This window comes from Gordonia amarae NBRC 15530 (genome assembly GCF_000241345.1).
In the GTDB taxonomy this organism is placed as follows: Bacteria; Actinomycetota; Actinomycetes; order Mycobacteriales; family Mycobacteriaceae; genus Gordonia; species Gordonia amarae.
This window is the reverse complement of record NZ_BAED01000021.1, coordinates 1-57,671: the sequence shown is the minus strand read 5'-3', so window position 1 is coordinate 57,671 and position 57,671 is coordinate 1. Positions and strand designations below refer to the sequence as shown.

Annotated in this window: 50 protein-coding genes and 1 pseudogene (1 of these 51 running past the window's edge); 33 read left to right on the top strand and 18 right to left on the bottom strand. The window is 67.0% G+C overall.

What is annotated here, in order from left to right:
- The 4 genes from GOAMR_RS06785 to GOAMR_RS06770 form a co-directional block, all read right to left on the bottom strand.
- Positions 1-1,319, bottom strand: the 5' portion of a protein-coding gene (locus GOAMR_RS06785; protein WP_040514568.1) for a hypothetical protein. 91 nt of this gene lie to the left of the window's left edge; the window shows 1,319 of its 1,410 coding nt (coding positions 1-1,319); it begins with the start codon at positions 1,317-1,319; its stop codon lies off the left edge, out of view.
- A gap of 129 nt (positions 1,320-1,448) precedes the next feature.
- A complete protein-coding gene (locus tag GOAMR_RS06780; protein ID WP_005184592.1) occupies positions 1,449-2,594 on the bottom strand; it encodes a thiolase family protein in 1,146 nt (381 codons plus the stop codon).
- 3 nt (positions 2,595-2,597) lie between these two features.
- A complete protein-coding gene (locus GOAMR_RS06775; RefSeq protein ID WP_005184590.1) occupies positions 2,598-3,026 on the bottom strand; it encodes a Zn-ribbon domain-containing OB-fold protein in 429 nt (142 codons plus the stop codon).
- A 33-nt stretch (positions 3,027-3,059) separates the two neighbouring features.
- Positions 3,060-4,724 (bottom strand): acyl-CoA synthetase, encoded by a 1,665-nt coding sequence (locus GOAMR_RS06770; RefSeq protein ID WP_005184588.1) that lies wholly within the window; start codon positions 4,722-4,724, stop codon positions 3,060-3,062.
- A 244-nt stretch (positions 4,725-4,968) separates the two neighbouring features.
- Here GOAMR_RS06770 and GOAMR_RS06765 point away from each other — a divergent pair, with 244 nt between their 5' ends.
- The 5 genes from GOAMR_RS06765 to GOAMR_RS06745 all read left to right on the top strand — a co-directional run bounded on the left by GOAMR_RS06765 (position 4,969) and on the right by GOAMR_RS06745 (position 10,563).
- A complete protein-coding gene (locus GOAMR_RS06765; RefSeq protein ID WP_005184586.1) occupies positions 4,969-5,814 on the top strand; it encodes an amidohydrolase family protein in 846 nt (281 codons plus the stop codon).
- Positions 5,814-6,869 carry an acyl-CoA dehydrogenase family protein gene (locus GOAMR_RS06760; RefSeq protein WP_005184583.1) on the top strand — a complete coding sequence of 352 codons (1,056 nt, stop codon included), beginning with the start codon at positions 5,814-5,816 and terminating at the stop codon, positions 6,867-6,869. Before GOAMR_RS06765 ends, GOAMR_RS06760 begins: the two co-directional genes overlap by 1 nt.
- A gap of 33 nt (positions 6,870-6,902) precedes the next feature.
- A complete protein-coding gene (locus GOAMR_RS06755; protein WP_005184580.1) occupies positions 6,903-8,102 on the top strand; it encodes an acyl-CoA dehydrogenase family protein in 1,200 nt (399 codons plus the stop codon).
- Positions 8,103-8,275: 173 nt separating this feature from the next.
- Entirely contained in the window at positions 8,276-9,418 is a 1,143-nt protein-coding gene (locus GOAMR_RS06750) for a phosphotransferase family protein (protein ID WP_005184578.1), read from the top strand.
- Positions 9,419-9,420: 2 nt separating this feature from the next.
- The gene (locus GOAMR_RS06745; protein WP_005184575.1) at positions 9,421-10,563 is read left to right on the top strand and encodes an Rv3169 family protein; all 1,143 of its coding nucleotides are present in this window, start codon (positions 9,421-9,423) and stop codon (positions 10,561-10,563) included.
- A 171-nt stretch (positions 10,564-10,734) separates the two neighbouring features.
- Here GOAMR_RS06745 and GOAMR_RS06740 read toward each other — a convergent pair whose 3' ends face one another.
- Positions 10,735-11,955 (bottom strand): CaiB/BaiF CoA transferase family protein, encoded by a 1,221-nt coding sequence (locus tag GOAMR_RS06740; RefSeq protein ID WP_005184573.1) that lies wholly within the window; start codon positions 11,953-11,955, stop codon positions 10,735-10,737.
- A gap of 198 nt (positions 11,956-12,153) precedes the next feature.
- Here GOAMR_RS06740 and GOAMR_RS06735 point away from each other — a divergent pair, with 198 nt between their 5' ends.
- From GOAMR_RS06735 to GOAMR_RS06700, 8 genes are all read left to right on the top strand, one after another.
- The gene (locus tag GOAMR_RS06735; RefSeq protein ID WP_040514567.1) at positions 12,154-13,680 is read left to right on the top strand and encodes an aldehyde dehydrogenase family protein; all 1,527 of its coding nucleotides are present in this window, start codon (positions 12,154-12,156) and stop codon (positions 13,678-13,680) included.
- Between the two features lie 48 nt (positions 13,681-13,728).
- Complete coding sequence (locus GOAMR_RS06730; protein ID WP_005184569.1) at positions 13,729-14,577, top strand: mycofactocin-coupled SDR family oxidoreductase; 849 nt, start codon at positions 13,729-13,731, stop codon at positions 14,575-14,577.
- A 45-nt stretch (positions 14,578-14,622) separates the two neighbouring features.
- Positions 14,623-15,432, top strand: a complete 810-nt coding sequence (locus GOAMR_RS06725; protein WP_040514586.1) for an NAD(P)-dependent oxidoreductase — start codon at positions 14,623-14,625, stop codon at positions 15,430-15,432.
- A complete protein-coding gene (locus tag GOAMR_RS06720) occupies positions 15,429-16,955 on the top strand; it encodes an aldehyde dehydrogenase family protein (RefSeq protein WP_005184566.1) in 1,527 nt (508 codons plus the stop codon). Before GOAMR_RS06725 ends, GOAMR_RS06720 begins: the two co-directional genes overlap by 4 nt.
- Positions 16,956-17,041: 86 nt before the next feature.
- A complete protein-coding gene (locus GOAMR_RS06715) occupies positions 17,042-18,553 on the top strand; it encodes a class I adenylate-forming enzyme family protein (protein WP_005184565.1) in 1,512 nt (503 codons plus the stop codon).
- A gap of 27 nt (positions 18,554-18,580) precedes the next feature.
- Positions 18,581-18,883: a hypothetical protein gene (locus tag GOAMR_RS06710; protein ID WP_005184564.1), complete on the top strand. Its 303-nt coding sequence runs from the start codon at positions 18,581-18,583 to the stop codon at positions 18,881-18,883.
- A 260-nt stretch (positions 18,884-19,143) separates the two neighbouring features.
- The gene (locus GOAMR_RS06705) at positions 19,144-20,163 is read left to right on the top strand and encodes an alcohol dehydrogenase catalytic domain-containing protein (RefSeq protein ID WP_005184563.1); all 1,020 of its coding nucleotides are present in this window, start codon (positions 19,144-19,146) and stop codon (positions 20,161-20,163) included.
- 81 nt (positions 20,164-20,244) lie between these two features.
- Entirely contained in the window at positions 20,245-21,246 is a 1,002-nt protein-coding gene (locus GOAMR_RS06700; protein ID WP_005184562.1) for an NADP-dependent oxidoreductase, read from the top strand.
- Positions 21,247-21,253: 7 nt separating this feature from the next.
- Here GOAMR_RS06700 and GOAMR_RS06695 read toward each other — a convergent pair whose 3' ends face one another.
- The 4 genes from GOAMR_RS06695 to GOAMR_RS06680 all read right to left on the bottom strand — a co-directional run bounded on the left by GOAMR_RS06695 (position 21,254) and on the right by GOAMR_RS06680 (position 25,610).
- The gene (locus GOAMR_RS06695) at positions 21,254-21,868 is read right to left on the bottom strand and encodes a cysteine hydrolase family protein (RefSeq protein WP_005184561.1); all 615 of its coding nucleotides are present in this window, start codon (positions 21,866-21,868) and stop codon (positions 21,254-21,256) included.
- A gap of 85 nt (positions 21,869-21,953) precedes the next feature.
- Entirely contained in the window at positions 21,954-22,556 is a 603-nt protein-coding gene (locus GOAMR_RS06690; RefSeq protein ID WP_005184560.1) for a Uma2 family endonuclease, read from the bottom strand.
- Positions 22,557-22,742: 186 nt separating this feature from the next.
- Positions 22,743-24,602, bottom strand: a complete 1,860-nt coding sequence (locus GOAMR_RS06685) for a flavin-containing monooxygenase (protein WP_005184558.1) — start codon at positions 24,600-24,602, stop codon at positions 22,743-22,745.
- Positions 24,603-24,680: 78 nt separating this feature from the next.
- Complete coding sequence (locus GOAMR_RS06680) at positions 24,681-25,610, bottom strand: alpha/beta hydrolase (protein WP_005184556.1); 930 nt, start codon at positions 25,608-25,610, stop codon at positions 24,681-24,683.
- Positions 25,611-25,895: 285 nt separating this feature from the next.
- On the opposite strand from GOAMR_RS06680, the gene GOAMR_RS06675 reads away from it, so the two are divergent.
- Together GOAMR_RS06675 and GOAMR_RS23540 are read left to right on the top strand one after the other, a co-directional pair.
- Complete coding sequence (locus GOAMR_RS06675) at positions 25,896-26,480, top strand: helix-turn-helix domain-containing protein (RefSeq protein ID WP_005184554.1); 585 nt, start codon at positions 25,896-25,898, stop codon at positions 26,478-26,480.
- Positions 26,473-27,120 carry a helix-turn-helix domain-containing protein gene (locus GOAMR_RS23540; protein WP_005184552.1) on the top strand — a complete coding sequence of 216 codons (648 nt, stop codon included), beginning with the start codon at positions 26,473-26,475 and terminating at the stop codon, positions 27,118-27,120. The genes GOAMR_RS06675 and GOAMR_RS23540 overlap by 8 nt, the downstream gene beginning before the upstream one ends.
- Before the next feature lie 73 nt (positions 27,121-27,193).
- Here GOAMR_RS23540 and GOAMR_RS06665 read toward each other — a convergent pair whose 3' ends face one another.
- From GOAMR_RS06665 to GOAMR_RS06655, 3 genes are read right to left on the bottom strand one after another with little or no spacing between them, the layout of a single operon-like run.
- Positions 27,194-28,219 carry an alcohol dehydrogenase catalytic domain-containing protein gene (locus GOAMR_RS06665; RefSeq protein WP_005184551.1) on the bottom strand — a complete coding sequence of 342 codons (1,026 nt, stop codon included), beginning with the start codon at positions 28,217-28,219 and terminating at the stop codon, positions 27,194-27,196.
- A gap of 46 nt (positions 28,220-28,265) precedes the next feature.
- Positions 28,266-29,726, bottom strand: coding sequence for an aldehyde dehydrogenase family protein (locus tag GOAMR_RS06660; RefSeq protein ID WP_005184548.1), 1,461 nt, complete (start codon positions 29,724-29,726; stop codon positions 28,266-28,268).
- Between the two features lie 13 nt (positions 29,727-29,739).
- Positions 29,740-30,591, bottom strand: coding sequence for a mycofactocin-coupled SDR family oxidoreductase (locus GOAMR_RS06655; RefSeq protein WP_005184547.1), 852 nt, complete (start codon positions 30,589-30,591; stop codon positions 29,740-29,742).
- Between the two features lie 380 nt (positions 30,592-30,971).
- Here GOAMR_RS06655 and GOAMR_RS06650 point away from each other — a divergent pair, with 380 nt between their 5' ends.
- The 6 genes from GOAMR_RS06650 to GOAMR_RS06625 all read left to right on the top strand — a co-directional run bounded on the left by GOAMR_RS06650 (position 30,972) and on the right by GOAMR_RS06625 (position 38,695).
- Positions 30,972-32,216: an ABC transporter substrate-binding protein gene (locus GOAMR_RS06650; protein WP_005184545.1), complete on the top strand. Its 1,245-nt coding sequence runs from the start codon at positions 30,972-30,974 to the stop codon at positions 32,214-32,216.
- 73 nt (positions 32,217-32,289) lie between these two features.
- Positions 32,290-33,228, top strand: coding sequence for a beta-keto acid cleavage family enzyme (locus tag GOAMR_RS06645; protein WP_005184542.1), 939 nt, complete (start codon positions 32,290-32,292; stop codon positions 33,226-33,228).
- 118 nt (positions 33,229-33,346) lie between these two features.
- Positions 33,347-34,456: a thiamine pyrophosphate-dependent dehydrogenase E1 component subunit alpha gene (locus GOAMR_RS06640; RefSeq protein WP_005184539.1), complete on the top strand. Its 1,110-nt coding sequence runs from the start codon at positions 33,347-33,349 to the stop codon at positions 34,454-34,456.
- A complete protein-coding gene (locus GOAMR_RS06635; protein WP_005184538.1) occupies positions 34,453-35,424 on the top strand; it encodes an alpha-ketoacid dehydrogenase subunit beta in 972 nt (323 codons plus the stop codon). The genes GOAMR_RS06640 and GOAMR_RS06635 overlap by 4 nt, the downstream gene beginning before the upstream one ends.
- Before the next feature lie 27 nt (positions 35,425-35,451).
- Positions 35,452-36,645 carry a dihydrolipoamide acetyltransferase family protein gene (locus tag GOAMR_RS06630; RefSeq protein ID WP_005184536.1) on the top strand — a complete coding sequence of 398 codons (1,194 nt, stop codon included), beginning with the start codon at positions 35,452-35,454 and terminating at the stop codon, positions 36,643-36,645.
- A gap of 280 nt (positions 36,646-36,925) precedes the next feature.
- Positions 36,926-38,695: an ABC transporter permease gene (locus GOAMR_RS06625; protein ID WP_005184534.1), complete on the top strand. Its 1,770-nt coding sequence runs from the start codon at positions 36,926-36,928 to the stop codon at positions 38,693-38,695.
- Between the two features lie 230 nt (positions 38,696-38,925).
- On the opposite strand, the pseudogene GOAMR_RS25875 reads toward GOAMR_RS06625, so the two are convergent.
- The 3 genes and pseudogenes from GOAMR_RS25875 to GOAMR_RS06610 form a co-directional block, all read right to left on the bottom strand.
- A pseudogene (locus GOAMR_RS25875) lies at positions 38,926-39,738 on the bottom strand (DUF6924 domain-containing protein); the annotation flags it as partial.
- 723 nt (positions 39,739-40,461) lie between these two features.
- Positions 40,462-41,346 carry a universal stress protein gene (locus tag GOAMR_RS06615; RefSeq protein ID WP_005184518.1) on the bottom strand — a complete coding sequence of 295 codons (885 nt, stop codon included), beginning with the start codon at positions 41,344-41,346 and terminating at the stop codon, positions 40,462-40,464.
- Positions 41,343-43,268 (bottom strand): amino acid permease, encoded by a 1,926-nt coding sequence (locus GOAMR_RS06610; protein ID WP_005184516.1) that lies wholly within the window; start codon positions 43,266-43,268, stop codon positions 41,343-41,345. Before GOAMR_RS06610 ends, GOAMR_RS06615 begins: the two co-directional genes overlap by 4 nt.
- A 163-nt stretch (positions 43,269-43,431) precedes the next feature.
- Between GOAMR_RS06610 and GOAMR_RS06605 the strand changes: the two genes are divergently transcribed.
- Genes GOAMR_RS06605 through GOAMR_RS06590 form a run of 5 tightly spaced genes read left to right on the top strand, consistent with a single transcriptional unit; the run spans position 43,432 to position 46,568 of the window.
- Positions 43,432-44,019, top strand: coding sequence for an Rv1363c family protein (locus tag GOAMR_RS06605; RefSeq protein WP_005184514.1), 588 nt, complete (start codon positions 43,432-43,434; stop codon positions 44,017-44,019).
- On the top strand, positions 44,016-44,516 hold the full coding sequence (locus tag GOAMR_RS06600) for a hypothetical protein (RefSeq protein WP_005184513.1): 501 nt from the start codon (positions 44,016-44,018) through the stop codon (positions 44,514-44,516). The genes GOAMR_RS06605 and GOAMR_RS06600 overlap by 4 nt, the downstream gene beginning before the upstream one ends.
- A complete protein-coding gene (locus tag GOAMR_RS23535; RefSeq protein ID WP_005184512.1) occupies positions 44,513-44,746 on the top strand; it encodes a hypothetical protein in 234 nt (77 codons plus the stop codon). Before GOAMR_RS06600 ends, GOAMR_RS23535 begins: the two co-directional genes overlap by 4 nt.
- Entirely contained in the window at positions 44,743-45,858 is a 1,116-nt protein-coding gene (locus GOAMR_RS06595; protein WP_005184511.1) for an ABC transporter ATP-binding protein, read from the top strand. The genes GOAMR_RS23535 and GOAMR_RS06595 overlap by 4 nt, the downstream gene beginning before the upstream one ends.
- The gene (locus tag GOAMR_RS06590) at positions 45,855-46,568 is read left to right on the top strand and encodes an ABC transporter ATP-binding protein (protein ID WP_005184510.1); all 714 of its coding nucleotides are present in this window, start codon (positions 45,855-45,857) and stop codon (positions 46,566-46,568) included. Before GOAMR_RS06595 ends, GOAMR_RS06590 begins: the two co-directional genes overlap by 4 nt.
- Positions 46,569-46,632: 64 nt before the next feature.
- Here GOAMR_RS06590 and GOAMR_RS06585 read toward each other — a convergent pair whose 3' ends face one another.
- A complete protein-coding gene (locus GOAMR_RS06585) occupies positions 46,633-47,871 on the bottom strand; it encodes a cytochrome P450 (RefSeq protein WP_005184509.1) in 1,239 nt (412 codons plus the stop codon).
- A 570-nt stretch (positions 47,872-48,441) separates the two neighbouring features.
- Here GOAMR_RS06585 and GOAMR_RS23530 point away from each other — a divergent pair.
- The 7 genes from GOAMR_RS23530 to GOAMR_RS06550 all read left to right on the top strand — a co-directional run bounded on the left by GOAMR_RS23530 (position 48,442) and on the right by GOAMR_RS06550 (position 55,214).
- Positions 48,442-49,041, top strand: a complete 600-nt coding sequence (locus GOAMR_RS23530) for a TetR/AcrR family transcriptional regulator (protein ID WP_005184508.1) — start codon at positions 48,442-48,444, stop codon at positions 49,039-49,041.
- Positions 49,041-49,607, top strand: coding sequence for an SDR family NAD(P)-dependent oxidoreductase (locus tag GOAMR_RS06575; protein ID WP_005184507.1), 567 nt, complete (start codon positions 49,041-49,043; stop codon positions 49,605-49,607). Before GOAMR_RS23530 ends, GOAMR_RS06575 begins: the two co-directional genes overlap by 1 nt.
- A gap of 99 nt (positions 49,608-49,706) precedes the next feature.
- A complete protein-coding gene (locus GOAMR_RS06570) occupies positions 49,707-50,873 on the top strand; it encodes a thiolase C-terminal domain-containing protein (RefSeq protein WP_005184505.1) in 1,167 nt (388 codons plus the stop codon).
- The gene (locus tag GOAMR_RS06565; protein WP_005184503.1) at positions 50,873-51,313 is read left to right on the top strand and encodes a Zn-ribbon domain-containing OB-fold protein; all 441 of its coding nucleotides are present in this window, start codon (positions 50,873-50,875) and stop codon (positions 51,311-51,313) included. The genes GOAMR_RS06570 and GOAMR_RS06565 overlap by 1 nt, the downstream gene beginning before the upstream one ends.
- A gap of 30 nt (positions 51,314-51,343) precedes the next feature.
- Positions 51,344-52,642, top strand: coding sequence for an amidohydrolase family protein (locus tag GOAMR_RS06560; RefSeq protein ID WP_005184501.1), 1,299 nt, complete (start codon positions 51,344-51,346; stop codon positions 52,640-52,642).
- An 83-nt stretch (positions 52,643-52,725) separates the two neighbouring features.
- Positions 52,726-53,916 carry a CaiB/BaiF CoA transferase family protein gene (locus GOAMR_RS06555; protein ID WP_005184498.1) on the top strand — a complete coding sequence of 397 codons (1,191 nt, stop codon included), beginning with the start codon at positions 52,726-52,728 and terminating at the stop codon, positions 53,914-53,916.
- A 38-nt stretch (positions 53,917-53,954) separates the two neighbouring features.
- Complete coding sequence (locus GOAMR_RS06550; protein WP_005184496.1) at positions 53,955-55,214, top strand: amidohydrolase family protein; 1,260 nt, start codon at positions 53,955-53,957, stop codon at positions 55,212-55,214.
- Between the two features lie 211 nt (positions 55,215-55,425).
- Here the strand turns inward: GOAMR_RS06550 and GOAMR_RS06545 are convergent, their stop codons facing one another.
- Together GOAMR_RS06545 and GOAMR_RS06540 are read right to left on the bottom strand one after the other, a co-directional pair.
- On the bottom strand, positions 55,426-56,481 hold the full coding sequence (locus tag GOAMR_RS06545) for a Rieske 2Fe-2S domain-containing protein (protein WP_005184495.1): 1,056 nt from the start codon (positions 56,479-56,481) through the stop codon (positions 55,426-55,428).
- A gap of 23 nt (positions 56,482-56,504) precedes the next feature.
- Positions 56,505-57,671: amidohydrolase family protein (locus tag GOAMR_RS06540; protein ID WP_005184493.1), on the bottom strand; the 1,167-nt coding region annotated here is incomplete at its 5' end.

Sequence of the window (57,671 nt, the reverse complement as noted above, 5' to 3'; positions counted from 1 at the left end):
GTCACCCGGTAGATCGGCACGGCAGGGAACCGGATCGCCAGGCGGATACCGGCGGCGGCCTCGGAGTCCTCGGCCAGCACGATCGCGCAGTCACCGCCACGGGCGGTGATCAGCCCCGTCAGCTTCTCGGTCGACGGTTCGGCGTCGATGGAACTGATGGTGGGGGCACCTTTGCCGCGCGGTCCGGTGAAGGTGGTGATGTCGGCGGCCAGCCCGGTGCCGTCGGGGGCGATCACGCACAGGCGTGGCACCCGCCGTCCCTCGGGCGCCGGGATACGGCCCAGTGCCACGCACACCGCGAACGTCAATTGCGATGAGCCGCACACGTATACGGTACTCGGGGCCTTGGCCGCCAGGTCGGTGGCGATACGGCCGGCGGTCGCCTCGTACCGGCTGATCACCTCCGGTCGCCAGCGGACCGGATCGAATACTGGCTGATTGCGCCGCCACATCTCGGCCTGCCACGGATCGTCGATGCGCAGCGACACGGGCACCGGCTCATCCGGGTGGTCCAGCGATGCGTCGTGGCCGGCGAGCCTGCTCAGGTTGGTGGCGGTATCGGCGCTGAGCAGATAGAGCGCGGCCAGCTTGTTCCCGCCGGACGGCGCGGTGACGGGACCGAGGTCGGTGGCGATGCGGACGCCCGCCGACCGTGCGATGCGCGCTGCGTCCGGATGGGTGCCGTGGTCGATGAGCACCGGCGTCGCCCCGAATCCGCGTGCGGTGGCGGCGATCCCGGGGAGAGCGCCGAGGTCGTCGATGCCGTCGATGACGGTGACGGATCGGGCGAACCGGATGGCGACCCGGTCGAGTTGCGGCCGAAACACCGAGTACAGCACCCCGGACAGCAAGGTGAGGACGACGACAACCCCGGCGGCCCTCGCGAGATCGTAGGCGACCGGTGCCTGTTCGCACCCCGCCGAGCCGTCGGCGGGGGAGTGTCCGCCCGCCACGAACAGCGCCAGCGTCGAGGCCAGCGAACCCACACCGGGCACCTGGTCGGCGGGGCAGCGCCAGTAGCTCGCCAGACCGAGGACGAGGGTGGTGCCCGCGGTCGCACCCGCGAGGGTGACGGCGGAGCCCGCCGGCCAGCGGCCGCGTTCGGACCAGCGCAGCCACACGGCCAGCCCGGCAATCGCGACGACGATCAGCGCGGTCAGCCACGAACCCGGCTCACCGAACCAGCCCACCCAGCTGTCGGGCCGCAGCCCGGGGTCCACCGCGATGACGCACAGGTAGATGCCGATCAGGACGAGCACCCCGGCCAAGCCGACGGCCGCCCGGGTCTGTCCGTGCGCGTTCCTCCACCAGTTACTCATTCGTTATGGATAGCAGGCACAGCTGACAATCACCTGGCTTCGGGCCCGGGTGCCCGGCCATTCGTTTCCGCAAAACACGAGTGCACACCGGTGATTCCGGTGTGCACTCGGATAATCGGGTGGGAGATGTCACAAGCTGACGACGGTCGCCCCCGCGGTGCCGGGGGCGCCGTACAGCAGAGCGAAACCGGCCGTCGGATTGCCGGGAACCTGCCGGTCGCCGGCGGTGCCACGCAGCTGGTGCACCAGTTCGTGCAGCTGCCGCAGCCCCGACGCGCCGATCGGCTCACCGTTGGCGATGAGGCCGCCGTCGGTGTTCACCGGCATCGACCCACCGATCTCGGTCGCCCCGTCGGCGATGAGCTTCTCCTGGTCGCCGTCGGCGCAGAAACCGGCCTCGGCCATGTGGATCACCTCGGCGCCCGCGTCGGTGTCCTGGAGCTGGATGATGCCCACATCCTCGGGCCCGATGCCGGCCTTCTCGAATGCGGCGCGTGCGGCGAACACCGACGGCGCCGCCACCTCCTGCACCGGTGCGTAGGTGGTGTTCACCTCGTACGCACCGTAGGTGCGGGTGCGCACCTCGACAGCCTTGACGAACACCGGTTTGGCGGTGAACTTGTGGGCGAGGTCGGCGCGGCACATGATGACCGCCGCCGCACCCTCGTCGGGTGCGCAGAACATCATGTGCGTCAGCGGATAGTTGAGCATCGGTGAGTCCAGAATCGCCTGCTCATCGATCGGCTTGCGGCGGAACGCATTCGGGTTCAGGACACCGTTGCGGTAGTTCTTGGCCGCGACCTTGGCCAGGGTCTGCGGGGAGATGCCGTGTTCGTGGATGTAGCGGTTGGCCTTCATCCCGAAGAACTGGGTGGTCAGGTACTGGCCGTTCTCGCCGTACCACTTGGGCATGCCGACGAGGGTCGGGTCGACGGTGAACGCACCACGTGGATGCTTGTCCAGGCCGATCGCGATGCCGATGTCGTACTTGCCCAGCGCGATCGCGTCGGCGACGGCCTCGGTGGCCGACGCCGCGGTGGCGCAGGCGTTGAACACATTGGTGAACGGGATCCCGGTCAGGCCCATCATGCCGACGATGGCGTCGGGGTTGGCGATCTCCCAGCTCCCGCCGACGGCGAACTGGATGTCCTTCCATTCCAGTCCGGCGTCGGCGAGGGCGGCGCGGATCGCATGGGTGCCCATCTGCATCGCGGTCTTGTCGAACCGGCCGAACGGGTGCATGCCGACACCGATGATGGCGACGTCGTTGGTCATGGGTCAGGCTCCTACCGGTTGAAATGCGAACGTGACGACCTCTTCGCCGTCGTCGTCGTGGCCGAGCGGCACGGTGGTGACCTCGACGGCCGCGCCGAATTCCAGCTTCTCCGGGTCATTCTCGGTCAGCCGGCCCTCGATGCGGATCACGTCGCCGAGCTGCACCAGCCCGACCCCGAAGGGCGTGAACGTGTCCCGGGTCTCGTCACCGAGATACGGTGCGCCGGGCAGGAATCCCTGGGTGGTCCAGGCGATGAGGGTGCCGGTGCGGGGGAATGTGGTCTGCTCCACGGTGTCCTTGCTGCACCGTGGGCACAGCTCCTGGATCGGGAAAACGGCGGCGCCGCAGTCTGAGTCGGAGCAGACGCCGCCCACCAGGGCGACGTCGGCGTCGGGCCAGGTGGAGATGTCGGGGGAGATCATGCGTGTCATTGCGTGGTCCTGTCGGATCAGTCGGCGCTGGGGTCAGTCGAGGGAGAGAGTGGCTTGTTCGCGGGCCCAGCGGTAGTCGGCCTTGCCGACGGGGCTGCGCTGGATCTGTGGGCGGAACAGGATGGCCTTGGGGAGTTTGTAGCGGGCGATGGTGGTCGCGGCGTGCTCGACCAGGTCGTCCTCGGAAACCTCGGCACCGTCGAGGGTTTCGACGATCGCCACCACCTCGTTGCCCCACCGTTCGCTCGGGCGGGCGGTGACCAGGACGTCGGCGACGGACGGGTGGGAGGCGAGGGCCAGTTCCACCTCCTCGGCGAAGATCTTCTCGCCGCCGGAGTTGATGGTCTGCGAGTCACGCCCGAGGAGCCGGATCGTGTTGTCGGCGAGGCGTTCGGCACGATCTCCGGGCAGTGCGTAGCGGGTGCCCGCGACCACCGGGAAGGTCTTGGCGGTCTTGGCCGGGTCGCCCTTGTAGCCGAGCGGTACGTGGCCGCGCTGGGCGAGCCAGCCGATGTGGCCGTCGCCGGGGGCGGTCTCGGCGGTCAGATCCTCGGTGACGACGGTGGTGTTGCTGCCGGCGTTGAAGGTGCCGGTGGACACCGCGCCCGCGGTGGACACGTGCGTCATCTGCGCGCCCGTCTCCGACGAGCCGGTGCCGTCCATGACGATCGCGCTGTCGAAGACGGCCAGCGCCCGCTCCTTGAGCTGCGGCGACAGCACCGCACCACCATTGGCGAAGATCTTGATCGAGGAGACGTCGTGCCGGCCCTTCTCGAACTCGGTGAGCAGCGGCCGGGCGATCGCGTCGCCGACCACCATCAGCACCGTCGGCTGTTCCTTCTCGATGGTCGCGGCGATCGCCGCGGGGTCGAGGCGTTCGGGGACGTCGGAGAACACCAGAGTCTGCCCGGAGGTGCTGGCGGTGAGCGCGGCCCACTGGGCGGCGGCGTGGATCAGCGGCGGCACCACGAACACCTTCAGTGCTCCGCCACCGCCGGCGCGTTCGGCGATCTCGGCGAGCGTGGTCACGGCTTCGCCGGTGTACACATTGCGGCCGCCGCACGCACCCATGAAGATGTCGTTCTGCCGCCACAGCACACCCTTCGGCATCCCGGTGGTGCCGCCGGTGTACACGATGTACAGGTCATCGGGGGAGGGTTGCACGTCGGCCAGGTCGGGTTCGGTGCCGGCGATGACCTGCTCGTAGTCGACGGCGCCGTCGAGCAGCGCGTTGCCGGAGTCGTCGGCGATCTGGATGAGGACCCGCAGGCTTGGCACCCGCGGCAGCACCTCGGCCAGGGTCGGGGCGAAGGTGGCGTGGTAGATCAGCGCGGTGGGCGCGGCGTCGTTGAGCAGGTATTCGAGTTCGTTCTTGACGTACCGGTAGTTGACGTTGAACGGCGCGACGCGGGCGCGGAACGCCGCGTGCATCGACTCGACGTACTCGTTGCCGTTGTACGCGTACAGGCCGACGAGGTCTTGGCCGGCCTGATCGCCCGTCAGCTCGGCGCGGTCGGTGTGTACGCCCAGGCCGCGCGAGTGCAGGTAGGTTGCCAGGCGCCGGGATCGGTCGGCGATCTCCCGCTGGGTGTAGCGGCGGTCGCCGAAGATCACCAGGTCGCGGTCACCGATGGCGTCGGCGACGGCGTCGAGGATCTCCGGGAAGGCGAACTCGGGTGCGGTGCTCGGTTGACTCAAGGCGGCTCCCTCTGCAGTGGGTGTGGGCGTGGGAATCGGCGGCCCACCCCTTTGCGGTCTGTCTAACTGTAAGCCTTTCGACTGCGTTTGAACACGGGTGTCGTGAAATCGCCCGATGCCTGTGTCCCGTTATTGCGGAAGGCTCTACCGATAGGTATACAGTATAGGAGATCGCAGGGTGGTCGGTGGCTTCCGTGAGCCGTCGGCCGGCAATCACGTGCATATCTGAGGATTCGGAGAATCGGTGCCCCGCAACGTTATCGACTGTCTCGTCAACGTCCACTTCGGCGAGACCGTGCAGCAGCCCGACTGGATGCTGGCTGTGCGCGACAACTACTTCAAGGGCGCGGGGTCGATGTATGAACCGGTCGACCTGGATCAGCTGCTCGATGAGATGGACGAGCAGGGCGTGCGCAAGGCGATCCTGATGAACTCGCTGTCCAAGCCGTCCACCACGGTCGCCAAGTTCGTCGAGGCACATCCGGACAGGTTCTCGATGTCGATCGGCGGTTTCAACCTGCTACGGCCGGTCGCCCACCTGCGCGAACTGACCGCGATGGCCGCCGACCTGCCCGTCAGCTACGCCACCGTCGGCCCGAGCTTCTGGGGCGACGGCCAGTACCCGCCGAGCGACGCGGTCTACTACCCGCTGTACGCCAAGTGCGCCGAGCTCGACCTGCCGCTCTGTGTCAACACCGGCATCCCCGGACCGCCGATTCCCGGTGAGGTGCAGAACCCGATTCACCTCGACCGTGTCTGCGTGCGGTTCCCCGAGCTCAAATTGTGCATGATCCACGGTGCCGATCCGTGGTGGGATGTGGCGATCCGGATGCTCATCAAGTACCCGAATCTGCGGCTGATGACGTCGGCGTGGTCGCCCAAACGCCTGCCCGAGAGTCTGCTGCATTACATGCGCACCCGCGGGCCGAACAAGGTCATCTTCGGCTCGGACTGGCCGGTGCTGGCCCAGCGCAGACTGATCCCCGAGGCCGAGGCACTCGATCTGCCCGAGCAGGTGCTCGACAACTATCTGTACAACAACGCGCAAGAGTTCTTCTTCGCCGCCACCACCCACGAACAGGAGCAGTGATGGATCGCTACGAACTCCGTCGCGAAGACTACAGCCTCACCACCGACCACACCGACCTGCAGACGGCGTTCGCCAAGCTCTTCCAGGCGCACAGCACCATCGACGCGGTGCGGGCGGCCGAGGCGACCGGTTTCGACGAGGCGCTGTGGAAGCAGCTCATCGCCACGGGCGCCACGTCGATGGCGGTCAGCGAGGCCGAGGGCGGCGACGGTGCGACGCTGGTCGACCTCACCCTCATCGCCGAGGAGGTGGGCCGTTCACTCGCGCCGGTGCCGTGGATCGATCACGTGGTGTCGGCGCGGCTGCTCGCCCGGCTCGGCGCGCTCGCCGGTGACGAGGAGATCATCTCCGGCTCGCGGATCCTGGCCCTGGACGCCGCCGGAAGCGGTGGCACCGCCGGCAAGCGCCTGGTGTCGCAGGCGGCGATCGCCGACGAGATCCTCATCGGCGACGGCGATGACGTTGTGCGCCTGTCCTTCTCGGACAAACCGGCCCACGTCGAGAATCTCGGGAAGCTGCCGATGGCGTGGGTCGATCCGGCCGCCGCCGACTCGCGCACCGCGATCGCGAGCGGGCCCGAGGCCGTCAAGGCATTCGAGCTGGCCGTCGACGAATGGCGGCTGCTGACCGCGTCGGCGCTGGTGGGTCTGCTGGAGGCGACCATGCGGATCGCCGCCGAGTTCGCCGTCAACCGGTACACGCTCGGGGTGCCGATCGCGTCGCTGCAGGGCATTTCCCATCCGCTCGCCAATATCGCCATCACCGTCGAGAGCGGTCGTCAGCTCGGCCGCAAGGCCGCCTGGTTCCTGGACAACGAGCCCGAGACGCGGCCCGAACTGGCCAGTGCCGCTTACGTGTACATGACCGAGGAAGCGCCGAAGGCGGCGATCGTCGCGGTGCACACCCAGGGTGGTCTCGGCGTGTCCACCGAGGCCGCGTCGACCGCGTACCTGACCCGCGCCCGTGGCTGGCCGCTCGCCGGTGGCGACCCCGCCCGCGCCGCGGTGCGCGTCGCGCAGCTCGCCGCCGCCCGCGACACCGCAGCCTCCGCCTGAGCGCCAGACCTGTAAGAAGAGGACGTCAAGATCATGGATTTCTCGAAAGTCGAACTCACCGAAGACGAAAAGGCGTTTCAGGCCGAGGTGCGCGAGTTCCTCGACACCTACGTCACCGACGAGGTGCGCAAACACGACCGCGACACCGGCGACAACTTCGACATCGGTGTGCACCGCGCGCTGGCCGAAAAGGGCTGGCTGGAAAAGGAGATCAAGGGCGCGGAAGGCTGGGAGGGAGGCTTTTCGCGAGTGGAGTCCCGGATCTGGCATCTGGAACGGCGCAAGGCCGAGTTTCCCTGGGTCACCTGGGGAACCACGGTCCTGATCGCGCACTCGGTGGCGATGTTCGCCAAACCCGAACTGCGCGATGAGGTTCTGCAGGGTATCTACGACGGCGACATCCGCATGTGCCTGGGCTACACCGAACCCGAGGGCGGTTCGGACGTGGCCACCTGTAAGACCCGCGCGGTCCGCGACGGTGACGACTGGGTCATCAACGGTTCCAAGATGTTCACCACCGGCGCCCACAACTGCCAGTACTGCTTCCTGATCACCAACACCGATCCGGATGCCCGTAAACACAAGAGCCTCACCATGTTCCTGGTGCCGCTCGACACCCCGGGCGTGGAGATTCAGCCGCTGTGGACGGTCGACGGCGACCGCACCAACATCGTCTACTACAGCGATGTGCGCATCTCCGACAAGTACCGGCTCGGCGAGGTCAACGAGGGCTGGACCGTGGTCCGCGAGCCGCTCAACAAGGAGCACGGTGTGGTCGACGCCGTGATCGACGGCCTCGACGACGTGTCGATCCTGCAGCATCAGGGCATGTACATCGCGAAGGCCGCCGACGCCGTCGTCGCCGAGGCCGCGAAGGAAGGCCCGGACGGCACCCGCCGCATCGACGATCCCCTCGTGTCGGTGCGTCTGGGGCAGTCGTTGGCCAAGGTGGAGGCCGCGCTCGCCTCGCCGCACATGTTCGGCCGGGTGGCGCTCGCGCAGGCGATGCGTGACGTGTCGCCGGTGCTGATGGACATCGCCGGCCCGACCTCGGTGCTGCCGATCGATGAGCCGGGCGCCGACCTGAGCCGCGCCGAATACGTGTACCGGTGGTCGCCGCTCACCGGCATCTACGGCGGCACGCTGGAGGTGTTCCGCAACATGATCGCCCAGTACATCCTGGGCCTGGGCAAGCCGGTCTACGCCGCACCCAAGGCGCCCGCCACCTCGTAGGTATCCGGTCCCGCGTCGCAAATTTGCTCCCGCGTATCGGTTTTCGCAATAACCGATACGCGGGAGCATTTTTCGATTGCGGGACCGGGCTGAGGTGGCGTGATTCGTACTTACCGGGGAGTAAGTATCGAATAACGTGATGAATCGCACCGTATTTGTGGCATCGTGGTCACATGACCACGGTGAACGATCCCACGGCAGACGACTTCCACATGCAGGTCTCCAGCCGGGACAGTGCGGTTCTGGCCACAAAACTGGCGGCGTGGCTGCCGTCGGTGATCCCCTCTCAGGCACCCCCGGTGATCACCGCAGCCGGGGCGTCGGAGGCCAACGGGATGTCGTCGGAGACCATAGCGGTGCAGGCGAGCTGGCCCGACGACGACCTGCCCGACGCGAGATGGATCCTGCGGATGGCGCCGGCCGCGAACGATGTGCCGGTGTTCCGGCAGTACCGGCTCGACCATCAATACGAGGTGATCCGGCTCGTCGGTGAACTCACCGACGTCCCGGTGCCCAAGGTGGTGGCCCTCGAACCCACCGGCGACGTGCTCGGCGCGCCGTTCTTCATCATGGAGGAATGCTCGGGCATCGTGCCGCCCGACGTGCTGCCCTACACCTGCGGCAACAACTGGCTGTTCGACGCGCCACGGGAACAGCAACGCGCACTGCAGGATTCGACGATCAAGGCGATCGCCGGCATCCACTCGATCGCCGACGCGCCCACCACCTGCGGGTTCCTCAACGAGACCCTGCCCTCCGGTGACACCGCGCTGCGCCGGCACCTGGACTGGTTCGTCGACTGGTACGAATTCGCCGCCGGGGACCTCGGCCGGTCCCCGCTCATCGAACGGTCCATCGCCTGGCTGGGCGACAACTTCCCCGACGACGTCGCGGCCGCCGAGCCGGTGGTGACCTGGGGCGACGCCCGCATCGGCAACGTCATGTACGACGACTTCGCGCCCGTGGCGGTCCTCGACTGGGAGATGGCGCGGGTCGGTCCCCGCGAGACCGACGTGGCATGGGTGATCTTCGCGCACATGGTGTTCGAGGAGATCGCGCAGATGCTCCAGATGCCGGGAATGCCGCACCTGTTCCGTGAGGAAGACGTGCGGGAGACCTACCGGGAGCTGACCGGCGTCGAGGTCGGCGACCTGCGCTGGTTCTACATCTTCGCCGCCCTGCAATGGTGCGTGGTGTTCATGCGCACCGGCGCCCGCCGCATCCACTTCGGCGAGATGGAAGCGCCGAAAGACATGGAAGCCGAACTGTTCTACCACCGTCCCCTGCTCGAGCGTCTGCTGTCGGAGGAATCCTGATCATGCCCGCACCCTACGGACTCGGCCCCGCCGACGAGTTCCCCATTCACCAACTGCCGCAACCGGTCGCGTGGCCAGGCACCTCCGACCGAAACTTCTACGACCGGTCGTATCTGAACGCGCACGACCGGACCGGCAACATCTTCCTCATCAGCGGGATCGGTTACTACCCGATCCTCGGGGTGAAGGACGCGTTCTTCATGATCCGGCGCAGCACCGACAAGGGCGAGTTCACCCACGCCGTCCAGTTCAGCGACGCCATCGACAACGACCGGCTCCACCCGCACGTGGGCAACTACCGGATGGACGTCACCGAACCGATGCGGCGCCTGCACCTGACGGTCGCCGAAACAGAGGGCATCGCCGTCGATCTGGAATGGAACGGGTTGTTCGACGTGGTGCAGGAACAGACCCACAAGATGCGGGCCGGGTCCCGTGTCACCCTGGACGCCCAGCGGTTCGCCCAGACCGGCACCTGGTCGGGGTCGATCACCATCGACGGTGAGGAGATCGCCGTCGACCCCGCCGTGTGGATCGGCAGCCGCGACCGCTCGTGGGGCGTGCGGCCGAACGGTGAGCCCGAGCCCGCCGGCAGGCCGGCCGATCCGCCGTTCGAGGGCATGTGGTGGAACTACTATCCACTCGCCTTCGATGACTTCCAGATCGTGCTCATCATTCAGGAGGATCCGGACGGCTTCCGGGTGCTCAACGACTGCACCCGGGTGTGGAAGGACGGCCGTGTCGAGCAGCTCGGCTGGCCGCGGATTACCGTCCACTATGGTTCGGGCACAAGGATTCCCACTGGCGCGACCGTCGAGACCACCACGCAGGACGGCAGCCCGCTCAAGGTCGAGATCAGTTCGTTGCTGGGTGCGCCGATCCACGTCGGCGGCGGTTACGGCGGCGACTCCGACTGGTCGCACGGGCTGTGGCTCGGCGAGAAGTTCTCCCGCCGGCTCGATTACGACATGACCGACCCGGCCGTCGCCGGTCGGATTCCGTTCGGGGTCATCGACCACGTGGGCCGGGCCGAATGCACCGAGGCCGGCGGGACCGTCCGTGAGGGCTGGGGCCTGTTCGAGCACGGTGCCCTCGGCCGGCATGATCCGTCGGGGTTCAGCGACTGGCTCAGCGTCGCACCATAATTGGCGCTGCCTCCGGCTGGTTGAGGTGTGATGAGCCGCTAGGCGAGGAGCCTCGAAACCCGGTGAGACGACATTGTCATCTTGCGTGGTTTCGAGGCTCGTCGCCTGCGCTCCTCGCACCTCAACCAGCGTCACAGGTTGGCGCCGGGGGTCTTGGTGCGGAGGGGGTACCTACAGGACCGCGCCGGAGACCTTGGCGTCGATGATGGTGTCCCAGTCGTAGCCGAGTTCGGTGAGGATCTCGTCGGTGTGCTCGCCGTGGCCGGGGGAGCGGGACGGCTCCGGCGGGGTCTCGTCGAACTGGATCGGGGCGGCGACGGTGCGGAACTCCTCGCCCTTGTCGTCGGTGAGGGTCAGCAGGTAGCCGTTCTCGATGACCTGCGGATCGTCGGGGACCTCCCGCGGCGAGGCGAGGGTGCACCAGGCGCCGGTCTCGGCCTGGAAGATCTCGGACCACTCGGCGAGGTCGCGTTCGGCGAAGACCTCGCGCAGCAGGGCGGTGGCCTCGGACTTGTTGGCGGTGAGGTTGGCCAGTGGGGTGAACCGGGCGTCGTCGGACAGTTCGGGACGGCCGATGCGGACGCAGAAGTCGGCCCAGTAGCGGTCGGCCTGCAGGAACATCAGCTGGAACCAGCGGCCGTCCTTGGTCTTGTAGCGGTTGACCACCGGGTTGGGGGCGTCGCCTGCCTGCCACTTGGGTACACCGTCGTTGCCGTAATAGTCGGCGATCGCGATATCCGGCGCCACCGACCAGAGTCCTTGCGCCAGCAGCGAACCGTCGACGATGGGGGCGCGGCGGTGCCGTTCGCGGTGGAACAGCGCGGCGGCCACACCACCGGCGAGGGTCGAACCGCCCTGCAGGTCGCCGAAGGCGGTGGTCTGTGCGAACGGGAACTCCACACCGTCGGGGGTGAGGGCGAACGCGACCCCGGCGCGGCCGGTGTACGAGGTGCCGTCGAAGCCGGGACGGTTGGCGTCCGGGCCACGCTGGCCCTGGCCGCTGCCACGGGCGATGATGATGTCCGGGTTGAAGGCGCGCAGGTCGTCGACGGTCAGCTGAGCGCGCTCGAGCTGCGCGGGCAGCCAGTTGGTGAGGAACACATCGGCCTGGGCGAGGAGCTTGCCGAAGATCTCCCGCCCGTCGGCGCTCTTGATGTCGATGGCGAGGCTGCGCTTGCCGTGATTGCCGATCTCCATCACCGCGTTGGCGTTGACGCGGGAGTCCTCCGGGCGCAGACCGCCCGAGACGAGGTACCGCGCCGGGTCGCCGCCCTTGGTGTCCTCGACCTTGACGACGTCGGCACCCCAGTCGGCGAGCATGGCGCCGGCGCAGGGGACGTACGTCCACGAGGCCAGTTCGACGACTTTGACTCCGCTGAGCAGACCGGACATGTGCGGGTTCCTTTCACGGGCTTCCCAAACGTTTGTAAAGTACATACTGTAGCAGTTACAGTTGGCTATCCCGACAGGGTCGCCAATATCTCTGGATCTGCCAGTTCGTACAGGTAAACGCGTTGATCGGGCTGGACCTACCGTCGATCCGACCGCGTGTCGATACACAACCGGTTACCCGCCGGGAGAGGGAAGTACGTGAGTGAAACGGAAGTCGTGACTCCGACGAGCGTCGAACTGGGCCGCAGGGCCGCCGAACGCGCCGAACGGCGTCTGCTGATCGACGGCGCACTGGTCGAGGCCACCGGCGGCGCCACCTACCCCAACGTCAGCCCCGCCACCGGGCTCGTCCTCGGCGAGGCCGCCGCGGCCACCGCCGACGACATGCGAGCCGCCATCGCCGCGGCTCGCCGCGCCTTCGACGAGACGGACTGGTCGTCGGACAAGGAACTGCGCAAGCGGTGCCTGACGCAGTTGCAGGCCGCCATCGAATCGGAGAAGGAGGACCTCCGCGAGGAGATCATCGCCGAGGTCGGTTCTCCCGACATGGCCACGCGCAACGCGCAATTGGACTGGCCCCTGCGGGAGGCGCTGAACTACCCGATCCGGCTGATCGACGAGTTCGGATGGGAACGCACCCTCGACGGCGGCGGGCTGTTCGGACCGAAGAACATCCGCAAGGTCGTCAAGGAGGCCGTCGGGGTGGTCGCGGCCATCACGCCGTCGAACTATCCGATCGAGGTCATCCTCAACAAGCTCGGGCCCGCCCTCGCCGCCGGCAACACCGTCGTGCTCAAGCCGGATCCCAACGCGCCGTGGACCGGTCTGCGGCTGGGCAGGCTGATCGCGGAGAAGACCGACTTCCCCGCCGGTGTGGTCAACGTGGTCACCACCCCCGACAACGACGTCGCCGGCATCCTCGCGAGCGACCCGCGCGTCGACCTGATCTCCTTCACCGGCTCCACCGCGGTCGGCAAACACCTCATGCGTGAGGGTGCCGACTCGTTCAAGCGCGTGTTCCTCGAACTCGGCGGCAAATCGGCGCTCATCGTCCTCGATGACGCCGATCCCAGCAAGATCGTGATGGGCGCGATGGGTACCTGCCAGCACGCCGGCCAGGGCTGCGCCATCAACGCCCGGCTGCTGGTGCACCGTTCGCTGTACGACACCGCGGTCGCCTCGGTGAAGGCCGGCTTCAGTATGGCTCCCGTCGGCGACCCGGCCGACCCGGGAGTGCTGACCGGCCCGCTGATCACCGCCAAGGCCAAGGACAAGGTGCTGTCGATGATCGCCGAGGCCCGTGAGGCGGGCGGCGACGTCATCGTCGGCGGTGGAGTGCCGGAGAACCTTCCCGAGCACCTGGCCGACGGCCACTTCGTGCAGCCGACCGCGATTGCCGGGGTCGGCCCCGACTCGGCGATCGCCCAGGAGGAAGTCTTCGGGCCGGTCCTGGTGATCATCCCGTTCGACACCGACGACGAGGCCGTCACCATCGCCAACAGCACCCCGTTCGGCCTGGCCGGCGCGGTCCTCTCCGGTGATCTGGATCGTGGTCTGGCCGTTGCCAACCGGATCCGCACCGGCTCGATCGGCGTCAACGGCGGCATGTTCTATTCGGCCGACGCCCCGTTCGGCGGGTTCGGCGCCAGCGGTATCGGACGCCAGTGCGGCATCGAAGGTTTCGAGCAGTACCTGGAGACGCGAACCATCGCGTACCGGGCGTAAGCACTCAGTTCAACAGGAAACCCCTTTCAGCGAAGGATCAACACAGCCATGGGAAAGCTCGACAACAAGGTCGCCGTCGTCAGTGGCGCGGCCCGCGGCCAGGGCCGCTCGCACGCGGTCAGCCTCGCCAAGGAAGGCGCCAGCGTCATCCTGATCGACATCTGTAAAGACCTGGAGGGCAACAACTATCCGCTCTCGCGCCGTGAGGATCTCGACGAGACCGTGAATCTCGTGGAGAAGGAGGGCGTGAAGGCGTACGCCATCGAGGCCGACGTCCGCGAGCGTTCGCAGACCTGGGACGCCATCGCCGAGGGCGTGCGCGAGCTCGGCCGCCTCGACATCGTCGTCGCCAACGCCGGCATCTGCCCGATGGGCAAGAAGCAGACACTGCAGTCGTGGTCGGACACCCTCGACACCGACCTGTCGGGTGTGTTCAACCTGGTGCAGGGCAGCCTGCCGCATCTGTCCGAGGGCGCCTCCATCATCGCCACCGGATCGCTGGCCGCGATGCTCGGCAGCACCGGTAACCAGGGCCCCGGCGGATCGGCGTACAGCCTGGCCAAACAGATCGTTGCCCGGTACGTCAACGACCTGTCAATCCACCTCGGCCCCAAGGGAATCCGCATCAACGCGGTACACCCCACCAACTGCAACACCGACATGCTGCACAACGAGGGCATGTACTCCGTGTTCCGTCCCGACCTGGAAAGCCCCACCCTCGACGACGTCAAGCCGGTGTTCCCGATGATGCACTCGATGAAGGTGCCGTTCATCGAGCCGCAGGATGTGTCCAACGTGGTGGTGTTCCTCGCGAGCGACGACGCCCGCTACATCACCGGTATGCAGGTGCGAATCGACGCCGGTGGTTTCGCCAAGACCGTTCCCTGGAAGGGCTGACCGACCCGTACGCGAAAGCACTTGTTGCAGAAGGAATAAATGACGATGAGTGAAGTGATTGGTTTCGTAGGCGCCGGGCAGATGGGTGAGCCGATGGTGCAGCGTCTGGTTGCCGCCGGCAAGCAGGTGGTGCTCTACGCCCGCCGCCCCGAGGTCCGCGAGAAGTTGGGTGCCGAAGGTGCGACCATCGTCGATTCGGTGGCCGAGGCAGCCGCCCGCGCCGATGTGCTGATCCTGTGCCTGTTCTCCGATGTCCAGCTTGCCGAGATCGCCGAGGGTCCGGACGGTTTCATGGCGAACATGAAGCCCGGCGGCGTGGTGGTCTCGCACACCACGGGCAACGTCAGCACCCTGCAGCGTCTGGTGGATCAGTACCCGGACGGTCCGGCGATCGTCGACGGCCCGATCAGCGGCTCCGCCAAGGATATTGCCAACGGTGTGCTGACCGTGCTGCTGGGTGGCCCGGAAACCGCCGTGAAGCCGGCCGAGGCGGTGGTGGCGGCCTACTCCAAGGAGGTCATCCGCACCGGCGAACTCGGTACCGCGCTCAACCTCAAACTGGTCAACAACATCCTGTTCGCCGCCAACGCCCAACTCGCCGCCGCGGCTGTGGAACTCGGCGCCAAGCTCGGCATCGAGCAGGAGGATCTGCTGAACGCGCTGCAGCATTGCAGCGGACGCAGCTACGCGCTCGGCGCGGTCAAGGGCACCGGTGGGCCGGAGAGGTTCACCAAGGCGGCCGGTCCGTTCCTGCGAAAGGACGTGAAAGCCGCGGCGCTGGCCGCCGCCGACTCGGGCGTTGACGTGGGGTGGCTCAAGGACGTGGTCGACGGCGGGCCGCTGGACCTGTCGTGACCGTCTCACACATCAGCACCGCAGGGTCCGGGGTCGCTGTCCCGGACCCGGCGAGCGCAGCGACGGGGGATGCGGCGGAATCGTTGCGGGAACTGCTCGACGTGCAGCGGGCGGCGCATCGGGCCGACCCGATGCCGTCGGTTGCGGTGCGCCGCAACCGCATCGACCGGCTGCTGGCACTGGTGCTGGACAACAGCGATGAACTCGTCGCCGCGATCGTGGCGGACTTCGGTTCCAAGTCGCGCACGGCGACGTTGTCGACCGAGGTCGTCGGCATGCTCTCGAACATCGAGCACACCCGCAAGAATCTCAAGAAGTGGATGCGGACACGAAAGATGTTGCGGGGCAGCAGGCTGACCCGGCTCAGCGCCGAGGTGGTGCCCTCCCCGCTCGGTGTGGTGGGGGTGATCGGGCCGTGGAACTTCCCGCTGCACCTGGCGATCATGCCGACCGCGGCGGCGTTCGCCGCCGGCAATCGGGTGATGATCAAGATGTCGGAGATCACCCCGAATACCGCCGAGACCTTGAAGTCCTTGGCGGCCAAGTATTTCGATCCGGCCGAGCTGACCGTGGTGACCGGGGACCTGCCGGTGGCCACCGCGTTCTCCCAGTTGCCGTTCGATCACATCTTCTTCACCGGCTCACCGGGAGTGGGCAAGCGGATCCAGGCCGCGGCCGCCGCGAATCTGGTTCCGGTCACCCTCGAACTCGGCGGCAAGAACCCGGTGGTCGTCTCGCGTGATGCCGACCTCGACGAGGCCGCACAGCGGATCGCCTTGGGCCGCATGGTCAACGGCGGTCAGGTGTGCGTCTGTCCCGATCAGGTGTATGTGCCGGTCGAATCGCTCGATGCCTTTGTGACGTCGGCGGCGAAGGCGCTGCGCAAGAATTTCCCGACCGTCACCGACAATCCCGACTATCCCTCCTGCGTCAACGACGCCAACTATCGCCGCGTCGTCTCTCTGGTGGACGATGCCCGGGACAAGGGCGCCTCGATCAGGGTGATCGCGCCGGAGCATCAGCGCGAGCCCGGCCCCGAGACCCGGAAGGTCGCGCCGACGCTGATTACCGGTATCACCGACGAGATGACGATCGCGCATGAGGAGATCTTCGGGCCGGTCCTGGGCGTGCACACCTACGCCCATATCACTGAGGTCATCGCCGCGCTCGATGAGCAGCCGGCGCCGTTGGTCGCGTACTGGTTCGGCCCGGACACCGCGGACTTCCGGGACTTTGTGCGCCGCACCCGCAGCGGTGGTGTCGCGCGCAACGAGTTCGGCATCCACATGCTGCCCTCGGATGCCCCTTTCGGCGGCGTCGGCAACAGCGGCATGGGCGCGTACCACGGTAAGGCCGGGTTCGACCGGCTCTCGCACTTCAGGTCGGTGGTCGGCACCGACGCGCCGATGAGAATCACCACGTCAAGCGCGGTTCCGCCGTTCGGGACCGCGACACGCAAGGGAATGGACCTCATGCTGCTGCGTGAGCGCAGGCGTGTCCGGAAACGCTTGCGCATGGTATGAGATAGAGAGAACGTGCTTAGTCGTTCAAGTCATATGCGTATGTCATCGACGTGGGCATCACACAGGCTTGCGGGTAGGGAAATGTCATGAGTATTGCCATATTGCTGGAAATGCCGGTGTCGATGGACCCGGACAAGGAAGCGATCGTCGACGGCGACCTGCGGCTTACGCTGGGACAGGTCGACGCCCTGGTCAACAAGGGTGCCGCCCGGATCACCGAGTCGGGCGCGCAGTGCGTCGCGTATGTGGGCACCGGCGGTGCCGCGATGCCGGTGCTGTTGTTCGCGTCGGCGCGGGCCGGGGTGCCGTTCGCGCCGCTGAACTACCGGCTCACCACCGACGCCCTGGTGGAACTCATCGAGCGGCTGCCCGGTGCCGTGGTCATCGCCGATGCCGAGTACAAGGCCGTCGCCGCCCAGGCCGGGGTTACGGTGCTGGACTCGGCGCAGTTCCTGGATGTGGAAGCCGCGGCGGATGCGCAGGCCCCGGCCGGGGATGCGGACCCCGACGCGCTGGCCGTGGTGCTGTTCACCTCCGGCACCACCTCCAAGCCGAAGGCCGTGGAGATCACCCACGCCAACCTCACCAGCTACGTGATGGGCACCGTCGACTTCGCCTCCGCCGACCCCGCCGACGCCGCCCTGATCTGTGTACCGCCGTACCACATCGCCGGTGTGAGCGCGGCGCTGTCGAACCTGTACGCGGGTCGCCGCGCCATCTACCTGCAGCGCTTCGACCCGGCGGCCTGGCTGCAACTCGTCCATGACGAGGGCGTCACCAACGCGACGGTGGTGCCGACGATGCTCGACCGCATCATCGCCGCCTACGAGAAGGAACCGGTGGAGCTGCCGACGCTGCGCAACCTCGCCTACGGCGGCTCCAAGGTGCCGCAGCCGCTGGTGCGCCGGACCCTTGACCTGCTCGGTCATGTCGGTCTGGTCAACGCCTATGGTCTCACTGAAACCAGTTCCACCATCGCGGTTCTCGGCCCCGACGACCATCGTGAGGCGTATGTCTCGGACGATCCGGCGATTGCCCGCAGGCTCGGCTCGGTGGGCCGCGCGGTGCCCGGTATCGAACTGCAGATCCGGGACGCCGACGGCACAGTACTCGGCGCTGACGGGACCGGCGAACTGTTCATCCGCGGGCCGCAGGTGTCGGGCAAGTACACCGGCATCGGGTCGGTCCTCGACGCCGAGGGCTGGTTCCCCACCAAGGATGTCGCCAGCATCGACGCCGACGGCTACCTGTTCATCGGCGGCCGCTCCGACGACACCATCATCCGTGGCGGCGAGAACATCGCCCCCGCCGAAGTCGAGGACGTGCTCGTGGAGCATCCGCGAATCCGCGACGTGGTGGCGGTCGGTGTGCCCGATCCTGAATGGGGACAGGCGATCGTCGCGGTCGTCGTGCGCGAGGACGGTGTCACCGACGCCGATCTGGACGCCGAGGCGGTGCGGGACTTCGCCCGCACCAGGCTGCGCGGTTCCCGCACCCCCGATCATGTGGTGTTCCGCGACGAATTGCCCTCCACCGCAACAGGAAAGATCCTCCGTCGCGTGCTGGTCGATGAATTGACCCCCGCTGCGGCCGAATAACAGCTCACAAGTACTAGGAGTAAGCCAATGGTGAAAAACGGAACCCGATTCGAGAGCCAGGTGTGCGACACCCAGGTGATCGTCATCGCCGCCGCCGACAGCCTCGACGACCTGCGCTGCGGCGGTGTGCCGATGGTGGCCGTCGGTGGCGACAGGGACCCCGCAGCCACCCTGAGCGACGCATTCGCCGACGGCACGGTCCTCGGCAAGCGCTACGTCGACGCCGACGGTGCCGAGGTGCTGGTCACCAAGGCCGGCAAGGGCTCGCTGTCCGTAGGCGACACAGTGCTGGTCTTCAAAGAATCCAAAGCCCTCCCCTCCAGCGACTGAACCGCCTCCATCTCGCCGGTTGAGCATCCATGTCGCCGGTTGAGGTGTGAGGAGCGCACGCGACGAGCCTCGAAACCCAGTGAGATGAACATTGTCGTCTCACCAGGTTTCGAGGCTCGCGAGCTCGCACCTCAACCGGCGGTGGGCAGGTTTCGAGGCTCGCGAGTTCGCACCTCAACCGGCGGTGGGTTGGTTCGAGGCGCGCGATCTCGCACCTCGACCGACGACGGAATTGAGCCGAAGTTGTTGAAAGGTGTGAGATGAGCAAAGCGGCTGTTATCGGCGACGGGCGATCGGTATCTGTCCGGTCCGTAGGCGACGCGCCGCTGGGCGACGGCGAAGTGCGGATCGACGTCGCCTACTGCGGTGTGTGCGGCTCGGATCTGCACCTGTTCTTCGACACCCCCGAACCGATGAGCGGGCATGTGCTCGGGCACGAATTCACGGGCACCGTCGGCGAGGTCGGTCCCGGGGTCGACGGCTGGTCGGCCGGTGACCGGGTGGTGATCCTGCCGATCGAGGACTGCGGCGAGTGCTTCGCCTGCCGAAACCCCGAACTCGACGGTGTGTGCATCGCCGGCCTCACCCAGGGGCCCGGTCTGGGGCGTCCCGGCGCCCTGGCGGATTCGGTGGTGGTACCGGCGTCGATGTTGTTCGCCGTCCCGGACGGTCTCGACCTGCGGACCGCCGCGCTCACCGAGCCGTTGGCGGTGGCGGTGCGCGGTGTGTGGCGGTCCGGCGTCGCCGCCGGTGACAGCGTGGTGGTGATGGGCGCCGGACCGATCGGGCTGTTGGTGGTCGAGGCGCTGCACTCACGGGGCATCACCGACATCCTTGTGGTGGAACCGAATACGGATCGTCGGGTGTTCGCTCAGACCTTCGGGGTGGTGGTGACCGCGCCCGAGGATCTGTGTGCGGCAGCGGCCGGGCTGGCCGGTCCGGTACGGGCGGTGCTCGACTGTACCGGCAATTCCACGGTGCTCGGGCAGGCGCTGAGCGTCCTCGCCTATTCCGGCACGATCGTGATCCTCGGTATCGCGATCGAACCGGCCGAGCTCCTGCCGATGGTGGTGACCGTCAACGAACTCACGATCATCGGCTCCACCGCGTACAGCCGTCGTGACTTCACCGAGGCCCTCGACTCCCTGGCCGCGGGCCGCATCAACTCGTCGGCGCTGATCACCTCGGTCATCGGCCTCGACGGGGTCGACGCCGCACTCCGTGAGCTGGGCGCGGGTACCAGCCGGGACGTGAAGGTGCTGGTCCAGCCCGGGCGGTAGGCCGCACCACCCCTACTTGAATCTGAATTCAGGTAGGGATAGCGTGCGAGGGAACCCAACCGTCCCACAGGAGGCACCCCGATGTCGTGGTCGTCGAACGAAGTCCATCTCGCCAGCCGTCCCACCGGCTACCCGGATGCCGGCACGTGGAGTGCGGTGACCGTCGAGGTGCCCGAACCGGGAGAGGGTCAGTTCGTCGTCAAGGTCGACCACATCTCCCTCGACCCGGCGATGCGCGGCTGGCTCAACGATGTCCGCTCCTACATCCCGCCCGTCCAGATCGGCGAGGCGATGCGCGCCATGTGCACCGGCAGCGTCGTGGCGTCGCGGCATCCCGATTTCGCGGTCGGCGACGCCGTCGCCGGAACCTTCGGGGTGGTGGAATACGCACTCAGCGATGGCACCGGCGTCACCACGATCGACCTCGGCGTCGCAGCGGCCCCGACCTGGCTCGGTGCCCTGGGGATGACGGGCATGACCGCCTATTTCGGGCTACACGACGTGGGCCGGATCAAGGCGGGGGAGACGGTGCTGGTGTCGGCTGCGGCCGGGGCGGTGGGCAGTGTCGTCGCGCAGCTCGCCAAGGCCGAGGGCTGCCGTGTCATCGGCATCGCCGGCGGACCCGATAAAGTGGCCTGGCTCAAGGAGATCGGCCTCGACGAGGCGATCGACTACAAGAGCGAGAACGTCCTGCGACGGCTGCGCGAGATCGCACCCAAGGGCATCGACGTCTACTTCGACAATGTCGGCGGCGACATCCTCGACGCCGCCCTGGCCAACCTGCGGCGCGGCGCCCGCGTCGTCATCTGCGGCGCCGTCGCCGGCTACAACGACGAGACCCTCGCTCCCGGACCCAAGCGCTACATGTCGCTGCTGGTGTTCCGCGCGACGATGACCGGCTTCGTCGTCTTCGACTACGAGGACCGCTTCCCCGAGGCCGTTGCCGCCATCTCGGAGATGATCGCCGACGGCCGCCTCGTCGCCCGCGAAACCGTCATCGACGGCGGTGTGGCGGCCTTCCCCGACGCCCTCCTAGGTCTGTACGCCGGCGTCAACACCGGCAAACTCGTCCTGAAGGTCTGAGAGCCGGTCAGCTCCAGATCTCGATCAGGTCGTCTGTGGTGACGACGGTACTCAGCAGCGAGAGCGTGTTCTTGAGGACGGCCTGCCCGTAGTCGGTGGGGATGCCGGCGACTCCGTCACCGGGGAGCACCACGTCGTAGGACTTGTTGACGGCGTCCATCACGAAGTTCGGGATCGCCACGTTCAGTGAAACACCCACGGGGACAATCGTTGTCACACCCAGGTTGCGGAGAACCGAGTCGAGGTCGGTGCCACACATCGGGCCGAGTCCGTGCAGCCGGGTGAGCACCAGATCCGACCGTTCGGGGCCGAGCTCCGGCACCACCGACGCGCCGTGGCTGCCGGGTTCGGCGGACAAGGTCTTGGCGCCGTAGGCGAACAGTGCGGCGTTGTGGTTGGAGCCGCGGCCGTCGGCGCGCCGGGTCACCACGCAGTGGATGACGCTGACGCCCGCGGCACGCGCCACCGGAAGCAGCCGCGCGATATTGGGGATCGCCTCCCGCTGGGCTTCCTCGGCGAGCGCGGCCAGTCCCGCGTTGGTTCCCACCACCGCCTCCTGGCATTCCTGGGTGACGATCGCGGTGTGCGCGGGACGGACGAGTTCGGCGAGGGGGCGGGCCACGGGTGCTCCGTTTCGGTCGGCAGAAGCCATACTGTTATGGCAACAATCTCACAATCCCCAGGTCACCGGGGTTTGACCATAGCGGTCAACGCAGCCAGGAGGCGGTGTCCACGGTGAACGCGAAGGGTGATCGCAAGGTTACGAGCTGATCGGCGGGTACGCGGTGGGCCAGTTGGTACTCGCCGGAGTCATCGAGGGCGTACGCGAACAGAACCGGAAGACGCTCGGCCCGAAACCGGCCCTTGAACGGGTTGATCTCGATGCGCCAGTAGTTCGGGATCCCGGCCGCCGCGTAGAACGCAGGTTTGACCATCCGGTCCTGCAATGTCGTCGATGATGCGACCACCTCGACGACGAGAGCGACGTCGGCCACGGGGACACCCCGGTCATCCATGGGGACGGCGCCGCGTGCGACGGTCAGGTCCGGGATCGGTTCGTCGTCGCCGATCAGGACGCCGATGCCGGCGAGTACGTAGTGATCGTCCGGCGCAGCGTCGTCGAGTGCTCGTTCCAGCCACTTGATCACCCATTGATGCCGGGGCTTGGGGGCGGCGTTCACGATGAGCTGACCATTGAGCACCTCGTAGCGGAGTCCGTTGTCCGGCAGGTGGTCGAGATCGGCCGCAGTCCACCTGCCCGACCGCGGGACGGGGAAGATGCCGACCTGGTCCGAGGGGAGCGTTGACATATCGATCACCTCCGGCCGGGGTGGGTCTTGATTCCGAGAACCTGGCCGCCAGTGTAGCCAAGACTGTCAGACATGTGGGGCTTACGTCCGGGGCCGCGTTCCACCGAGCGCGGCGTCGTGACAGCAGTCAAGCCCGAAGACCGATAGCGGGCCGACGGGCTCGACTGCTGAGCGGACTCGGGTGCGTTACCGCAGGTTGAAGCCTTCGAGCTTGCCGTCGGTGCGCCAGTCCTGCAGGAGCCGGCCGAACTCGATGACCGTGCCCCAATACTGTTCCTGCTTCCAGTTGCGGGACTTTACCTCTGCGCCTTCCTGGTTGTAATAGCCAGGGGTGCAGGATGTTTCGGCACCGCCGAGGTTCTTGGCGATGCCGCCGTCGGAATCGACCTGGGTCTGCACCCAGCCGTTCTCGGTCTCTTGCGTCACCTCCACCCGCGATGCGCCGCGCTTGTCGGCCTCGGCGATGATGTAGGCCACGTGCCCGGAGATATCGTCGACGCTGGAACAGTAGTTGGCGCCGAAACCGAACGGGAACAGGCCGCCGACGATGAACATATTCGGGAAGCCGTACGTGGAATGCGACTGGAACGCACGCATACCGTCGCCCCAGTGGTCGTACAGCGACTGACCGTCCGAGCCGAACACGGGGATGCCCATGCGGCGCTTGAAATCACTGGTGATCTCGAAACCGCTGGCATACACGATCAGGTCGACGTCGTAGTGTTCGCCATTGGCGACGATACCGGTCGCATCGATCCGGTCGATGCCCTTGCTCTCGGCCACATCCACGAGAGTCACGTTGTCGCGGTTGAACGTCGGCAGGTACTCGTCGCTGAAGGTGGGGCGCTTGCAGAACTGCTTGTACCAGGCCTTGAGCTTGTCGCGGACCGCCGGATCGGTGATGTCGGAATCGACGCGGGCGCGGATCCGTTCCATCGTCTGGTCATCGGACAGGTCGATCAGGTCGTCGAGTTCGCCCGGCTCACCCAGTACCGCGGGGTCGTCGAGCTGCGCGGCGAGCCCGGTCACCGACTGGATGGGCCGCATCCAGCCGTCGTCGGTGAAGTCGCCTTCGGGGCCGTCGATGGGTCCGGCACCGAGCATCGCGGCGTTGAACGCATCCATGCGGCGTTTCTGCCACCCGGGTTCGAGGGTGGCCGCCCATTCGGGGTCGGTCGGCCGGTTGTTGCGGAAGTCCACCGACGACGGTGTGCGCTGAAAGACGTAGAGGTGGCCCGCATCCTGGGCCAGACGGGGAATGGCCTGGATGCCGGTGGAGCCGGTGCCGATGACCGCGACCTTCTTGTCGGCGAGGTCGGTCATCGGTTCACCCGGCGCGCCACCGGTGACCGAGTAGTCCCAGCGGCAGGTGTGGAAGGAGGGGCCCTGGTAGTCGTGGATACCCGGGATGCCGGGCAGGCGCGGGCGGCTCGCCGGTCCGGTGGCCAGAGCGAGATACTTGGCCCGCATCTTGTCCCCGCGATTGGTTTCCACCGTCCACAGACGGGCATCCTCGTCCCAACGGGCCTCGGTCACCCAGGTCTGGAACACGGCCTTGCCGTACAGGTCGAAATGCTTGCCGATGCGCTGGGCGTGCTCGAAGATCTCGGGTGCACTCGCGTACCGTTCGCGGGGAACGTAACCGGTTTCATCGAGCAACGGCAGATACGAGTACGACTCGATGTCGCAGTGTGCGCCCGGATACCGGTTCCAGTACCAGGTACCGCCGAAATCGGCTGCCGAGTCGATGATCCGGAAATCGGTGACACCCTGCTGGGTGAGCCGGGCGCCGAGCATCAGGCCGACCCAGCCGCCACCGACGATGGCCACCTCGATGGTGTCGGTCAGCGCCTCGCGCGGTTCGGGTTGGGGCGCGAACGGGTCGTGGGTGAGGTATTCGGCGTACTCGCCGCTGACATCGACGGCGTTGAACTGGGCTTCACCATCGGTGCGAACACGCTTGTCGCGTTCGGCCTGGTACTTCTCGCGAATGGCGTCGTGGTCGAACGGCAGCGTGGGTGCCAGGGCATCCATGACCTTGGACATGTGGGTTCTCCTGAAGGAAATCGGTGATAGGGCTGGGGAAGTCGCGGGTACGGCCCTCGGGCCGGCAACTGGAACGGCTCAGGCGGGATCGCGGGTGGCGAAGCGCCGGCTGAGGAACCGGGCGGCGTCACCGACCGCCGTCTTCGATCGCGTGAGCATCGGCATGGTGAAGAATCCGTGGAAGACACCTGGGTAGCGCTTGACGACCACATGATTGCCGGCCGCCTGCATCGCGGCGGCGAAGGCCTCGCCGTCATCACGCAGTGGGTCGGTCTCCGCGGTCAGCACGAAAGCGGACGGCAGGCCCGCCAGCGACTCGGCATTGGCCGGGGTGGCCCGCGGATCGGTGCGGTCGGCCTCGTCGCGGAGGTAGAAATCCCAGAACCACAGCACGTCCTTGGTGCACAGCATCGGCGCGTCCGCGCACTCGATCCAGGACGGGCGCTCCACCGCGTACTCGGCGGACGGGTAGGCCAGCAGCAGGGCAGTGATCGCCGGGCCGTCGTGGTCGCGGGCGTGGATGGCGACCGCGGCCGAGAGGTTCGCGCCGGCGCTGTCGCCGCCGAGTGCGAGCCGGGTCCGATCGCCGCCGATCTCGTCGCCGTGCTCGCTCAGCCATGTCGCCGCGTTGTAGGCGTCCTCGAAGGGCGCCGGGAACTTGTGTTCCGGGGCCAGCCGGTAGTCGAGGTTGACCACCACGCACGAGCCCTGCGCGGCGAGCCTGCGGCAGGTCTCGTCCGCGGTCCACAGGCCGCCGGTGGCCCACCCGCCACCGTGCATATACAGCAGGATCGGTAGTGCCGCACGGGGGTTCGGATGGTAGACGCGGGCCGGGAGGTCCCCGGCGGGGGTGGGGACGGTGATCTCGCGGACGTCGGTGATCTCGGTCTCGGCGGGGAAATCGGCGAGTTTGGTGAGCTCACGTGCCCCTTCGAGACCCAACTCGTGGAGGGCGGGCATCTGCGCGACGGCGTCGGCTATGGCCTGGGCGTCTGGATCGAGCGGCATGGGCATGGCTCCTGGTCGGCGGGCATGTCGGATGGGCTGAGCCGCGGCTCAACTGGGATAGATCGGGCGGGCCGGGCCGGCTTAGGTGAACCGGGTGACCTGATATCTGGGATGACCTGACATCATGGCGCGGCTGTGATCTGCGCTACTCCTACATCGAGTACATCACGAGTGAAATTCGTTGTCAACGATGGAAGTCGCCCGCGATTGCGGCACCTCGCCGACGGCGGACGGGTAACCTGACGAGGCGTTGGACGCAGCCGGCGCATCTGGAGGGTAGAAGACATGGTTCGCGGACAGCGGATGCCCGAGTCGGACGCGGATCAGCTCCGCGCGATCGGGGGAAAGATCCGCACCAGCCGCAGGGCGATGCTCAGTGTCGAGGCATTCGCCGAGAAGTCCGGCGTCAGCGTCGGGCAGATCAGCCGCATCGAGAACGGCACCGGCAACCCCTCTGTGGAGAGCCTGCTGCGGATGGTGACGGCGCTGGGATACGACCTCGACGACGTGATCGAACCCGAGACCGCGGATCAGACGGTGGTGGTGCGGGCGCATGAGCGGCGACCGTTCAGCTCGGCGACCACCCCGTACAACATCGAGTTGATACTCCCGACGATGAACAGCGAGATGAGCGTCACCTACTGCGAGGAACAGCCCGGCGAGGTCCGCGACGCCGACCGCAGCATCGATGGCGACCTGCTCTACTACGTCATCGACGGGACGATGGAGATCGAGAAGGACGGTCAGGTGCATGTCCTCGGTCCGGGAGATGCTCTGCTGGTGGGGTTTCCGCACCGCAACAGGGTGATCGGGGACACCGTCGTCAAGACCGTGCAGATGTTCCGGACGGGTGGATTGATGAATGAGTGATGACACCCGCGCATCGAAGGACGATGCGGCGACCGAAGGCGATCCGACCGCGGAACTGCTCCGCGCCCATATCCGCCACATCGGCGGACGGGTTCGCGAACTGCGCCGTGACCGCCTCACCCTGGTGCAGCTGGCGGCGGCGAGCGGTGTCAGCATCGGTCTGCTCTCGCGGCTGGAGAACGGCAGTGGCAACCCGTCGTTCGGGACGCTCTCGGCCATCGCGAGGGCGCTGGGTGTGGACGTGTCGGCCCTGTTCCGGACCTCACGGGCCGACCGGGTCAAGGACGTCAACGGATCCCGGTTGACGATCCGTCGTGAAGGTGACATCTCAAGCGCCACAGTCGAACTCCTTGTACCCGGCCTCGACAGCCGGATCGCCGGAGTGTTGCTGACCCTGCCACCCGGTTACGACGTCGGGACGTTGTCCGTCGCCGCACCCGGCCGGCAATATGAGTTCGTCCTGTCGGGGCATGTCGAGTACCGCATCGATCACGAGGTTCATCAGCTCGCGGAGGGCGACTTCATCCGGTTCGACGCCGGCCGCCCGCACCTGCGCCGGAACATGAGCGCCGAATCCGCGGTGACGATCCTCTGCGGAGCCGGGACCGCCCGATTCGACACCTACTTTCCCGCCGGTTGACCGGCGGGAAAGCGGGCCTGTCACGGATTCGGGGCGGCGAGCACGCCGAGACGATCGAACTCCTCGGCAATGGTCATGGCTCGATCAGTACCTTGATGGTCCCGGGCTCACGCGAGCGCGCCTTCTCGTACGCCGCCTTGACGTCATCGAGCTTGAAGCGGTCGGTGAACACGATCTCCGGGTGCAGGCGGCCCGCCTGGACCAGCGGGATCAGTTCCGGCCAGTACAGCGGGATCTCGGTGGTCTGATCGCAGGTCACGGTGATGCCGCGCAGCACCGACTCGAACGGCAGCGTGACATCTACGCCATGTACGGCGCCCAGGATGCTGAAAGTCCGGTTGGCGCCGGTCAATTGGAATCCGAGGTCGACGGTGGCCTTGGCGCCCACAGCCTCGATGACCGAATCGACCAGGTCGCCGCCGGTGTCGGCCTTGATCTTCTCCAGCGCTTCCTCCGGCTTGAGTGCGATCGCACCGAGTTCCTTGGCCTTGGCCAGCCGGTCGTCGAGCAGATCGATCGCGTACACGGTGGCCGCGCCCAGTGCGAAGGCCACCTCCACGGCGATCAGGCCGATCGGGCCGATGCCGATCACCGCGGCGGTGCCGCCGGGCCGGATGTTCGCGCGCGCCACCGCGGTGTATGCGGTGGGCAGGCAGTCGGTGATCGTGAGGGCCTGCTCATCGGTGATGCCCTCGGGGATCTTGAGCGCGTTGAAGTCGGCGAACGGTACGCGGATCAGTTCCGACTGGCAGCCGCCCAGCGGTCCGGGCGAGCCGTAGATGCCGAATTCACCGTTCTTGCAGCGCTTGATGGAGCCGGACCGGCACGGCTGGCAGCGGCCGCAGCCCACGTCGCCGGCCAGCAGAACACGGTCGCCCACGGTGAGTCCGCTGATATCCGAACCGATCTCGACAACTTCACCGATGGCCTCGTGGCCGATCGGGTAGGCCATGGGAATGTTGTACTCCAGCAGGTGGTGATCACTGCCGCACACCGATGCCAGGACCATGCGGACGACCGCGTCGGTGGGCTTCTCGATGGCCGCGTCGGGCACTTCCTGCAGGGTGAGCTCGCTACCCTCGGCGATCAGTGACTTCATCGTTCTCCTCGTGTATGTACTGAAAAATACTGGGGGACTACCTGTGTCACAGGGAGATCCACACGTTCTTGGTGCGGCTGAACTCATGGATGCCCGCGAGTCCGCCGGACCGTCCGGTACCGCTCTGCTTGACCCCGCCGAACGGTATGGACGGCGGGAAGCCTAGCCCATTGATCCACACCATGCCCGCATCGAGTTCGGCGGCCATCCGGTGCGCCCGTCCCAGATTTGTGGTCTGGATGTAGGAGGCGAGCCCGAAGTCGGTGTCGTTGGCCTTGTCCAGGGCGTCGGCCTCGTCGGTGAACCTGATGACCGCCATGACCGGGCCGAAGATCTCGGTGCGCGCGATCTCCGAGGCCGGGTCAACATCGGCGAAGATGGTCGGTTCCAGGTAGAAGCCGTCCGCGAAGTCGCCCGCCGCTCGGGAACCGCCGGTCACCAGGGTGCCCGCCGAGGCGTCCTTGGCACGTTCGATGAAACCGGTGATGCGGTCGATCGCCGCCTGGTTGATGACCGGCCCGAACATCGTCTCGGGCAGGCGCGGATCGCCGGGTGCGAACATCGCGGCGTTTTGCTCCAGTCGGGCGACTACCTCGTCATGAACGCTGTCCTGCACCAGGATCCGGGTTCCGTTGATGCAGCCCTGGCCGGAGACCTGCATGCAGAAGGCGAGCGCCATGAACGAGGCGGCATCAAGGTCGGCGTCATCGAAGATGATGTTGGGGGACTTGCCGCCGAGCTCGGTGGCCACCGGCGTGAGATTGACGGCGGCCGACTGCAGGATCCTGGTGGCGGTGGCACCACTGCCGGTGAAGTGGATCTTGTCGATCCCGGGATGCTCCACCAGGGCGGCACCCACGGCGCCGTCGCCGGGCACCACGTTGAGGACGCCGGGCGGGAAGCCGGCCTCGATGGCCAGCTCGATCAGCCGCAACGTGGTGAACGGGGTGAACTCCGGCGGCTTGATCACCACGCAGTTCCCGGCGGCGAGGGCGGCTCCGAGCACCGAGCCGAGGCAGAACAGGGCGCTGTTCCACGGGACGATGATGCCCACCACGCCGTACGGTTCGAGCACCGAGTAGTCGAGGGCGGGGCCCGGCCAGGCGGCGTTGACGTCGCCGGTGAGTTTGTCGGGCCAGCCCGCCGCGTAGCGCAGCATCTCGATGACCTGCAGCACGTGGCCGCTCGCGATGGTCCACGGGATGCCGTTCTCGGTGACCTGGATGGAGACCATCTCCTCGAAATGCGCTTCGAGGGAATCGGCCAAGGCGTTCAGCAGTTTCCGGCGCTCGGGCGGTGCGACGTGCTTCCAGTCGCGGTGTGCGGCGCGGGCTGCGGCGATCGCGCGGTCCACGTCGGCGGGGCCGGTGAGCGGAACGTCGACGGTGTGTTTTCCGGTGGCCGCATAGACGTGTGCGAACGCGCCGCCCGCGGTGTCGGGGCGGGCGTTGTCGATGATGGGCCGCGGGTCGGGGAGGACGTCGACGGGGGCGGGGGAGATGGTCATCGGCGGTTGGCTCCTACTTCGCGGCCGCGCCGAGATCGATCGGCAGGCTGATGCCGGTGATGTTCTCGCCGGCCTTGGATGACAGGTACAGCACCGCCTCGGACACGGCGCCGGCCTCGATCCACGGCTCGTTGATGAGGTTGAGCATCTGCAGGATCGGGGTGGCGTCGTCGGACGTGGGGGCCTCCAGATCGGGCCGGAAACTCTTGAGGGTGACCGGGTTGTCGATCATCGGTGAGCGCACCGTGGTGGGATGCAGGACATTCGAGCGGATCCGGAACTGCGCCAGCTCCATCGCCAAAGACTTTGCCAGGCCGACGATTCCGTGCTTGGTGGCGGAGTACGCGGAGGCGAAGGGGCCGCCCTTGAGGCCCATGGTGGAACTGGTGAAGATCAGCACGCCGCCCTCGCCCTGACCGATAAGGTATGGAGTGGCGACCTTGGAGGTGTGCCAGGCGCCGGTGAGGTTGATGTCGACGATGGTGCGCCACTGCTCCTCGCTCAGCTCGTGCGACATGCCCATGGTGAGGATGCCCGCGTTGGCGCACACGATGTCGAGGCGGCCGAGTTCCTCCACGCCGCGCGCGACGGCGGCGGACAGGGCGTCGAGATCGCGGACATCGGCCTCGGCGGCGACGATCCGGCCGCCGGCCTCCTTCACCAGGTCGACGGTCTGCGCCAGATCATCGGCGGTGGCCAGTGGGTAACCGACGGTGTCGACGGAGCCGCAGAGGTCGACGGCGATGATGTCGGCGCCTTCCTGTGCGAGGCGGACGGCGTGTGAACGTCCCTGCCCGCGGGCGGCGCCGGTAATGAGGGCTACCTTGCCCTGCACTGCTCCGGTTCCCTCCGGTGCTTCTGGCATCGAAAGCCTCCTTCTGTTGTCGGTATACGTCTAGAGTCGGTCAAAGCTGTTTTGCCACAGTGCTTTCAGGGCTTGCGGGCAGCAGTGTTCCGCCCGGAGCGGGGTATCGGAGGCGGGTACGGTTCATTGCCGATCCGGACCGGTGCTCATTCCGTGGCCGGGCTGTCCGAAGTGGTTGACCAGGACTGTGATGTGTGTAACTCTTGGCCAGTCGAGTAGACCATGAGTGAAAATTCTTGTCAACGAGGGAAGACCTTCGGGTAAGTTTGGCCGAAGCACCGGACGGTGCATCGCCGGGAGCCCGGATCGGATTCTCTTCGACATCCGCGGTGAATCAGTCTGTTCACGCGGTATCCCAGCTTGTATTTAGGAGAGCTCACGTGAGATCACAACGCCGTCGCAAGGCATGGCTGGCACTGCCCGCGGCCATGTCGCTGGTCGTGGCCGGCTGTTCGAGCAGCGACGATGATTCGGACTCGACCACCACCGACACCTCGGTGCTCGGCGCGGCCAACAAGGCCACCGGCGCCCCCGTCAAGGTGATGTACGAGGCTCCGGGAAGCCAACTGCCCAACCACACCCAGGAGATCGAGGTCGCCAAGGCCACCGCCTCGTACATCAACGAGTATCTCGGCGGCATCAACGGTCACCCCATCGAGATCCAGGTCTGCGAGGACGGCGGCCAGGTCGGCCCCGCCCGCGAATGCGCCAACAAGGCGGTCGCCGACAAGAACATCGTCGCGGTGCTCTCCGCCACCCCGGCCAATCCGGACGCGATCGTGTCGGTGACTTCCCCTGCGGGACTGTCGTTCTTCTCCTCGGCGGCCTCGGGAACCAAGACCGCGACGCTGCCCAACACCCACGTGCTGCTCAACGGCGCGACCGTCGTCGGCGTGCCCGCTTATCTGGCCAAGGAGAGCGGCGCCAAGAACGCGGCGATCATCACCATCGACGTCCCGATCGCCACCGGCCAGATCAAGATGCTCGCACCGCTGGTGTTCGGGAACGCGGGGGCCACGCAGGAGACCATTCCGGTGCCGATCGGCACCCCGGATATGACCTCGGCGGTGCAGACGGCCCTCGACAAGAAGGCCGAGGTCATTCACATCCTCGGTGCCGGCGACTTCTGTGTCGCGGCGTTCAAGGCCATCCGCACTCTCGGTGTCAAGCAGCAGATCACCACGATCGATCAGTGCATCGACAAGAAGGTCGCCGACCAGATCCCCGGCGGCTATGAGGGCGTGAAGGTGGGCGTGACCGCGTCGCTGGACCCGAAGGCGCAGGACACCAAGGTCTTCAACGCTGTCCTCGAGAAGTACGGCGTCAAGGACGGCCAGGACGGCTCCCTCGGATTCAGCTCGGTGCTGGGCTTCCAGCGCGCGCTGACCGGCATGGAGGGCGACCTGACCCGCGAGAGTGTCGCGGCCCGCCTGAACAAGATGCCCGCACCCGTCGATGTACCGCTCGGCGCGGGTGGCAAGTTCCAGTGTGGATCGAAACCCGTTGCCGTGGTGCCCAACTCGTGCAGCGGTAGCGCGGTGATCGGAACCGCCGACAAGGACGGGAACATCGGCGACCTGACCGCCGTGCAGATGGGCGACCTGTTTGCCATGCCGAAGGGCTAGGCGAACGTGGATGCGGGTGCGTCGCGGCCTGGACCGTCTGCGGCGCACCCGCTCAACCATGAAAGGGTGAACGATGGTGTCGACGCACAGTGTCGCCAAGGCCGCCGCGTCGCCGGTGAGCGATGCGGTGATCATCGAGGTTGCCGTCAACGGGTCAACGCCCCGCTCGGTCAACCGGCACGTGCCCCGTACGCCCGACGAGATCGCGGCGGACATGATCGCCTGCGCCGAGCACGGTGCGTCGATCGGGCACAACCACAACGACGAACCGATGTTCACCGACACCGGGGTCCACTCGGTGGAGCCCTACATCGCCGCGTGGGAACGGGTGCTGCGGTCACACCCCGACCTGCTGCTGTATCCGACGTTGGGGGCGGGCGCACGGGGGATCGCGATCGAGGACCGCTGGTCGCACATCGCCGAACTCGCCCGCCGCGGGCTGGGCGGGATGACTCTCGTCGATCCGGGGTCGGTGAATCTCGGGCTCACGACCACCGGCCCGGTCCCGCCCGACGGCGGGCGGGGCTGCTACCAGAACACTCTCGACGACACCGCGTACATGTTCGCGGAGACCATGAAACTCGGTGCTGCTCCCAGTATTTCGATTTTCGAACCGGGATATCTGCGTACCACGCTGGCCTGGCACCGGGCGGGACTGCTGCCGCGCGGCGCCATCGTCAAACTGTATTTCGGCGGCGCGCTCGAATTCGGGTTGCCGCCCACCCGTACGGGATTGGAGGCATATCTGGAACTCCTGGAACCATCCGGACTGCCGTGGTCGGTCGCGTTGCTCGGTGGCGACGTGGTCGAGAGCGGGCTGGCCGCGATGGCGATCGAACGGGGCGGGCACATCCGTGTCGGCCTCGAAGACTATGCCGGAGACGGCGAACCGACGAACGTCGAACTGGTGGACCGTGCGGTCGAGCTCATCCACAAGATGGGTTGCGCACCAAGCACAACCACCCAGACCCGAGATATTCTCGGACTCCCGGGGACGCCGTTGCCATCCTGACGGCGTACCGGGGCATCCTCAGAAACCGAGACACGTGGCGGGCGATCCCCGACCCCGGTCGCAAAACAAGGAGCCGCCATGAGCGCTGCCTTCGAACACCCCCGATCTCCGGCCGCACGTGCCCGGACATCAGAATCCGGCAGAGTCGGAACCGCCGATCCGATACCTCACCACCGACGGATCGCCCACCCTGACCGCGCAGCGTCGCGGCCTCGACATCCAGTTGGCGCGCAACCTCTATCGGGACATGATGCGTGCCCGCCGCCTGGACACCGAATCGCTGGCGCTGGCCCGTCAGGGCGAACTGAACCTGTGGCTGATGAGCTGGGGCCAGGAAGCCGCGCAGGTGGGTTCGGTACACGCCCTGCGTGGCACCGACATGATCTTCCCCAGCTACCGCGAGCACGCGGTGGCGCTGTGCCGCGGGCTGACCCCGGCGCAGATCCTCACCCAATGGCGCGGATGTGCCCACGCGGGCTGGGAATCCGGCGGCACGCACCACATGCATATCAACTCGCTCGTGCTCGGCACCCAGACGCTGCACGCGGTCGGGTACGCCACCGGCGCGGTGATGGAGCGCACCGACGAGGTGGTGACGGTGTACTTCGGTGACGGCGCCGCCAGTCAGGGCGACGTGAACGAGGCGCTCAACTGGGCTGCCGCCGCACAACTTCCGGTGCTGTTCTTCTGCCAGAACAACCAGTGGGCGATCTCCACGCCGGCGAGCCTGCAGATGCGGATGCCGCTGCACCGGCGGGCGGCCGGCTTCGGGCTGCGGTCCTATCACGTCGACGGCAACGACGCGCTCGCCGTACACGCGGTGACCTCCGAAGCGGCAGCGCATATCCGCGCCGGCGGTGGGCCGGTGTTCATCGAGGCGTTTACCTACCGGCGTGGTGGGCACAGTACCTCCGACGACCCGGGACGCTACCGCGACGACCACGAACTCAAGCTCTGGGAATCGCGCGACCCGCTGGCGCGGGTGCGGGCCTTCCTGGAGGGCCAGGGCGTCGAGGAGGGGTTCTTCGCCCGGCTGGACCGCGAATGCGATGCGTTCGCCGAACAGGTCCGCACCGACTGCCGCGGCCTGCCGGACCCCCGCCTCGACGACGTCTTCGCCTCCACCTACGCGCAGCCGCACACGCTCGTCGACGACGACTACGCCCGGTACCTGGCCGAAGAGGAATTCCTCGGGCAGACCTCGCTCCGGACGGGGGATGCGGCATGACCACGATGACGCTCGGCGGGGCCATCAACAGCGGACTCGCCGCGGCGATGGCGGCCGACGACCGGGTGATGGTGATGGGCGAGGACGTCGGGGTGCTCGGCGGCGTCTTCCGGGTCACCGACGGCCTGCAACGCCGGTTCGGGGCCGCGCGCGTCGTCGACACACCGCTGACCGAGTCCGGGATCGTTGGTACCGCAATCGGATTGGCGTTGCGTGGCTACCGTCCCGTGTGTGAGATCCAGTTCGACGGATTCGTCTACCCGGCGTTCGACCAGATCGTCAGCCAGCTCGCCAAGATGCGTGCCCGCTCCGGTGGCACGATCGCGTTGCCCGTGGTGATCCGGATCCCGGTCGGCGGTGGCATCGGCGCGGTGGAACATCACAGCGAATCCAATGAGGCCTACTTCGCGCACACCGCCGGCCTGCGCGTGGTCAGCTGCTCGAACCCCGGGGATGCCTTCCACATGATCCAGGAGGCCGTCCGGTGCGACGACCCGGTCATCTTCTACGAGCCCAAACGCCACTACTGGCAGAAGGGCGAGGTGGAGGAGACCTGCGTGGAACGCAGGGACACCGCCCGCGTCTGCGTGGACGGCACCGACTGCACCCTGATCGCCTACGGCGGGTCGGTCGCACCGGCGCTCGCGGCGGCGCGGGCAGCACAGGAGGACGGTTACTCGGTGGGTGTCGTGGACCTGAGAAATCTGTCACCACTGGATGTTCCGACGCTCATCGAACAGGTACGGCGGACCGGACGCGCGGTGGTGGTGCACGAGGCATCCACCTTCGCCGGTCTCGGCGCCGAGATCGCCGCCACCATCACCGAGCGATGCTTCCGGGAGCTGAATGCCCCGGTGCTGCGCGTCGGGGCCTACAACCTGCCGTACCCGCCGGCGCGTGTCGAGGAGAAATTCCTGCCCGATGTCGACCGGGTGCTCGAGGCCGTCGACCGATCGCTCTTCTTCTGACCACGCACCTGCTCAAGGACGGTAGAGATGTCCACCATCGCCAGATTCAAACTCCCCGACGTCGGGGAAGGTCTCACCGACGCCGAGATCATCTCGTGGGAGGTCGCCGTCGGCGACTGTGTCGAGATCAACCAGACCCTGTGTGAGGTCGAGACCGCCAAATCCGCGGTCGAGTTGCCTTCGCCCGTGGCCGGTGTCGTGGAGACGCTGCACGCTGCGGTGGGCGACATCGTGGACGTGGGGACGGTGATCGTCAGTATCCGCATCGGCGGCCCCGGCGGTCCCGGCGCGGCGGCACCCGAACCCGTCGGCGTCGCACCGGATCCGGAACCTGCCACTGTGGCCGACGATGTCATGGCCGTCGACGCCGCGGAGGAGGCGCCCGAGCCGGAACCGAAGGTGCAGATCCTGGTGGGCACCGGCCCGAGTGCACCGGTCGAGCGCCGCCGGCACCTCCGTCCGCGCGGCGAACTTCCGGCGAGCCCGTCGCGGCCTGCGGGCGGGGAGGTGGCACTCGTCGCCGACACCCGGGTCCCGATCCGCGGCGTGCGGCGGGCCACCGCCGCGGCGATGACCGAATCAGCCTTCACCGCACCGCATGTCACCGAATGGCTCGCGGTCGACGTCACCGCCACCACCGAACTCGTCGCCACCCTGCGTGCGGACCCGAGGTGGGTGGGTCTGCGCATCAACCCGATGCTGTTGGTGGCCAAGGCACTGCTGATGGCGCTGGAGAAGTACCCCGAGGCCAACGCCCGGTGGGATGAGCGCGCGGCCGAGATCGTCCGGTTCGGGTCGGTGAACCTGGGGATCGCGGTCGCCTCCGCCCGGGGTCTGGTGGTGCCCAACATCAAACGGGCCGACGCGCTGGGGCTGCGCGGTCTGGCAGAATCCGTCGACCGGCTGGTGGTCACCGCGCGTGAGGGGATACTGCGCCCTGCGGACATGACCGGCGGCACCGCCACCATCACCAATATCGGGGCCCTCGGCGTCGACGCCGGCACCCCGATCCTCAATCCGGGAGAGGCGGTCATTCTCGCGTTCGGCGCGATCCGGCCCACCCCGTGGGTGGTTGACGGTCGCGTGGAGGTCCGGCAGGTGGCGCAGTTAGCATTGTCATTCGACCATCGTCTTGTCGACGGCGAGCTGGGCTCGGCGGTATTGACCGAGGTTGCCTCGGTGCTCCGCGATCCGGTGGCGGCGCTGATCGATCACGCGTAGGGGAGCAATTCACGGGCCAAGGGGGGATCGGGCTGTATCCGCTCAGGGAGTCGTTGACGCGCACAGCGATAGTGCCTACTGTCGCTGTGACGGTATTCACCAGTGACCCGACGTGCCCGGGTACATCACAGCCACATCAGGCCGCAGCGAGGAACGATCTCCCGCGTGGCCGTCACGCCCTCTTCCGGCAGCCCGCAAGAGGAATTCGTATTGGAGGCGCCATGCAGCCGAATCCCGGCCGATGGTCGGACCGAGCCTCGCTCAACCAAGGAGCGCAGCAATGACCGATCATCTTCAGTTCCTACTGCTCGGACTCGGGTCGGGTGGCGTGTTCGCCGCCCTGGCCCTGGCCCTGGTGGTGATCTACCGCAGCTCCGGGGTGATGAACTTCGCCACCGGATCGCTCGCGTTGTTCGGCGCCTACACCTACGCGTATCTGCGTCAGGGTGAGCTGCTCATCGTGATCCCCGGGTTCCCGGACAGTGTCGACATCGGCGGGGATCCCGGGTTCTTCGGTGCCGCCGTGATTTCGATGGCCCTGTGCGCGGTCCTCGGACTCGTGTTGTACCTGTTGATCTTCCGTCCGCTGCGTAAGGCGCCGCCGGTGGCGCGGACCGTCGCCTCGATCGGTGTGATGATCATCTTCGCCGCGCTCACCACCGCGCAGCTCGGTACCAAGGGGCCGGCCGTCGATGCGATCTTCCCTGTCGACATCCTGGAATTCGGTGGGATGCGGGTTCCGCAGGACCGCGTGCTGTTCGCGGTCACCATCGTCGTGATCGCCGTCGTGCTGGCCGGCGCCTACCGGTTCACCCGGTTCGGGCTGGCCACCCGCGCGGCGTCGGAAAGCGAAGAGGGTGCGTACGTCAGCGGTTTGTCGCCGGACAAGATCGCGGCCGCGAACTGGATGATCGGTTCGGCCGTCTCCGGCCTGGCGGGGATTCTGATCTCGCCGATCGTTCCGCTCACCCCCTATGCCTACACCCTGTTCATCGTGCCGGCGCTCGCCGCGGCGATCATCGGGCGGTTCTCCTCGATCCTGGTGGCGGTCGTGGCCGGTCTGGCGATCGGCATGCTGCAGTCCGAGGCCACCTACCTGCCGCGCGTCTACGACTGGCTGCCGTCCACGGGACTGGTGGAGCTGGTGCCGCTGATCGTGGTTCTGGTGGTGCTGGTCGCGTGGGCCAAGCCGCTGCACTCGCGCGGCGCCGTGATCGTCTCCGAACTGGGCAACGCCCCGTATCCGCGGCACCTGAAGTACTGGGTGCCCGCGGCGGCGGTGGCCGGTGTGGTGGTTTTGCTTGTGGCGGGCGGGGATTGGCGTATGGCGGTGATCACCACGATCATCATGACGGTGATCGGCCTGTCGCAGGTGGTGGTCACCGGTTACGCCGGTCAGGTGTCTCTCGCGCAGCTGGCGATCGCCGGTGTCGCGGCGTTCCTGGTGGGCCCGATCACCACGAGCTGGAATGTGCCGTTCCCGATCGCGCCGCTGCTGGCCGCCGTATTGGCCGCCGTCATCGGTGTGGTGATCGGCTTGCCCGCCTTGCGGATCCGCGGCCTCACGGTGGCGGTGGTGACGCTGACGATGGCGTACACGCTGGAGGCGTTCTGGTTCCGTAATACCGACTTCGTGGACTCGTCCGGTATCGACGTGCCGTCTCCGTCGATCTTCGGTCTGAATCTGGGCATCGGCACCGGTGGCGAGTATCCGCGGGCTGCGTTCGGGATGCTGTGCCTGGTCGTGGCGGTAATCGTGGCCATCGGTGTGGTGTATTTGCGGCGCAGTCGCCTGGGCACCCGAATGCTGGCCGTACGTGCCAACGAACGCTCGGCCGCGGCATCGGGTGTGAACGTGACCGCGACCAAACTGGCAGCCTTCGGGATCGGTGCGTTCATCGCCGGTCTCGGTGGCACCCTGCTGGCGTATCAGCAGACCAATGTGTCGTTCCAGCCGTTCGCGGTCCTGCTGGGCGTGCTCCAGTGGCCGCCTCTGATCTGGACAAATCCAGAGTGGCACACACCATCGCGGGCGGTGGCGGCGAGATAGTCGTCGTCACCGAGTATGTACTCGTCGGAACGAGGCTCGAGATCGGCGATCGACGTGTGAAGTCTCATCCGGGGCATCTCGGAGATGACCGCGTATGCGTGCTCGATGGTGGGCAGGTCGTCGGCGAAGCGTGCGAGCGCCGGCGTCGAGTGGTTGGTGGCACTGAGCGCCAGCAACTCCTCGCGCTGCAACGTCGCGACGTGCGGTGGTGGCGGCGGGAAACCGCGGAACACGCCGTCGTCGGCGGCGGAGTCGGCGAAGTCCCGGAAGTCCATGTTGGCGATGGACAGGTTGTTCTCGATTCCCCACATCTCGGACGGGATGATGCGGAAGGTCCGGCCGGGCTCGTCGTACTCGGGGTCGCCGCAGTCGAGGGCGATGATCGGCATCTCCGGGTCGGTCATGGTGACCGTGTCGGCGAGGAAGGCGAACGAGGGCGGGTCATCGCCGATCCGGGCGCGGAGCTGCTCGGGGGTCAGGCCCGCGTTGTCCGGGTTGTCGATGCAGGTCAGGTTGGCCTGGAAGGGGAACTCGTCGCCACTGTCCACCGAGGCGGTGGCCGCGAGCGCCACCTCCCGCCACCGCTGGTCGTCGGTGAAGTCGGTGCGGATGAGCAGCGCGGCATAGTTGTCGGCGTGCAGGTAGTCGCCGAGCTCGCGTCCGGTTCCGAGCAGTTCGGTGGTCTCGCGTTCTTCCTGTTCCGATCGGCGGTCCGCAGCCGCCGCCGCGACGTCGTCGATCGTTCCGGGCGGATCGGGTAGCGACAACTGCGCGAAGACGCGTTCGAGATCGTCAGGTGACAGCGCCGCGGCGTATGTCCGCACCTCGACCGTCCACGGACCGCTCTCCCTGCGGCCCTGCACCGTATACGATTGCACGCTGAAGCCGGGCTCGGGTTCGTCGAGCCCGGTCAGCCAGCGTCTGATGGCGAACTGGGCGGAACCGGTTGTGGCCGTGATGTCGAGCGCACCGGTCAGCGCGTCACCATCCACCGCAGACGTATGGATCGTGGTCGGGAACCAGCCGACCTGGGTCTGCGGCATGTCCGCGAGGTCGCGCATCTGCTGTTCGTAATCGCGTTGCGCCTGCGACTGGGCCTGCGCCTCGGCGTGTTCCTCCTCCTCGATCGTGGGACCGTCCCAGGTGAAGAGTGCCGGGTCGAAGTCCTCATCGAGTACCGGTTCGGACATCTCCAGCCATTGCCCGCCCTGCCGCCACGCGAGGCAGACGCCGAGGTCCTGGTCGATGACCACTGTGATCGGTTGTGCGCCTTGCGGATCGTCGAACTCCACCTGCCAGCCGCTGCGGCCGCGCACGGTCGTGGCAACCGGGTCGCTCGCCGCGCCGACCCGTGGCCGCGCCATCGGGCCGGGTTCCGGCCACCATCGGTACATCGTGAAGAGCTGCATCGGGTTCAGACCCATCATCATCACGACACGGTTCGGTGCCTTATGCGCGTGCACGGCGACGCCGTCGTCGCGGACCCGATACTCGTCCGTCTCGTTCTCCACCAGTTGCGTTGTGCCGTCCGGACTTTCCAGCCTCCACAAGGCCGGTGGATCGAACCGCACGAGGTGTTCACCGCCGTTGCTCGTGTGTACCCGCGCCCGTACGGTGCGCCCGATCGTGCTGTAGCTCAGTCCTCTGATCCTTCGCCACGACGTCATGTGGCACAGGCTATGCGACGGTGCCGGCCGGAACCCCACGAATACGCTCCGACATCACAATAATTGCGATGCCGGGGCGTATTCGTGGGGTTTACGCCGTCACTTCGGCAGCACGACCACCGGGACGGGGGAGTGCCGGATCAGTTTGGTGGAGCGGGAGCCGATGAACACCCGGCGCAGCGGACCTTCGCGGGTGCTGCCGATCAGCATGACCTCGCCGCCCTGCCAGTCGAGGGAGTCGACGGCCTCGCGCCAGCCGCGGCCGGTGGCGATCTCGGTGACGGTGTCGTCGGTGATCAGGCCGTCGGCGCGCAGGGCCTCGTGGGCCTGAGCCGACTGCTCCACCCACTGATCGAGGACGTCGGACTCGCCTGCCAGGCCCACCAGCGGCGGGTACATGGCGCCGCCGCGCACCGCGAACGTCACCACCCGCAGCGGTGCGGTCATCTCGTCGGCCAGCATATGCGCGTTGGTGAGGACCGTCCGGTCCTGCGGGTCGTCGCCGGCGATGGCGGCGGTGACCCGGGTGAGCAGCCCGTCCCGCGGCGAGCGGTAGCCGCGCGGACTGAGCGCGACAGCCACCTCGGAACGGTGCAGCAGCGCATCGGCGGTAGATCCGACGACGATCTGCCCGAGCTGCCCGTCGCCGGTGGACGCGAGCACCACCGCGGCCGCCCCGATCTCCTTGGCGTGGGCGGCCAGCGCGGCCGACGCGGTGCGATGGTCGAGCCGGTCGAAGCTCCAGGTCAGCGCCGCCGGATAGATGTTCATGTGGGCGGTGACCTCGGAGAACGCCTGGTCGATGAATTGGTCGGTCCAGTCCAGGAACTCCGCGTCGACCCGTGCGAGCGACGGCGTGGTCCACGGGGTGGGTGCCACCGTCGCGATCACCAGGTCGGTGTCGAGGGATTCGGCCAGCATCGCACCGAGCTGGATGCCGCCCGCCCCACCCTCACCGGGCACGTAGCCGACCAGGATCGTCATCGCGTGCTCACCTGCTGCACGCACGGTGCGTCGCCGAGCCGCACCACGGCCGACATCCGGGTCTCGGGCGGGAAGTCGTCGTCGGGTTTGCGTTCGGTGATGTCGAACTGCGCGTCGAAGGTGTTGTCGCCGACCGCTTGCGGCACCTTGATCAGACCGACCGTGGTGGGGTCGTAGGACTTGCCGCCGAACAACTGCCCGGGCGTGACCGGCTCGCCGGAGGTCATGCCGAGGGTGCCACCGCAGGTGAGGTCCCCGGCGGCGGCCCAGTCCTTGGCATCGACGGCGGTGAACCAGTCGGTGAGCAGCGCCGATGTGTCGGTGAGGGTGGCGGCGTTCTTGTTGTGGTCGCCGTGGTTGTAGACGGCGCCGAACGCGAAGAACGCCACCCCGGCCACGACGAGCACGCCCGTCCAGACCTTGAAGCGGGACCCGAGCGGTGTGGTGTCACCGGCGTCGAGTTGTTCGGCGGTCAGGTGGTTGAGTTTGCTGGATTTGCGGCCCCACACCAGGTAGATGGCAACGAACACCAGCACCCACAGCGCGAATGCCAGATAGGTGACCAGCTTGAGGCCCGACAGGATCCACAGGCACGCGGCGATCGACAGGATCGGGGTGACCGGGTAGCCGGGCACCCGGAACGAGCGCTCCAGGTCGGGCATCGTGTTGCGCAGGATGAGCACCCCGGCGGAGACGACGCTGAACGCGGCGAGCGTCCCGATGGACACCATGTCGATGAGTTTGCCGATCGGCAGCAGCCCGGCCAGCAGACCCACCACCACACACACCACGACGGTGTTCCAGACGGGGGTCATGGTCTTGGTGCTGACCTGCGCGAACCTGTCCGGTAGCAGCCCGTCACGGCCCATCGCGAACAGGATGCGGGTCTGCCCGTACAGCACCACCAGCGTCACCGAGAAGATCGAGATCACCGCGCCCGCGGCGAGCAGGGTGCCCGGCCACGTCGACTCGGTGATGCGCTCGATGATCACCGCGAGCCCGGCCTCGGACTGGTCGGGCGAGGCGAACTTGGGCCAGGCCTGCGCGCCGATACCGGCGACCGCGACCAGCAGATAGACGGTGACGACGGTGATCAGCGCGCCCATGATGGCCCGCGGCATCGCCTTCTGCGGGTCTTTCACCTCGTCGCCGGCGGTGGACACCGCGTCGAGGCCGATGAAGGAGAAGAAGATCGCCCCGGCGGCGGCGGTGATACCGACCGCGCCGAACGGGGAGAAACCCGCGAAATGGTCGGTGGAGAAGGCGGTGAATGCGATGCCCGCGAACAACACCAGCACGCACAATTTGACGATCACCATGATGGCGTTGGTGCGCGCGGACTCACTCGCGCCGCGGATCAGCAGGAAACAGCACAGCGCGACGAGGATGGCCGCGGGCAGGTTGAACCAGCCCGACTCGACGCCCTCCTCGGTGAGCGGCGCCGCCGACAGCGCCTGCGGGAACTGAAATCCGAACAGGTTGTCGAGCAGCTTGTTGAGGTAGCCGCTCCACCCGACGGCCGTCGCCGCCGCCGACACCCCGTACTCCAGCAGCAGACAGGCGCCGATCGCGATGGCCACCAGCTCGCCCATCGTCGCGTACGAGTAGGAGTACGACGATCCGGACACCGGAACCGACGACGCCATCTCGGCGTAGCAGATCGCGGCCAGTCCGGCGGCCAGGCCGGCGACGAGGAAGGCGATGATCACCGCGGGCCCGGCGTCGGGCACGGCCTCGGGGAGGACGAAGAAGATACCGGTGCCCACGGTGGCGCCCACGCCGAACAGGGTCAGCTGGAAGGTGGTGATGCTGCGTTCCAGGTGCGCTTCACCGTGCGCCTCGGCGCTGCCCGGCGGTGCGACCGGTTTGCGCCGGAACAACGTGGACATCGAGATCGGGACCGTCCGGGCTGGTGGTGTCATACCGGGTCTCCTCGGCTTGGGACGCGTTCCTTGTGACCTGTGGGGTTGATTGTGCGCCGAGGTATGGGCCGGCGCACAGTGAACACGCGATGTGGCGCGAGATTCGGGGCCGTTACTGTAATGGGAACGGTCAACGCCGGGACTATCACGACGGGAGGTGCCGATGGCGCGCAGCGAGGCTCTCGCGCGTGAGCGCACGGCCCGGGCCGCGTTGCGGGAGGCCGTCGACGACCTGCGCGACGCCGAGGTCCGGGCGGGCGCCGCACCGCCTCCGGCCCGGTGGTGGCGGTGGGCGGCGGTTGTCGCGGTGGTGCTGTCGCTGGCCCTCGCGGGCTGGGGCATCGCGCGGTGGTCGCAGGAGTCCGGCCGCACCTCCGACGCCGAGTACGAGCGCATCGCGACCGATCGGGTGACGCTGTTGCTGAGCCCCGATTACCGGCAGCCGGGCCGCGCCCAACGCATCCTGGCCGGGGCGACCGGCGAGTTCTACGACGAGTTCGCCCAGTCCGCCGACGCCTACACGACGTTCGTGAAGTCGCGCGGCACCGTCGCCGAGGGCACGGTCGACGGCGCGGCGCTCAGCGGCCGGACCTCCGGTGGCGCGACCGTCCTGGTGGCGGCGACGGTCCGGTTCACCGGTTCCCCGGACAACCGCTCCCAGCGTGAGCGAGAGCAGGCGTTCCGGCTGCGGGTGCTGCTCACCGACTCCGACGGCGGTCCCAAACTCGCGGCGGTGCAGTACCTCCCATGAGCATTCGCAGAGCAGTCGGTTCGGTGCTCGGCCGCCCGATCATCGGCACCCGCGCGGCGGCCGCGGCCCTGGCCGTCGCGGTCCTCGTGGTGGCCGTGCTCGCCGCACTGGTGACGGTGGCGGCCCGCGACAACGACGGTGCCGTCGACCGGGACGGCCTGCGCGCAGAGTCCGGCCGCATCGTCGCCGCGGTGTTCTCCGTTGACGCCGCCGGCAAGAAGGACAGCGTGGCGTCGCTGGTGACCGACGATTTCGCCGCCACCTACGGTTCGCTGCTGCGGGGCACCCCGGCGTCGGGCGTGCGGAGCATCCAGTGGCGGCCGACGGCGTCGGCGGTCATCGACGCCGGTCCCGGCTGGGGTGCGACGCTCACCGCGTTCGACGTGGTCACCACCGCCGACTCCGGGAAGGCCGAGACCGGCACCCGCACCCTGTGGATACGGCTGGTCCGGTCCGGGGACACCTGGAAGCTCGCACGGGTGGAGCAGACCGTATGACCCGCACCGACACTTCCCGCACAGAGCTCGACGCCGCCCGCGACCGGGTGCGCACCGCCGAACGCGAGGCCCGCCTGGCCGCGATCACCGCCGCCGACGACCTGTGGACCCGCGCGATCGCCCGCACCAGGCTGGTCAAGGCCGCGCTCGCCGCGCTGCTCGTGGCGGCTCTGGCTCTGGCCGTCGCCTGCTGTTCGCGACTGTCTACCTGGCCGGTGTCACGTCGGTGACCGGCGGCGTGATCGGCGGAATCCTGGCCGCCGAAGGTGTTTTCGTCTTCGCGCTGGAGAAGATCGGCGGTGGTGACCTGTACCAGGTGCTCATCGGTCTCGCCCTGATCGTGGTGGTCCTGTTCAACCCGGAGGGCATCGCGGGTCCGGTGCTGGCGCTCGGCCGCAAGCTCGCGCGTGGCACACCCGCACGCGACGCCGAGGCCGTCGACTCGACGACCAGCGTGATCGCTGACGGCGATGCGACGAAGGAGCGAGCGTCGCGAAGGGTTCGGCGAGAAGAGGATCCTGAGGCGACCACGACACAGGACGGCGGCGCACCCGCGATGTCACTGTCCGAGGTCACCGTCCGCTACGGCGGCGTGGTGGCCGTGGACGGTGTCGGATTCGACCTGCCACGCGGCGCGATCGTCGGGCTGATCGGTCCCAACGGCGCCGGCAAGACAACCCTGATGGACGCCATCAGCGGATTCGCGCCGTCCACAGGCACCGTGGGCCTGGCCGGGACGACTCTGACCGGAACCAAGACCTACCGGCGCGTCCGGGCCGGTCTGGGCCGGACCTTCCAGGCAATCGAACTGTACGAGGATCTCAGTGTCGCCGAGAACGTGTCGGTGGGCCTGTCGGCCCGCGCCGGGGAAGGTCACGTCGGCGAATCCGAACTCGACGAGATCTTCGATACCTTGGGCCTTGCCGAGGTGAAATACAGTGCCGCATCCCAGCTCTCACAGGGGCAACGGCAACTGGTGTCCATCGCGCGGGCGCTGGCCGGTAAACCCAAGGTACTGCTGCTCGACGAACCGGCCGGTGGCCTGGACACGAGCGAAAGCCTGTGGCTCGGTGAACGGCTCAAGGCGTTGCGCAGCACCGGCGTGACGATCCTGCTGGTGGAGCACGACATGGGCCTGGTGATGAGCATCTGCGACCAGATCCACGTCCTGGACTTCGGCAAACTACTGGCCAGCGGCACACCGGAGGAGATCCTGAGCAACACCGCAGTGATGCAGGCCTATCTGGGTACCTCCCACTCGGGCGGGAAACAGCAAGAGGTGGTTGATGAGTCACCCGGAGCGGTCGAGACCGACCCGGCCGGTGGAAAGGTGCTGCTATGAGTCTTCGCGTCGATCAACTGGTCGCCGGGCACGGCAAGGTGCCGGTGGTGCGTGGTCTCGACCTGGAGGTCGAGAGCGGCAAAGTACTGGCGCTGCTGGGTCCCAACGGTGCCGGCAAGACCACGGTCATGCTGACGCTGGCGGGTCTGCTGCCGAGGCTCGGTGGGTCGGTGTCGGTGAACGGGCAGGTGCTGCCCAGCGGTAACCCGGGCAAGACCAACTCGTCCGGTGTGGTGCTGGTGCCCGACAACCGGGCCCTGTTCGGCGGCCTGACCGTGGCCGAGACGCTGACGCTGTCCCAGCGTAAGGGCGGCGTCACCGCCGACCAGATCCGCGACCTGTTCCCGGCGCTGACCAAACGCTGGAAAGTCAAGGCAGGAGCCCTCTCCGGCGGCGAACAGCAGATGCTGGCCGTGGCCCGGGCGCTGGTGCAGAAGCCGGCGGTGCTGTTGATCGACGAGATGAGCATGGGCCTGGCGCCGGTGATCGTCGAAGGGCTGCTGCCCATCGTGCGCGATATCGCCGACTCGACGGGCACCGCGGTGATCCTCGTCGAACAGCATGTGGCGCTGGCGCTGGAGGTGGCCGACGAGGCGGTGGTCCTGGTGCACGGCGAGGTGACCCTGCGCCGGTCGGCCGACACGTTGACCGCGGACTCGGAAGAGTTGCGGCAGGCCTACTTCGGCAAGGCGGCGCAACCCGCCCGCTGACCGGAACGATGATCGACAAGGCCCCGGCACCTTCGACGTGCCGGGGCCGGATCTGCATGGGGCGTTACTCGGCGGGGAGCGCGCGCACCGGGACGCTCTTCCAGCCGGCGACATTGGTCATCGAGACGCGGCTGAGCTTGCTGCGGTCGATCTCGTAGCGGGGAAGCTTGTCGAGCAGCAGGTTCAGTGCCACTCTGCTCTCCATCCGCGCCAGCGGTGCGCCGAGGCAGCTGTGGGTGCCGTAGCCGAAGCCGAGGTTGTAGCCGAACGGCCGCTTGCGGTTGATGTCGAAGACGTCCGGATCGTCGAACACTCTGTCGTCGCGATTGGCGGCACCGGTGATCAACATGACGGGGGAATCGGCCGGAATGGTTTCGCCGTAGTAGGTGACTTCCCTTGTGGTGACCCGGAAGTTGTACTGCAACGGGCCGTCGAATCGGACCAGTTCCTCGATGGCGTCGGGCACTTTGTCGCGGTCCTGGCGCAGGGCCTCCCACTGGTCGGGGTGGTCGGCGAACACGACGAGGGCGTTGCTGATCAGCTTGGTGACGGTCTCGGCGCCCGCACCGCCGAGGAGGCGGCAGAAGCCGATGATCTCGCCGTCGGTGAGGCGCTTGGTCTCGCCGTCGGCGGCGACGTACTCGGACGCGATGAGCTCGCTGAGCATGTCGTCCTGCGGGTCTGCCTTACGCTCTGCCAGTAGCGATTCGAAGTACTGGCCCATCGCCATCGACGCCTCGGCGCCCGCCTGGCTCATCATCATGTTGCCGGCTTCGCGGGCCAGGTAGGTGTCGATCCACAGCCGGATCTGCTGTCGGCGATCGGCCGGCACACCGAGGATCTTGCAGATGATCTCGACGGGGAACAGGGCCGCGAAATCGCCGACGGCGTCGAACGAGGTGGGGTCGTCGATCTCGTCGAAGAAGCCGTGGATGGTCTCGGTGACCAGGTCGGCCCAGGCCTTGACCGCGCGCGGGGTGAATGCCTTGCTGACCAGTCGGCGCATCCGGTCGTGCTCCGGCGGGTCGAGCATGATGAGCTGCGGTGGAATGCCTTTGAGGAGTTCGGCGATCTTGATCATGTCCAGGGTGACACCCTTGGCCGAGGAGAAGGTGGCCGAGTCCTTGTAGGCGGGGGCGATGTCCTCGTACCGGCTGATCGCCCAGAATCCGTACTCGGCGTTGTGGTAGAGCGGCGCCTCCTCGCGCAGCCTGCGATAGGTGTCGTACGGATTGTTGAAGAAGGTCTCGCTAAAGGGATTGAATTCCACGCTCTCGGCCTTGGGGGCCGTCGGGGCACTCATCGTGTGTTCCTCCATCTGTTGGCTGAAGATCTGGCCCGTTGGTCGCCGCCGCGTTCCGGTGGGTTGTGCCGGTGGCCGGCGAGATCACGGTCGGGCAAATCGGACACGGCACCGCGTTGTCGGTGCCGGATCCGGGTTCGGGATTCTTCGCAGCACCTCGGGCACCTGGCGCGTGCGGGCGAGCGTTGCTCGCGAGCGGCCACAAGATGGGCAAACCTGTGAGCCAGGCCTCATTGTGGCCCAGATCGGGCAATAAGGCAACGTCGGCTCGGGCGCCCCGGGTGGTGTTGACGGCGGTGGTGATAGTGACTACTATCGCTTGTGACGCCAGCCACACTCGATGGTTGGCATGGTGGCCGCCGCACCGATCTCAGTCCCCCGACATGCGGCGACCGCGCGCTCTGCGCCAAAGGAGGATTCCCAAAGGAGGATTCATTGACCAAGAATGCGGAAGTCACTTCATCGCAACCGGTTTCGGAGTTGGGCGCTTCGGCTTCCGGTAGCGCTGGGGCGGCAGGCGGGTCGGCATCGGCCACGGGAACGGCCGGTACGAGCCCCACCCGTGCCCGGATGATCGAGGCCGCACTGGCCACCATCGACGATGTCGGGCTGTACCGGGCGTCGTCCAACGAGATCGCCCGCCGGGCCGGCCTGACCTGGGGCGTGATCCAGCGCCAGTTCGGTTCCCGTGAGGCGTTGCTGCTGGCCGCATTCGAAAGCGAATGGACCAAGCTGATCGAGATGGCGCATTCGCCGATCATCGGCGACACCATCGAGGAGCGCGTCCGCTGCTTCCATCAGATCCTGCGGAGCCACTATTCGCGCAGCGAGTACTACACGGGCATCCAGATCGTGTCCAACCTGCGTAAAGACCCCAAAACCTCGGCTGCGGCACTCGAACTCATCGAGACGATGACCACGCGATCGGCGGGATTCCTGTCGGGACTGCGGGAACGGGTGCTGCCCGACCACCCCAACGGTCCGGAACTGACCAGCCTGATCTTCTTCGCCATCAGGGACTTTCACATCGGCACCCATGTCGAGGCCGCGATGAACCTCGCCGAGGTGTACGAACGCCGGCGCGCCGACCACGCGTCCGAGGAGGAAGTCCTGATCAATGGGCTGATCGATATCGCCCAACGCCAGTCCGAAACCTCACAGGAGAATTGATGACCACCGCCTTGGATATGTGCTGCGACGACGACCGCCTCGCAGTGTTCATCACCGACGTCTCGGGCGAGCGTGCCCGCGCACACGCGGAACAACTCGCGGCCGAGGGTTACCTGCTCGTCGTCGGCGCCGCCGATGCCGAGATCGGTGACGGTGTCGCCGACCGGATCCGCGAGACGGGTGGCGCCGCATTCGGTGTTCAGCTCGACATGTGCGACATGGCATCGGTCGGCGCCGCGGTCGAGACGGCACAATACCTGGCCGGCGCAGTCGATGCCGTGATCCATTACAGTCCAGCAACTTCCGACGAAGCCCACCACCTGGCGGCCTGTCTGGCCGAGGCGGGTGCGGCCGGTCGCCGGCACGAACTGCTCCTCGTCGAGGCGGAGACCTCTGACTCCGGGGCCGATCTCGCCGACGCGCTCCACGAATGGTCACAGGACCGGTCCCGGTGGGCGCACAGCCGCCGCCGTGCCCGGCGCGCGGACCAGCTGCTCGGCACCCGGGGTGCGGTGACGCTGGTTCCGCCGATTCCCGTCGCCCCGCGCGTCCCGGCCGGCGTCTGACCCCATCGGCTTCACGAACAATCACATACGCACTCATCACTCGCCGATTGAGATCTCTGATCCGTTCGGCGACAGGTGAATCGCGCTCAGGAGTAGTCCATGAACAACCCCGGCGCCGCGATCGTCGGCATAGGCACAACCGAATACTCGAAGAAGTCCGGACGCAGCGAACTGCGTCTGGCCTGCGAGGCGTCCCTGGCCGCACTGACCGATGCGGGCATCGCCCCCGGTGACGTCGACGGCTTTGTCACCTTCTCCATCGACAACAACGACGAGAGCACGCTCGCCCGCAATCTGGGCGTCAGCGAGGTCGACTTCTTCGCCCGCACGTCAGCGGGCGGGGGTGGCGCGCCCGGCGCGATCACGTTGGCGGCCATGGCGATCGAGTCGGGCAAGGCGTCGACGGTGCTGTGCTATCGGGCGATGAACGAACGCTCGGGCCGCCGCTTCGGCCGGCCGCTGGCCTTCGAGTCGCAGGAGGTGACCACCGCAGAGGCGGAGCGGGCCTGGTCGGCGCCGTTCGGCATGGCCACCCCCGCGGCCTTCATGGCGCACAGCGCCAGGCGCTACCTGCACCAATATAATGTGGACGCAGCGGATTTCGGACTGCAGCCGGTGATTCAGCGCGAGTACGCAGTCACCAACCCGGACGCCTTCTTCTACGGCAAGCCGATGACCCTGGACGATCACCAGTCCTCCCGGATGATCGCCGATCCGCTGCGGTTGCTCGACTGCTGCCAGGAGACCGACGGCGGTGTGGCGCTGGTGCTCACCTCCGTCGAACGGGCGGCCGGGCTGCGGCACACGCCCATCCGGGTGCTGGGCGGTGCGATGGGAATCGCGGCACAGCAGCATGGGATGGCATCGATGTACCGCGACGACATCGCCGGCGTCGAAGAGACGAAGATCGTGGGCGATCAGCTGTACCGCCGCACAGGTTTGGCCCCCGCCGATCTCGATGTGGCGGTGCTCTACGACCACTTCAGTCCCGCCATCCTGATGCAGCTTGAGGCACTGGGCTTCTGCGGACCGGGCGAGGCGCCGGACCTGGTGCGTGAGGGCGCCACCCGTATCGGCGGCGCCATCCCCACCAACACCAACGGAGGACAGTTGTCCGAGGCGTACATGCACGGATTCAACGGACTCGTCGAAGCGGTCCGGCAGCTGCGCGGCACCGCCGTCAACCAGGTGCCCGGCGCCCGGCACGTCATCGTCACCGGCGGTCCGTACGTCGCCACCAGCGGCGTGATCCTGGGGGCGGCGTGATGACCGAGACTTCCGTTGCGTCCGTAGAGGTCACCCGGGGCAGGCCCGTACCCAAGGTCAACGGCGACACCGAGTTCTTCTGGGCAGCGGCCCGTGAACACCGGCTTGTCGCGCAACGCTGCTCGGCGTGCGGACAGTTGCGGCACCCGCCCGGCCCGATCTGCCCGGACTGCCAGAGTCTGGAATGGGAGAGCGCCGAACTGAGCGGTCGCGGCACCCTGTACAGCCACGTGACCGTGTACCAGCCGCTGCCGCCGGGGTTCACCGAACCGCCGATCGTTGCGATTGTCGCCCTCGACGAGGGAATCCGGTTGGTGTCCAACGTGACCGGGGTCGACGCCGACGATCTGGTCATCGGTGAACCCCTCGAAGTGTATTTCGTCGACCAGGACGAGGGCTGGTCGGCCCCACAGTTTCGGCGTCCGGAAACCGGCGCCTGATCACTATTGTTGAGGAATCAGGAGTAAGACATGACCGTCGTTGAAGACCCGTCAGTACAGCCCACCAACCGCAACGACCCGAAGTTGGCCCCTATCAAGGGGATTCCGGTGATCGATGTGGACACCCACCTCACCGAACCCGGTGACCTGTGGACCTCGCGGGCGCCGGAGAAGTTCAAGGACCTGGTGCCGCGCGTGGCGCTGCTGCAGGAAGAGGACTTCGCCAAGCGGGCCGGCTGGCGGCCCCGCCAGGTCCACGAGGGCGGTACCCCGGCCTGGATCGTCGGCGACGACACCTGCATCGGCTTCGCGGGCGGCGCCAGCGTCGTGAACAAGAGCAACCACAAGGTCAGGGGCAGTGACTTTATCCACTGGCCGCTGACCGACGTCTCCCCGGCCGCGAGCCTGGTGGAACCGCGGCTGGCGCTGATGGACGATGTGGGCGTGTGGGGACAGATCCTGTACCCCAACGCCGTCGGTTTCGGCGGGCAGGGACTGGCCAGCGTCGCCGACCCCGAACTGCGCATGCTGATCTTCACCATCTGGAACGACGCGATGGCCGAGATGCAGGAACAGTCGGACGGCCGGCTCATGGGTATGGGCCTGATCCCCTGGTGGGATATCGATCTGGCCGTCAAGGAACTCGAACGTTGCCACGGCATGGGTCTCAAGGGCGTCAACACCAACGCCGACCCGCAGAACCAGGGCTTCCCCGACCTGTCGGACAAGTTCTACAGCCCGCTGTGGGATGCCTGCGAGGATCTCGACATGCCGGTGAACTTCCATGTGGGAGCCAGTGTTTCGCAGGCAAGCTACCACGGGACCGCGCCTTGGCCCTCGCTCAACAACGATGCGCGCCTCGCCATCGGCACCTGCATGCTGTACCTGTCCAACGCGCGCATCATGGCCAACCTGATCTACTCGGGCATGCTCGACAGGCACAAGAAGCTCAAGCTGGTCTCGGTGGAGAGCGGCATCGGCTGGATTCCGTTCATGCTCACCGCCCTGGACTACCAGGCCGAGGAGAACGGCGTCGACTACCTCGAACTCAAGCCGTCGGAGTACTTCCGCCGGCAGATGTACTCGTGCTTCTGGTTCGAGGGCGAGGGTGATCCCAACTTCAAGTGGTACGCCGACCAGCTCAGCCCCGACAACATCATGTTCGAGTCGGACTTCCCGCACCCGACATGCCTGTACCCGTCGCCGCTCGACGGCATCGCAAGCGTCTTCAAGGATCACGATGTGCCGTGGGAGGACCGCGAGAAGATCCTCGGCGGCACCGCCGCGCGCGTGTACAACATCGACATGCCCAAGACGGTCACGCACTGATTCGCGTTTCCGGCAACAGCCCGAAAAGGACGAGGGGACAGCGTGATGGCTGCCTACAACAACACTGACGAAGCGGGTGGCAGATGACCGCGGTGATGAAGGGGGTGCGCATTGTCGAAGTGGCCGAACAGGCATTCGGCCCCGCGGCATGCGCACTCCTGAGCGACTGGGGCGCCGACGTCATCAAGATCGAGCCGGTGGAGAAGGGCGACGCCGGCCGTGGCCTGCGGGCACTGGGCAATGACGACGTCCTACCGCTGTTCGAAAGCAACAATCGCGGCAAACGCAGCCTGGGACTGGATCTTTCGACCGAAGAAGGCCAGGACATTCTGTACCGGCTCGTCGCCGACGCGGACATCTTCGTCACCAACAAGGTGCCGCGGGTCCGCAAACGCCTGAACATCGACGTCGACGACATCCGCCGTTGCAACCCGAACATCATCTATGCCCGCGCCACCGGCAACGGTGAACGCGGCCCGGAAGCCGACAACGGGTCCTACGATTTGCTCGGCTTCTGGTACCGGACCGGCGCGGCGCTCGGCGCCGCCCCGGCCGGCAGTCCGCCGCCTTATCTGCCGAGCCCCGGCTTCGGTGATCTGATCGGCGCCACCACCATCGCCGCCGGTCTGATGGGGGCGCTCTATCACCGGGCCACCACCGGTGAGGCGCCCGTCGTCGACGTGTCGTTGCTGGCCACGGGCATGTGGGCGATGAGCGGATCGATCTCCTCTGCCGCCCTCACCCGGGAATGGTCGTGGCCGCCGCCGGCGCGAAACCCGTTGTCGCACACGTACGAGACCGCGGACCATCGGTGGATCGGGCTGTGCTGTCTGCAACCGGCGTCGTACTGGGCGCCGCTGTGCGAGGTGCTCGGCCGGCCCGACCTGATCACCGATCCCCGGTTCGCCGACTTCGGGTCCCTGATGGCCAACGCCGGTCAGGTGATGGACATTCTGGCCGGGATCTTCGCCAAGGAGAAGCTCGAACACTGGCGTACCGTACTCGCCGACTTCAAGGGGCAGTGGACCGTCATCCAGGATCCCGTGCAGGTGCTCGACGATCCGCAGGTGGCGGCCAACGGTCTGGTGCAAACATGCACCACCGAAGCCGGTGTTCCGTTCGACCTGGTGACAGCACCCGTGCAGTACGACGGTCAGCCCGCCGTCGCCCGTCGTGGACCGGGACTGTCCGAACACGGCGACGCGATCCTCTCCGACCTCGGCTATGACTGGGACACCGTGGTCGACCTCAAAGTGCGTGGCGTGGTCGCCTGATCGGCACCATCCACGAGATCAAACATTAGGAACAGCTCATGACCCAATCCGTACTGGGCGCGATCGACGTGCCCGACAATTCCGATGCCCGTGCGAATGCGCCGGTGTTCGACGCCGACACGCACATGTACGAGACGGCGGAGGCGCTCACCAAGTTTCTGCCCGAAAAGTACCGCACCGCAGTGCAGTACGTGCAGGTCGGACGGCACACCCGGATCGCCATCAACGGGGTGATCACCGACTTCATCCCCAACCCGACGTTCGACCGGGTCGCCGCACCCGGCGCGCACGAGAAGTTCTTCGCCGGCGAGAACACCGAGGGACTGACCCTGCGCGAGATGCAGGGCAAGGCCATCGACGCCCCTGCGGCCACCCGCAACCCGGAAGACCGTGTGGCGGAACTGGATCGGCAGGGCGTGCGAGAGTGCCTGAACTACCCGACGCTCGCCAGCCTCGTCGAGCATTCGTCGGCCGAGGATCCGGAACTGACTCTGGCCATCATTCACGCACTCAACCAGTGGATGCTGGAGCACTGGCAGTTCGCCTACCAGGATCGGGTGTTCTCGACGCCGGTCATCAACTGCTCCGAGGTCGACGGTGCCCGCCGGGAGCTCGAATACATTCTCGAGAACGGCGCCAAGGTGGCGCTGATCAAACCGGCGCCGGTGAAGGGCGTGCATGGCTGGCGCTCGCCCGCGCTGCCCGAGTTCGATCCGTTCTGGGCCGACGTCGAGTCGTCCGGGCTGCCGATCGTATTGCATGCCAGCCAGCCTCCGCTCGATGAGTACGTCAACAAGTGGGAGCCGCCGAACACCAAGAACTTCATGGCGATGAGTTCGTTCCGGTGGCTGGTCCTCGGGCACCGGGAGATCTCCGACATGATCGGCAGCCTCATCTGCCACGGAACACTGACCCGGTTCCCGAAGCTGCGGATCGCGAGCGTGGAGAACGGCAGCTCGTGGATTCACCCGCTGTTCCACGATCTGCACGATCTCACCAAGAAGATGCCGCAGAACTTCCCCGAAGACCCTCTCGATGTGTTCCGCCGGAACATCTGGGTCAGCCCGTTCTGGGAGGGTTCGGTGGCCGACGTCGTCGACACCGTCGGCTGGGACAAGGTGATGTTCGGATCGGACTACCCGCACCCCGAGGGACTGCCGGAGCCGAAGGGCTACTGGAAGTACGCCGAAGGCATGGACAACCGGCGAACCTGGGACTTCGTGGGCGACAACGCCCGCCGGTTCATGGGTCTGCCCATCGCCAACTCCGACCCGGCCGCGGCGGCACCGCCCGCCTAGCTGAAGGTGGCATACCCCGCCGGCCCCGGTGCGAGCTTGCGAGCCTCGAAACCCGGTGAGACGACAATGTCAGCTCACCGGGTTTCGAGGCTCGTCGCTTGCGCTCCTCGCACCTCAACCGACGGGTTGGGAACGGACACGAAGGACGAGGTGGGAACGGACACGAAGAAGGGCGGTCACGCACAGCGTGACCGCCCTTCTTTTGTGGCTGCTATGTGGTGGCCGCTGCCTCGACCTTGTCCTCGGTCTTCGGCGACGGGTCGCCGGGACGCCAGTCGGCGTCGACGTCGTAGAACTGGAGTGCCCAGCGGCGCATGGCCATGTAGGGCTTGGCGTCGATACGGTCGAGCGGGGGACGCTCGACGTACTTCTGGTAGCGCCAGATGCTCAGGTCGTCCCAGACCGTTTGCAGGAAGCGCTTTTCCACCAGCTTCTGGATCTCCGGCGGCGGCACGTCGGAGGTCTCACCCTCGGGCTTGGGCCACCAGATCTTGTAGAACAGGTCGGACTTGCCCTGATCGGTGGGGGTGCAGGCAAAGATCAGCCGATGTTGTTGCACCCCTTCGAAAGCGGTGATCGCGTAGCCGAGGCCGGCGATGTGGCTGTGCACGCGCAGCGACATCGCGTCGGGATCGGAGCTGTTGACGTCCGGCCAGCCGGTGAGGAACTGCCACTCGTTGTCCTCGATCTCCCATTTGAGGCAGATCGGGGTGACGGTGGCGTTGTGCACATAGCGGAAATGTGCACTGTCCGGGGCGTTTTCGGCGACGATCTGCGGATGGACGTTCTCGTCCCGGCAGACCACCGAGAACTCCGGATACGACCGGTAGTACATGTCCGGGGTGTCGGTGACCTCGGGGAACTTGGTGAAGATGTCTGGCGGCGCCCACCGCGGGGCCTCACCGTGCGGGTGATACCACATGAACACCACGCCGTGCGACTCGTGAATAGGGTACGAGCGCAGCTTCATCGTCTTCATCGTGCGGCCGGGCTCCGACGGCATGTATGCGTGCTTGCCGTCGGGACCCCAGCGCCAGCCATGGAAGGGGCATTCGATGCAATCGCCCACGACCTTGCCGCCGTGGCCGAGATGCGCACCGAGATGCTTGCAGTTGCCGGTGAGTACGTGAATCTCACCGTTGTCGTCGCGGTAGCCGACGAGTTCCTCGCCGAAGTAATGCAACGGCTTGGACTGTCCCTGCTCGAACTCTTCCGACCAGCCGATGACGTACCAACCGGTCGCGAACCAGGTGAACGGAACTTCCATGGCTTTCTCCTACTAGTGGGCTGTTAGGACTGCTGTGCGGCAGCGGCCTGAATCTGCTGCTCCCACGCGGCGAGCTTGTCTTCGGCGCTCGACTGGTGATGGCTGAGCGCCTGGATGGAGACGTCGTGCCCCTCGGCCTGTGCGCGCAGGGCGCCAACGGTGCACTGCTCCTTGGGGATGTGCTTGAACGGGTCGAAGTGGTACCACTTCATCGTGTTCTCGAAGGTGATCTTGTTGATCTCGTCGTCGGGAACCTGGGCCTCCTGGAAGACATTCCACAACTCCTCGGGTGCGTGGGGCCACATCGAATCCGAATGTGGGTAGTCCATCTCCCACGAGATGTTGTCGATGCCGATCTCGTGCCGCAGCCTGACACCGAGCGGGTCGGAGATGAAGCAGGTGAGGAAGTGCTCCTTGAATACCTCGCTGGGCAGCTTGCCGCCGAAGTTCTGCAGCGTCCAGGTGGAGTGCATGTCGAAAGTGCGGTCGACGCGCTCGAGGAAGTAGGGGATCCAGCCGGTGCCGCCCTCGGAGAGCGCGATCTTGAGGTCCTTGTACTTCTTGATCGGTGCCGACCACAGCAGGTCGGCCGCGGCGTTGACGATGTTCATCGGCTGCAGGGTGATCATCACGTCCGGCGGCGAGTCGACGGCCGGGATCGACAGTTTGCCCGACGAGCCGATGTGCACGCACATCACGGTGTCGGTGTCGACGAGGGCCTGCCAGACCGGATCCCAGTAGTCCGAGTGGAAGCTCGGGTATCCCAGGGCGGCGGGGTTCTCGGTGAAGGTCAGCGAGTGCACGCCCTTGCGGGCGTTGCGGCGGATTTCCTGGGCGCACAGTTCGGCGTCCCAGATCACCGGCAGACCCATCGGGATGAACCGGCCCGGATGCGAACCGCACCATTCGTCGATGTGCCAGTCGTTGTAGGCCTGCACCAGGGCGAGTGAGAAGTCCGAATCCTCGGTGGCAAACAGGCGGGCCGCGAAACCGGGGAACGACGGGAAGTTCATGCCCGCGAGCACACCGCCGGCGTTCATGTCCTTGACGCGTTCGGCGGCGTTGTAGCAGCCGGGACGGATCTCGTCGAGGCCCTCGGGCTCGAGGCCGTACTCCTCCTTGGGGCGGCCTGCGACCGCGTTCAGGGCCACGTTCGGGATGATGCGGTCGCGGAATTTCCACATGTCCGC

Coding starts and splice junctions, on each gene's coding strand:
- GOAMR_RS06780 (WP_005184592.1), bottom strand. CDS start 2,594: ATGACCAACGACGTCGCCATCATCGGTGTCGGCATGCACCCGTTCGGC.
- GOAMR_RS06775 (WP_005184590.1), bottom strand. CDS start 3,026: ATGACACGCATGATCTCCCCCGACATCTCCACCTGGCCCGACGCCGAC.
- GOAMR_RS06760 (WP_005184583.1), top strand. CDS start 5,814: ATGGATCGCTACGAACTCCGTCGCGAAGACTACAGCCTCACCACCGAC.
- GOAMR_RS06755 (WP_005184580.1), top strand. CDS start 6,903: ATGGATTTCTCGAAAGTCGAACTCACCGAAGACGAAAAGGCGTTTCAG.
- GOAMR_RS06750 (WP_005184578.1), top strand. CDS start 8,276: ATGACCACGGTGAACGATCCCACGGCAGACGACTTCCACATGCAGGTC.
- GOAMR_RS06745 (WP_005184575.1), top strand. CDS start 9,421: ATGCCCGCACCCTACGGACTCGGCCCCGCCGACGAGTTCCCCATTCAC.
- GOAMR_RS06740 (WP_005184573.1), bottom strand. CDS start 11,955: ATGTCCGGTCTGCTCAGCGGAGTCAAAGTCGTCGAACTGGCCTCGTGG.
- GOAMR_RS06730 (WP_005184569.1), top strand. CDS start 13,729: ATGGGAAAGCTCGACAACAAGGTCGCCGTCGTCAGTGGCGCGGCCCGC.
- GOAMR_RS06725 (WP_040514586.1), top strand. CDS start 14,623: ATGAGTGAAGTGATTGGTTTCGTAGGCGCCGGGCAGATGGGTGAGCCG.
- GOAMR_RS06715 (WP_005184565.1), top strand. CDS start 17,042: ATGAGTATTGCCATATTGCTGGAAATGCCGGTGTCGATGGACCCGGAC.
- GOAMR_RS06710 (WP_005184564.1), top strand. CDS start 18,581: ATGGTGAAAAACGGAACCCGATTCGAGAGCCAGGTGTGCGACACCCAG.
- GOAMR_RS06705 (WP_005184563.1), top strand. CDS start 19,144: ATGAGCAAAGCGGCTGTTATCGGCGACGGGCGATCGGTATCTGTCCGG.
- GOAMR_RS06700 (WP_005184562.1), top strand. CDS start 20,245: ATGTCGTGGTCGTCGAACGAAGTCCATCTCGCCAGCCGTCCCACCGGC.
- GOAMR_RS06690 (WP_005184560.1), bottom strand. CDS start 22,556: ATGTCAACGCTCCCCTCGGACCAGGTCGGCATCTTCCCCGTCCCGCGG.
- GOAMR_RS06685 (WP_005184558.1), bottom strand. CDS start 24,602: ATGTCCAAGGTCATGGATGCCCTGGCACCCACGCTGCCGTTCGACCAC.
- GOAMR_RS06680 (WP_005184556.1), bottom strand. CDS start 25,610: ATGCCGCTCGATCCAGACGCCCAGGCCATAGCCGACGCCGTCGCGCAG.
- GOAMR_RS06675 (WP_005184554.1), top strand. CDS start 25,896: ATGGTTCGCGGACAGCGGATGCCCGAGTCGGACGCGGATCAGCTCCGC.
- GOAMR_RS23540 (WP_005184552.1), top strand. CDS start 26,473: ATGAGTGATGACACCCGCGCATCGAAGGACGATGCGGCGACCGAAGGC.
- GOAMR_RS06665 (WP_005184551.1), bottom strand. CDS start 28,219: ATGAAGTCACTGATCGCCGAGGGTAGCGAGCTCACCCTGCAGGAAGTG.
- GOAMR_RS06660 (WP_005184548.1), bottom strand. CDS start 29,726: ATGACCATCTCCCCCGCCCCCGTCGACGTCCTCCCCGACCCGCGGCCC.
- GOAMR_RS06655 (WP_005184547.1), bottom strand. CDS start 30,591: ATGCCAGAAGCACCGGAGGGAACCGGAGCAGTGCAGGGCAAGGTAGCC.
- GOAMR_RS06645 (WP_005184542.1), top strand. CDS start 32,290: ATGGTGTCGACGCACAGTGTCGCCAAGGCCGCCGCGTCGCCGGTGAGC.
- GOAMR_RS06635 (WP_005184538.1), top strand. CDS start 34,453: ATGACCACGATGACGCTCGGCGGGGCCATCAACAGCGGACTCGCCGCG.
- GOAMR_RS06630 (WP_005184536.1), top strand. CDS start 35,452: ATGTCCACCATCGCCAGATTCAAACTCCCCGACGTCGGGGAAGGTCTC.
- GOAMR_RS06625 (WP_005184534.1), top strand. CDS start 36,926: ATGACCGATCATCTTCAGTTCCTACTGCTCGGACTCGGGTCGGGTGGC.
- GOAMR_RS06615 (WP_005184518.1), bottom strand. CDS start 41,346: ATGACGATCCTGGTCGGCTACGTGCCCGGTGAGGGTGGGGCGGGCGGC.
- GOAMR_RS06610 (WP_005184516.1), bottom strand. CDS start 43,268: ATGACACCACCAGCCCGGACGGTCCCGATCTCGATGTCCACGTTGTTC.
- GOAMR_RS06605 (WP_005184514.1), top strand. CDS start 43,432: ATGGCGCGCAGCGAGGCTCTCGCGCGTGAGCGCACGGCCCGGGCCGCG.
- GOAMR_RS06600 (WP_005184513.1), top strand. CDS start 44,016: ATGAGCATTCGCAGAGCAGTCGGTTCGGTGCTCGGCCGCCCGATCATC.
- GOAMR_RS23535 (WP_005184512.1), top strand. CDS start 44,513: ATGACCCGCACCGACACTTCCCGCACAGAGCTCGACGCCGCCCGCGAC.
- GOAMR_RS06590 (WP_005184510.1), top strand. CDS start 45,855: ATGAGTCTTCGCGTCGATCAACTGGTCGCCGGGCACGGCAAGGTGCCG.
- GOAMR_RS06585 (WP_005184509.1), bottom strand. CDS start 47,871: ATGAGTGCCCCGACGGCCCCCAAGGCCGAGAGCGTGGAATTCAATCCC.
- GOAMR_RS23530 (WP_005184508.1), top strand. CDS start 48,442: ATGATCGAGGCCGCACTGGCCACCATCGACGATGTCGGGCTGTACCGG.
- GOAMR_RS06575 (WP_005184507.1), top strand. CDS start 49,041: ATGACCACCGCCTTGGATATGTGCTGCGACGACGACCGCCTCGCAGTG.
- GOAMR_RS06570 (WP_005184505.1), top strand. CDS start 49,707: ATGAACAACCCCGGCGCCGCGATCGTCGGCATAGGCACAACCGAATAC.
- GOAMR_RS06565 (WP_005184503.1), top strand. CDS start 50,873: ATGACCGAGACTTCCGTTGCGTCCGTAGAGGTCACCCGGGGCAGGCCC.
- GOAMR_RS06560 (WP_005184501.1), top strand. CDS start 51,344: ATGACCGTCGTTGAAGACCCGTCAGTACAGCCCACCAACCGCAACGAC.
- GOAMR_RS06555 (WP_005184498.1), top strand. CDS start 52,726: ATGACCGCGGTGATGAAGGGGGTGCGCATTGTCGAAGTGGCCGAACAG.
- GOAMR_RS06550 (WP_005184496.1), top strand. CDS start 53,955: ATGACCCAATCCGTACTGGGCGCGATCGACGTGCCCGACAATTCCGAT.
- GOAMR_RS06545 (WP_005184495.1), bottom strand. CDS start 56,481: ATGGAAGTTCCGTTCACCTGGTTCGCGACCGGTTGGTACGTCATCGGC.